Annotated in this window: 44 protein-coding genes, 1 tRNA gene and 1 pseudogene (1 of these 46 cut by a window edge); 19 read left to right on the top strand and 27 right to left on the bottom strand. The window is 73.1% G+C overall.

Features of this window, described 5'->3' with window-relative positions:
• Window positions 1-97 (top strand): annotated as a pseudogene (locus QMO56_RS08300) (IS5/IS1182 family transposase); the annotation flags it as partial.
• 186 nt (window positions 98-283) lie between these two features.
• Here QMO56_RS08300 and htpX read toward each other — a convergent pair.
• Complete coding sequence (gene htpX, locus QMO56_RS08295; RefSeq protein WP_283524848.1) at window positions 284-1,246, bottom strand: zinc metalloprotease HtpX; 963 nt, start codon at window positions 1,244-1,246, stop codon at window positions 284-286.
• Between the two features lie 42 nt (window positions 1,247-1,288).
• Here htpX and QMO56_RS08290 point away from each other — a divergent pair, with 42 nt between their 5' ends.
• Entirely contained in the window at window positions 1,289-1,462 is a 174-nt protein-coding gene (locus QMO56_RS08290; protein ID WP_283524847.1) for a DUF1674 domain-containing protein, read from the top strand.
• Between the two features lie 164 nt (window positions 1,463-1,626).
• Here QMO56_RS08290 and QMO56_RS08285 read toward each other — a convergent pair whose 3' ends face one another.
• Entirely contained in the window at window positions 1,627-2,100 is a 474-nt protein-coding gene (locus QMO56_RS08285; protein WP_283524845.1) for a nucleoside deaminase, read from the bottom strand.
• Window positions 2,075-2,824, bottom strand: a complete 750-nt coding sequence (locus QMO56_RS08280; RefSeq protein ID WP_283524843.1) for an SDR family NAD(P)-dependent oxidoreductase — start codon at window positions 2,822-2,824, stop codon at window positions 2,075-2,077. Before QMO56_RS08280 ends, QMO56_RS08285 begins: the two co-directional genes overlap by 26 nt.
• Window positions 2,825-2,990: 166 nt before the next feature.
• On the opposite strand from QMO56_RS08280, the gene QMO56_RS08275 reads away from it, so the two are divergent.
• The 3 genes from QMO56_RS08275 to rsmD are packed head-to-tail and all read left to right on the top strand — an operon-like array spanning window position 2,991 to window position 5,246.
• A complete protein-coding gene (locus QMO56_RS08275; RefSeq protein WP_283524841.1) occupies window positions 2,991-3,704 on the top strand; it encodes a gamma-glutamyl-gamma-aminobutyrate hydrolase family protein in 714 nt (237 codons plus the stop codon).
• A complete protein-coding gene (locus tag QMO56_RS08270) occupies window positions 3,701-4,684 on the top strand; it encodes a pseudouridine synthase (RefSeq protein ID WP_283524840.1) in 984 nt (327 codons plus the stop codon). The genes QMO56_RS08275 and QMO56_RS08270 overlap by 4 nt, the downstream gene beginning before the upstream one ends.
• Before the next feature lie 4 nt (window positions 4,685-4,688).
• Window positions 4,689-5,246 carry a 16S rRNA (guanine(966)-N(2))-methyltransferase RsmD gene (gene rsmD, locus QMO56_RS08265; protein WP_283524838.1) on the top strand — a complete coding sequence of 186 codons (558 nt, stop codon included), beginning with the start codon at window positions 4,689-4,691 and terminating at the stop codon, window positions 5,244-5,246.
• A gap of 244 nt (window positions 5,247-5,490) precedes the next feature.
• Here the strand turns inward: rsmD and QMO56_RS08260 are convergent, their stop codons facing one another.
• Window positions 5,491-6,921 (bottom strand): PLP-dependent aminotransferase family protein, encoded by a 1,431-nt coding sequence (locus QMO56_RS08260; protein WP_283524836.1) that lies wholly within the window; start codon window positions 6,919-6,921, stop codon window positions 5,491-5,493.
• 76 nt (window positions 6,922-6,997) lie between these two features.
• On the opposite strand from QMO56_RS08260, the gene QMO56_RS08255 reads away from it, so the two are divergent.
• Both QMO56_RS08255 and QMO56_RS08250 read left to right on the top strand, forming a co-directional pair.
• Window positions 6,998-7,726 carry a pyridoxamine 5'-phosphate oxidase family protein gene (locus QMO56_RS08255; protein WP_283524835.1) on the top strand — a complete coding sequence of 243 codons (729 nt, stop codon included), beginning with the start codon at window positions 6,998-7,000 and terminating at the stop codon, window positions 7,724-7,726.
• A 144-nt stretch (window positions 7,727-7,870) separates the two neighbouring features.
• Window positions 7,871-9,394, top strand: coding sequence for a DegQ family serine endoprotease (locus tag QMO56_RS08250; protein ID WP_283524834.1), 1,524 nt, complete (start codon window positions 7,871-7,873; stop codon window positions 9,392-9,394).
• 79 nt (window positions 9,395-9,473) lie between these two features.
• On the opposite strand, the gene QMO56_RS08245 is transcribed toward QMO56_RS08250, so the two are convergent.
• The 12 genes from QMO56_RS08245 to QMO56_RS08190 all read right to left on the bottom strand — a co-directional run bounded on the left by QMO56_RS08245 (window position 9,474) and on the right by QMO56_RS08190 (window position 30,403).
• Entirely contained in the window at window positions 9,474-10,238 is a 765-nt protein-coding gene (locus QMO56_RS08245; RefSeq protein WP_283524832.1) for an SDR family NAD(P)-dependent oxidoreductase, read from the bottom strand.
• Window positions 10,239-10,591: 353 nt separating this feature from the next.
• Window positions 10,592-11,704 (bottom strand): c-type cytochrome, encoded by a 1,113-nt coding sequence (locus QMO56_RS08240; protein ID WP_283524831.1) that lies wholly within the window; start codon window positions 11,702-11,704, stop codon window positions 10,592-10,594.
• Window positions 11,701-12,336, bottom strand: coding sequence for a cytochrome c oxidase assembly protein (locus QMO56_RS08235; protein ID WP_283524829.1), 636 nt, complete (start codon window positions 12,334-12,336; stop codon window positions 11,701-11,703). The genes QMO56_RS08240 and QMO56_RS08235 overlap by 4 nt, the downstream gene beginning before the upstream one ends.
• Entirely contained in the window at window positions 12,336-12,713 is a 378-nt protein-coding gene (locus QMO56_RS08230) for a hypothetical protein (RefSeq protein WP_283524827.1), read from the bottom strand. The genes QMO56_RS08235 and QMO56_RS08230 overlap by 1 nt, the downstream gene beginning before the upstream one ends.
• A gap of 10 nt (window positions 12,714-12,723) precedes the next feature.
• Window positions 12,724-15,264, bottom strand: a complete 2,541-nt coding sequence (gene ctaD, locus QMO56_RS08225; RefSeq protein WP_283524825.1) for a cytochrome c oxidase subunit I — start codon at window positions 15,262-15,264, stop codon at window positions 12,724-12,726.
• A complete protein-coding gene (gene coxB / locus QMO56_RS08220; protein WP_283524823.1) occupies window positions 15,261-16,250 on the bottom strand; it encodes a cytochrome c oxidase subunit II in 990 nt (329 codons plus the stop codon). The genes ctaD and coxB overlap by 4 nt, the downstream gene beginning before the upstream one ends.
• 135 nt (window positions 16,251-16,385) lie before the next feature.
• Entirely contained in the window at window positions 16,386-17,576 is a 1,191-nt protein-coding gene (locus tag QMO56_RS08215; protein WP_283524822.1) for a capsule biosynthesis protein, read from the bottom strand.
• A gap of 298 nt (window positions 17,577-17,874) precedes the next feature.
• The gene (locus QMO56_RS08210) at window positions 17,875-19,011 is read right to left on the bottom strand and encodes a hypothetical protein (protein WP_283524820.1); all 1,137 of its coding nucleotides are present in this window, start codon (window positions 19,009-19,011) and stop codon (window positions 17,875-17,877) included.
• Window positions 19,012-19,017: 6 nt separating this feature from the next.
• Window positions 19,018-20,349 carry an aminotransferase class I/II-fold pyridoxal phosphate-dependent enzyme gene (locus QMO56_RS08205; protein WP_283524819.1) on the bottom strand — a complete coding sequence of 444 codons (1,332 nt, stop codon included), beginning with the start codon at window positions 20,347-20,349 and terminating at the stop codon, window positions 19,018-19,020.
• Entirely contained in the window at window positions 20,346-27,701 is a 7,356-nt protein-coding gene (locus tag QMO56_RS08200) for a type I polyketide synthase (protein ID WP_283524818.1), read from the bottom strand. Before QMO56_RS08200 ends, QMO56_RS08205 begins: the two co-directional genes overlap by 4 nt.
• Window positions 27,702-27,813: 112 nt before the next feature.
• Window positions 27,814-29,181, bottom strand: coding sequence for a glycosyltransferase family 1 protein (locus tag QMO56_RS08195; RefSeq protein WP_283524817.1), 1,368 nt, complete (start codon window positions 29,179-29,181; stop codon window positions 27,814-27,816).
• Window positions 29,182-29,395: 214 nt separating this feature from the next.
• Window positions 29,396-30,403, bottom strand: a complete 1,008-nt coding sequence (locus QMO56_RS08190) for a C-terminal binding protein (protein ID WP_283524815.1) — start codon at window positions 30,401-30,403, stop codon at window positions 29,396-29,398.
• A 115-nt stretch (window positions 30,404-30,518) separates the two neighbouring features.
• On the opposite strand from QMO56_RS08190, the gene QMO56_RS08185 reads away from it, so the two are divergent.
• Both QMO56_RS08185 and QMO56_RS08180 read left to right on the top strand, forming a co-directional pair.
• A complete protein-coding gene (locus QMO56_RS08185; protein WP_283524813.1) occupies window positions 30,519-31,268 on the top strand; it encodes an SDR family NAD(P)-dependent oxidoreductase in 750 nt (249 codons plus the stop codon).
• A 145-nt stretch (window positions 31,269-31,413) separates the two neighbouring features.
• Complete coding sequence (locus QMO56_RS08180) at window positions 31,414-32,058, top strand: glutathione S-transferase family protein (protein ID WP_283524811.1); 645 nt, start codon at window positions 31,414-31,416, stop codon at window positions 32,056-32,058.
• Window positions 32,059-32,231: 173 nt separating this feature from the next.
• Here QMO56_RS08180 and QMO56_RS08175 read toward each other — a convergent pair whose 3' ends face one another.
• From QMO56_RS08175 to QMO56_RS08165, 3 genes are all read right to left on the bottom strand, one after another.
• Window positions 32,232-33,998, bottom strand: a complete 1,767-nt coding sequence (locus QMO56_RS08175; protein WP_283524809.1) for an adenine deaminase — start codon at window positions 33,996-33,998, stop codon at window positions 32,232-32,234.
• A gap of 222 nt (window positions 33,999-34,220) precedes the next feature.
• A complete protein-coding gene (locus QMO56_RS08170; RefSeq protein ID WP_283524807.1) occupies window positions 34,221-34,457 on the bottom strand; it encodes a PsiF family protein in 237 nt (78 codons plus the stop codon).
• 184 nt (window positions 34,458-34,641) lie between these two features.
• The gene (locus tag QMO56_RS08165; protein WP_283524805.1) at window positions 34,642-35,130 is read right to left on the bottom strand and encodes an MOSC domain-containing protein; all 489 of its coding nucleotides are present in this window, start codon (window positions 35,128-35,130) and stop codon (window positions 34,642-34,644) included.
• Between the two features lie 238 nt (window positions 35,131-35,368).
• On the opposite strand from QMO56_RS08165, the gene QMO56_RS08160 reads away from it, so the two are divergent.
• The 7 genes from QMO56_RS08160 (at window position 35,369) to QMO56_RS08130 (ending at window position 40,633) form a co-directional block, all read left to right on the top strand.
• Window positions 35,369-35,722 carry a helix-turn-helix transcriptional regulator gene (locus QMO56_RS08160; protein WP_283524803.1) on the top strand — a complete coding sequence of 118 codons (354 nt, stop codon included), beginning with the start codon at window positions 35,369-35,371 and terminating at the stop codon, window positions 35,720-35,722.
• A 10-nt stretch (window positions 35,723-35,732) separates the two neighbouring features.
• The gene (locus QMO56_RS08155) at window positions 35,733-36,257 is read left to right on the top strand and encodes an arsenate reductase ArsC (RefSeq protein ID WP_283524802.1); all 525 of its coding nucleotides are present in this window, start codon (window positions 35,733-35,735) and stop codon (window positions 36,255-36,257) included.
• On the top strand, window positions 36,254-36,691 hold the full coding sequence (gene arsC, locus QMO56_RS08150; protein WP_283524800.1) for an arsenate reductase (glutaredoxin): 438 nt from the start codon (window positions 36,254-36,256) through the stop codon (window positions 36,689-36,691). Before QMO56_RS08155 ends, arsC begins: the two co-directional genes overlap by 4 nt.
• On the top strand, window positions 36,688-37,782 hold the full coding sequence (arsB, locus tag QMO56_RS08145; protein ID WP_283524799.1) for an ACR3 family arsenite efflux transporter: 1,095 nt from the start codon (window positions 36,688-36,690) through the stop codon (window positions 37,780-37,782). Before arsC ends, arsB begins: the two co-directional genes overlap by 4 nt.
• Window positions 37,783-37,790: 8 nt before the next feature.
• Complete coding sequence (locus tag QMO56_RS08140) at window positions 37,791-38,852, top strand: ArsO family NAD(P)H-dependent flavin-containing monooxygenase (RefSeq protein ID WP_283524797.1); 1,062 nt, start codon at window positions 37,791-37,793, stop codon at window positions 38,850-38,852.
• Window positions 38,853-38,942: 90 nt separating this feature from the next.
• Window positions 38,943-39,491 carry a TetR/AcrR family transcriptional regulator gene (locus QMO56_RS08135; RefSeq protein ID WP_283524795.1) on the top strand — a complete coding sequence of 183 codons (549 nt, stop codon included), beginning with the start codon at window positions 38,943-38,945 and terminating at the stop codon, window positions 39,489-39,491.
• Window positions 39,485-40,633 (top strand): MFS transporter, encoded by a 1,149-nt coding sequence (locus tag QMO56_RS08130; RefSeq protein WP_283524793.1) that lies wholly within the window; start codon window positions 39,485-39,487, stop codon window positions 40,631-40,633. Before QMO56_RS08135 ends, QMO56_RS08130 begins: the two co-directional genes overlap by 7 nt.
• Before the next feature lie 90 nt (window positions 40,634-40,723).
• On the opposite strand, the gene QMO56_RS08125 is transcribed toward QMO56_RS08130, so the two are convergent.
• The 4 genes from QMO56_RS08125 to QMO56_RS08110 form a co-directional block, all read right to left on the bottom strand.
• A complete protein-coding gene (locus QMO56_RS08125) occupies window positions 40,724-41,947 on the bottom strand; it encodes an MFS transporter (protein WP_283524792.1) in 1,224 nt (407 codons plus the stop codon).
• Window positions 41,944-43,404 (bottom strand): FAD-dependent oxidoreductase, encoded by a 1,461-nt coding sequence (locus tag QMO56_RS08120; protein WP_283524790.1) that lies wholly within the window; start codon window positions 43,402-43,404, stop codon window positions 41,944-41,946. Before QMO56_RS08120 ends, QMO56_RS08125 begins: the two co-directional genes overlap by 4 nt.
• A gap of 55 nt (window positions 43,405-43,459) precedes the next feature.
• Entirely contained in the window at window positions 43,460-43,882 is a 423-nt protein-coding gene (locus QMO56_RS08115; RefSeq protein ID WP_283524788.1) for a PadR family transcriptional regulator, read from the bottom strand.
• Between the two features lie 205 nt (window positions 43,883-44,087).
• Window positions 44,088-44,163, bottom strand: a tRNA-Ala gene (locus tag QMO56_RS08110).
• 178 nt (window positions 44,164-44,341) lie between these two features.
• On the opposite strand from QMO56_RS08110, the gene QMO56_RS08105 reads away from it, so the two are divergent.
• A complete protein-coding gene (locus QMO56_RS08105) occupies window positions 44,342-45,103 on the top strand; it encodes a CoA transferase subunit A (RefSeq protein WP_283524786.1) in 762 nt (253 codons plus the stop codon).
• 14 nt (window positions 45,104-45,117) lie between these two features.
• Window positions 45,118-45,765 carry a CoA transferase subunit B gene (locus QMO56_RS08100; RefSeq protein ID WP_283524784.1) on the top strand — a complete coding sequence of 216 codons (648 nt, stop codon included), beginning with the start codon at window positions 45,118-45,120 and terminating at the stop codon, window positions 45,763-45,765.
• A gap of 141 nt (window positions 45,766-45,906) precedes the next feature.
• On the opposite strand, the gene QMO56_RS08095 is transcribed toward QMO56_RS08100, so the two are convergent.
• The 4 genes from QMO56_RS08095 to ahcY form a co-directional block, all read right to left on the bottom strand.
• Window positions 45,907-46,335 carry a hypothetical protein gene (locus QMO56_RS08095; protein WP_283524783.1) on the bottom strand — a complete coding sequence of 143 codons (429 nt, stop codon included), beginning with the start codon at window positions 46,333-46,335 and terminating at the stop codon, window positions 45,907-45,909.
• A gap of 75 nt (window positions 46,336-46,410) precedes the next feature.
• Window positions 46,411-47,217 (bottom strand): undecaprenyl-diphosphate phosphatase, encoded by an 807-nt coding sequence (locus QMO56_RS08090; RefSeq protein WP_283524782.1) that lies wholly within the window; start codon window positions 47,215-47,217, stop codon window positions 46,411-46,413.
• A 142-nt stretch (window positions 47,218-47,359) separates the two neighbouring features.
• Entirely contained in the window at window positions 47,360-48,448 is a 1,089-nt protein-coding gene (locus tag QMO56_RS08085) for a TRAP transporter substrate-binding protein (protein ID WP_283524780.1), read from the bottom strand.
• A 379-nt stretch (window positions 48,449-48,827) separates the two neighbouring features.
• A complete protein-coding gene (gene ahcY / locus QMO56_RS08080) occupies window positions 48,828-50,135 on the bottom strand; it encodes an adenosylhomocysteinase (RefSeq protein WP_283524778.1) in 1,308 nt (435 codons plus the stop codon).
• A 203-nt stretch (window positions 50,136-50,338) separates the two neighbouring features.
• Between ahcY and QMO56_RS08075 the strand changes: the two genes are divergently transcribed.
• Window positions 50,339-50,377 carry the 5' end (the start) of a lipopolysaccharide assembly protein LapB gene (locus QMO56_RS08075; RefSeq protein ID WP_283524777.1) on the top strand. The gene runs 1,863 nt beyond the window's last position, so the window shows 39 of its 1,902 coding nt (coding positions 1-39); the start codon lies at window positions 50,339-50,341; the stop codon falls past the right edge of the window.

Genomic DNA, 50,377 nt, shown 5'->3' with positions numbered 1-50,377 from the left:
CAAGCAGTTCCGTCGCGTCGCAACCCGCTACGACAAGCTCCTCGCCAACTTCCGCGGCTTCGTTCTGCTCGCCTCAATCGCCATCCTACTCCGCTGAAATCGTCACCACCGCCTAGAGCATTTTCCGTTCGCTCTGGCTCACGGAAAATGCTCCAGCCGTTTGTTTTGACGAGCATCTTCACCCGTTCCGATGATGCCATCGGAACGGGATCTGCTCTAACGCCGCCCGAAGACCACCCCCACAGCGAGGGGTGGGAGGGCGCCCTCGGATCTCCGGCTTTTCCTACCCCCAGGGTCCTCGCCGGCGCTGTGGCCGGGCCGCGCTCCAGGGGCCAGCCGCCCCACCGGACGGCGCCCAGGTACTCTGCGTCCTGTGCTGCCGGGGCGTCCCCATCTCGCCCGCCAGCGCCATCAGCCGCGCCACGCGCTCCTCGGTGCTGGGATGGGTGGAGAAGAGGCTGTCCATCCGCAGCCCGGCCAGCGGGTTGATGATGAACATGTGCGCCGTGGCGGGATTGGCCTCGGCGGCATGGTTGATGAAGGCGCGCCGGCCCTGCTCCAGCCGCATCAGCGCATGGGCGAGGCCGGCCGGGTTGCCGCTGATCTCGGCGCCGCCGCGATCCGCCTCGTATTCGCGCGAGCGGCTGATCGCCATCTGCACCACCATGGCCGCGAGGGGAGCGAGCAGCATCACCAGCAGCGTGCCGATCGGGCCGAGCCCCCCGCCGCGCTCGTCCCGCCCGCGCATGCCGCCGAACAGCCAGCCGAACTGCGCCAGCATGCCGATGGCGCCGGCCAGGCAGGCCGTGACGGTCATGATCAGCGTGTCGCGGTGGCGGATATGCGCCAGCTCGTGGGCGATGACGCCCTCCACCTCCTCCGGCGGCATGCGCTGCAGCAGGCCGGTATTGACCGCGACCGCGGCGTTCTCCGGGTTGCGGCCGGTGGCGAAGGCGTTCGGCTGATCCTCGTGGATGATGTAGAGGGCCGGCATCGGCAGCCCGGCGCGTTGCGCCAGCCGGGAGACCATCGCGTGGAGCTCCGGCGCCTCCTGCGGTCCGGCAGGCTGCGCGTTGTGCATCCGCAGTACCATGCGGTCACTGTTCCACCAGGCGAAGACATTGGTGACGCAGGCCACGCCGAAGGCCACCACCATGCCGCCGCGCCCACCAATGGCATAGCCGACGGCGGCGAAGAGCGCCGTCATCGCCGCCAGCAGCAGGGTCGTTCGCAGATAGCCGCTCATGCCCTCTTTCCGTTTTCACGCCTCCATCCCCAGATGGGGAGCATGACAAGCGCTCAGCAAGAGGCCGACAAGCCGGCCAGCCCCAGCCAGACCGAAGCCGAGGCGCCGAAGGTCACGGAGAAGCCGAAAATGCCCAAGGAGATCGACGGGCCGAAGGGACCGGAGCCCACCCGCTACGGCGACTGGGAGCGGAAGGGGCGCGTCAGCGACTTCTGACGCCGCGGCCAGGGGGGCGCCGCCCCCTAGGAACCCCTGCCGTTCCCGGAAGCGCCTGACGAGTCAGCGATTCGTTCCTGCGACTCGGCGGGCCTTTTTGCAGCGGACGCAGTTTGGCCCTGATTTGTTCGGAGAGCCGCCGGCGGGCAGCGCCGGGGGGGAGTTCATTCCCCTCGGCGCTGCCCGAAGAAGTCGCGCAGCAACGCGCCGCATTCCCGTTCCCGCACGCCGCCGACGACCTCCGGCGCGTGGTGGCAGGAGGCGGCGGCGAAGACGCGCGCGCCATGCTCCACCCCACCGCCCTTGGGGTCGTAGGCGCCGAAGACCACCCGCCGCACCCGGAAGAAGCTGGCGGCCTGCGCGCACATCGGGCAGGGCTCCAGCGTCACCGTCAGGGTGCAGTCGGGCAGGCGGGGCTCGCCGCGCAGGGCCGCGGCCTGGCGCAGGGCCAGCAGCTCGGCATGGGCGGAGGCGTCGCGCAGCTCCTCCACCCGGTTGCCGGCGCGGCCGAGCACGGCGCCGGAAGGGTCGGTCACCACCGCGCCCACCGGCACCTCGCCGCGCGCGGCGGCGGCGCGCGCCTCCGCCAGCGCCAGCATGATCGGGCGCGGCTCAGGGGCCGATGAGCTGGCCGCCATCCACCACGATGCTCTGACCGGTCACCCAGCGGGCGCGGTGGGAGGCGAGGAACAGCACCACGTCGGCCACCTCCTCCGGGTGGCCCAGGCGGCCGGCTGGGATCTTGGCGCGGGTCTCCTCGTAGAGCGGCGCACCCTCCAGCCGGCGCTTCTCCCAGGAGCCGCCGGGGAACTCGATCGAGCCGGGAGCCACCGCGTTCACCCGGATGCCCTTGGCCGCGTACATCTTGGCCTGGCTGCCGGTGTAGTGGTCCACCGCCGCCTTGATCGCGCCATAGGGCGCGCTGCGGCTGCTGGCCCTGAGCGCCGAGATCGAGGAGACGTTGACGATCGCGCCCGCGCCCGATTTCTCCAGCCAGGGCAGCGCGGCGTGCGAGGCGCGCACGATCGCCATCATGTCCACCGCGAAGGAGGCGGCCCAGCCGGCCTCGTCATCGGTGGAGCCGAAGCCGGAGGCGTTGTTCACCAGCACGTCGATGCCGCCCAGCGCCTCGGCGGCCTCGGGGATGAAGCGGGCGATCTGCTCCGCATCCGCGAGGTCACAGGGGGCGGCGAAGGCCGGCACCTTGAGGGCGGCGATCTCGGCCTGGGTCTCGGCGAGCTTCGCCGCGCCGCGGGCGCAGAGGGCCACCGCCGCACCTTCCTGGGCGAAGCCGAGCGCGATGGAGCGCCCGATGCCGCGGCTGCCGCCCATCACCACCACGCGCTTTCCTGCCAGTTGCATCCGCTGTCCCTTCCTTCCGGCGCTGGACACGGGGGAGAAAGAATTCTCCCCCGCACCCCCTCTTCTTTTCTTTTGATCTGACAGAAAGAAGAAGGGGGCTTGGGGGAATTCATTCCCCCAACCTTTCTGTTGTCCCCCGTGCCGTGCGCGGCTAGCAACCCCATCCATGCGCAAGCTTCCCCTGATCGGCCTGACCCTGGATGCGGAACAGCCCGGCGGCTACTCCAAGCTGCCCTGGTACGCCCTCCGCCAGAACTATTTTGGCAGTGTGGCCCGCGCTGGAGGGCTGCCCATCGCCCTGCCGCACGAGCCCGAACTGGCCGAGGCCTATCTGGACGAGATCGACGGCCTGCTGGTCACCGGCGGCGCCTTCGACGTGGACCCGGCCCTCTATGGCGGCGGCCCGGCGCACCCGACGGTGGCGCTGAAGGAGGGCCGCACCGCCTTCGAGCTGGCCATGGTGCAGGGCGCGCTCAAGCGGGACATGCCGATCCTGGGCATCTGCGGCGGCGAGCAGCTGCTGGCGGTGGCGCTGGGCGGCACGCTGATCCAGCACATCCCGGACAGCATCCCCGCCGCGCTGCCGCATGAGCAGCCCAACCCGCGCACCGAGCCCGGCCACACCGTGGAGATCTCCGAGGGCACGCTGCTGGCGCGGCTGGTCGGCGGCATGCGGATGGCGGTGAACTCGGCGCATCACCAGGCGGTGGAGCGGCCCGGGCCGGGCAGCGTCATCAACGCGGTGGCGCCGGACGGGGTGATCGAGGGCATCGAGTCCACCAGCCACCGCTTCGCGCTCGGCGTGCAGTGGCACCCGGAATATGCCGTGGATGCCGCCGACCAGCGCATCCTCGACGGTTTCGTGGCGGCCTGCCGATGACCGGCGCGGCGGAGGACGAGGCCCCCGACGGCCTGCCCAACTCCCCTGGGGGCGAGCGCATCGCCAAGTGGCTGGCGCGCGCCGGCATCGCCAGCCGCCGGGATGCCGAGAAGCTGATCGCCGAAGGGCAGGTGGCGCTGAACGGCCGCACGGTGGAGGCGCCGGCCACCTTCGTCGCGGAGGGGGACACGGTCACGGTGGGCGGCAAGCCGGTGGCGGCGCCGCAGCGCACCCGCCTGTTCCGCTACCACAAGCCGCCGGGGCTGGTGACGACGCATCGCGACCCTGAAGGCCGCCGCACCGTCTTCGAGGAGTTGCCGGAGGGGCTGCCGCGGCTGATCTCGGTCGGCCGGCTGGACCTGAACTCCGAGGGCCTGCTGCTGCTGACCAATGACGGCGCGCTCTCCCGCAAGCTGGAACTGCCGGACAATGCCTGGATCCGCCGCTACCGCGCCCGCGTGCATGGGCGGGTGGACGAGCGGGCGCTGGAGGGGCTGTCCCGCGGCATCACCATCGAGGGCGTGGCCTATGGCCCGATCGAGGCCGGGCTCGACTCGCGGCAGGGCACCAATGCCTGGCTGACCGTCAGCCTGCGCGAGGGCAAGAACCGCGAGGTGCGGCGCGTGCTGCAGCATCTCGGCCTGACCGTGACGCGGCTGATCCGCACCGCCTATGGGCCGTTCCAGCTCGGCACGCTGCCGCGTGGCGCGGTGGAGGAGGTGAACGCCAAGTTCATGCGCGAGCAGCTTGGGCTCGACGCGCCGCCGCGCATCCGGCGCGGGGTGGAGCTGGCCGCCGAAGCGCGGCAGAGGACGGGGGCGAAGCCCGAGGCGGTGCAGCGCAGCCGCCCGGCGCGGCCGCCGCGCGCGCGCAACGCGACCGAGCCGCTGCGCCGCCCCTGGGGCGCCGTGGTGCAGGGGCCGGAGGCCGCCGACCAGCCCGAGGGGCCGCGCCGCCGCGGGCCACGCAAGCCGCGCTGACGGCATGCGGATCATCGCCGGCCGGCATCGCGGCCGCCGCCTGGAGGCGCCGCCCGGCGCCGCCACCCGCCCCACCGCCGACCGGGTGCGGCAGGCGCTGTTCGACATGCTCTGGCATGCCCCCTGGGCCGGGCGCGCCGCCGTGGAGGAGGCGCAGGTGCTGGACGCCTTCGCCGGCACCGGGGCGCTGGGGCTGGAGGCGCTTTCGCGCGGCGCCGCCATGGCGCATTTCATCGAGCGCGACCGCGCGGCGCTCGCGGTGCTGCGGGCCAATATCGCCGCCTGCCGGGAGGAGGCGCATGCGCGCGTGCTGCCGGGCGACGCCACGCGGCCGCCGCGCGCCGCCGCCGCCTGCGGGCTGGTCTTCCTCGATCCGCCCTATGGGCAGGAGCTGGTGCCGCGCGCCGTGGCGGCGCTGAGCGCCGCCGGCTGGATCGCGCCGGGCGCGCTGATCTGCGCTGAGGTCGGGCAGGAGGAGGCACTGGAGTTGCCGGGGAGCGAGATCCTGGCCGAGCGGGCGCATGGCGCGGCGCGGCTGGTCTGCCTGCGGGCGGCAGGTTGAGGGCTGCTCTCCAGGAGGGGCGCTGCCCCTCCCGGACCCTCCCCGCCAAAGGCCTGAGGCCTTTGGAAACCCTTTCGCCGGGATAGTCCACTGAAGCAGCGCGGTGGCCGTGAAAGGTTTATTTTATAATAGAGTTTCAGGCTTCGGCGGTGGTGCTGCCCTGGACCGTGCGGAGCTGTGAAAGGAATCGCGGGTGCAGGGGACCGTGTCCCCTGCCGAGGGAGTTTGAGGGGGCAGAGCCCCCTCATTCCCGTGCCGCTTCCCGGCAAGCCCGGCCGAGCCGTTCCGCCGCGCGTTCCAGCGCCGGCAGCGGATGGCCGGAGAAGCCCAGCACGAAGCCGTCCGGCCCGCCCTGCACGATGCGCGTGTCGGAGAGCAGCCAGCCCTCCACCCCGGCCGCCGCGCGGATCGCCCGCGCCGCGCCGGGCGGCAGGTCCTCCGGCAGCAGTGCCAGGAGGTGCAGGCCCTGGTCGGGGACGGCGACGCGCAGGGCGCCTTCCGAAGTGCGGGTGAGGGTCTCGGCCACGCGGTCGCGCGCCGCGCGGTAGCGGCTGCGCATGCGCCGGACATGCGCCGCGAAGCCGCCGCCGCTCACCAGCTCGGCCAGGGCGCCGCTGAGCAGGCTGGGTGGGAAGCGGTCCACCGCCGCGCGCGCCGTGGCGATGGCGGGCAGGAGCGCCGGCGGCAGCACGAGATAGCCGATCCGCAAGCCGGGGAAGAGCGTCTTGGAGAAGGTGCCGAGATAGATGACGCGCGCCTGCCGGTCGATGCCGGCCAGCGCCGTCAGCGGCGGGCCGGCATAGCGGAACTCGCTGTCATAGTCGTCCTCCAAGACCCAGGCATCGGCCTCGCGCGCCCAGTCGAGCAAGGCGAGGCGGCGCGGCATGCTCATCGTCACGCCGGTGGGGAACTGGTGGGAGGGGGTGACATAGGCCATCCGCGCCGCGGGTGCCCGGCGGCGGCCCTCGGCGGCGTCCAGCCCGGCGGCGTCCACCGGCACGGGCACCAGGCGCGCGCCGACCGAGTCCAGGATCTGCCGTGCGGAGGGGTAGCCGGGGTCCTCCATCCAGACGGCGTCGCCCGGCCGCAGCAGCGTCTCGGCGCAGAGCCGCAGCCCGTGCCGCGTGCCGCTGGTGATCAGGATGCGGGCGGGATCGCAGAGGATGCCGCGCGTCGCCGCCAGATGCGCGGCGATGGCGGCGCGCAGCGCCTCGCTGCCGCGCGGGTCGCCATAGCCGAAATGGATGGGGTCGGCCCGCGCGAGATGGCGCCGCATCAGGCGGCCGAACTGGTTGAGCAGGGCCTGGTCCGGCAGGGTGCGGCCGATGGCGAAGGGGGCCTGGGCCGGCGCCTCGGAGGGGGGAGCCGGCGAGACGGGGAGGGGGGCGGGTTCCGACGGCCCCTGCGGCAGGCGCGGCGCGACGAAGGTGCCGGCGCCGGTGCGGGCCTCGGCCAGCCCGTCGCTCAGCAGCTGTTCGTAAGCCGCGATGACGGCGTTGCGGCGCAGGCCGAGCTGGGTGGCGAGCGCGCGGCTGGAGGGCAGGCGCAGCCCGGCGGGCAGCCGGCCGCCCAGGATGGCGGCGCGCAGCCCGGCATGCAGGCGGCTGGACTGGCTGCCGCCCGCGCCTTCCAGCAGCAGCGGCAGGTCCGGCGCCGTCAGGGAAGTGGTCGGCAATTTCCGCTCCGGATTGGACCTCGCGCCGACCAATTTCCGGGCGCAAGCATCCTCCTGTCAACCGAGGACCGCTGCCATGTCCGACACCGATGCGCTCACCGGCCCTCTGGCCTACCCGGTGGATGCCCGCAACCGCGTGAAGCGCCGCCACGACCGCGGCTTCTACGACCACGAGACGGTGCACCGCCTGCTCGATGCCGCCGCGCTCTGCCATGTCGCCTATGTCGTGGACGGCCAGCCCTACTGCACGCCGACCCTGTTCTGGCGCGAGGGCACGCGGCTCTACTGGCACGGCAGCAGCGCCAGCCGGATGCTGCGCAACCTCGCCGAGGGGGAGCCGGCCTGCCTGACGGTGACCCATTTCGACAGCATCGTGCTGGCGCGCTGCGGCTTCAACCACTCGGCCGACTACCGCTCGGTGATGGCCTTCGGGCAGGCGCGGCTGGTGGCCGACCCGGCGGAGAAGCGCCGCGCCCTGGTGATGATGGTGGACCGCTTCTTCCCCCACCGCACGGCGGGGCTGCGCGCCAGCACGGAGCAGGAGACCAAGGCGACCGCCGTGATCGTCATGGAGATCGAGCGTGCCTCGGCCAAGATCCGCGCCAAGGGCGTGGCGGATGAGGAGGAGGACTATGCCCTGCCCATCTATGCCGAGCGCCTGCCGCTGCGCACCGTGATCGGCGCGCCGGAACCCTGCCCACGCCTGCAGCCGGGCGTCATGCGCTCGCCCGACCTCGCGGCCTATCGCGAGGGCCGCAGCCTGGAGGAGGCGTTGTCGGAGGCCTATGCGGAGGCCTACCGGTAGGGCCGCGTTGCGGCGGCCGGGGAGCCTGCCGGACTCTGAAAACTCTTTCATGCTCCTGTCGGCGTGCTTCCACCCTTCCTCCCCCAGATTGCAGGGCATCGCGGTGGGCCAACCCGCCGCCCGCAATCGAGAGGGACACGCCGCATGAGCAACCCAACGAACCGCCGCCGCAGCGCCGCCTTCGCCGCCCTCCTGCTGGCCGGCACGGCCCTGGGTGGCGGCGCCGGCTGGCTGGCCGCCCCCAACCATGCCGAGGCCCAGAGCCCGGCCCAGAACCAGGCCCAGGCCGCCTCGCCCGAGGTCTCCGCGCCGCAGGTGGCGCTGCCGGGCTTCGGTGACCTGGTGGCGCGGGTGAAGCCCGCCGTCGTCACCATCACCGCCACCGAGCGGGTCGAGGCCGAGCCCTTCCGCTCGCCCTTCCCGGAGGGCTCGCCGCAGGACCGCATGTTCCGCCGCTACTTCGGCGCGCCGGAGGGCAGCCGCCCGCAGGCCGCGCAGGCGCTGGGCTCGGGCTTCATCGTCGATGCCGAGGGGCATGTCGTCACCAACAACCATGTCGTCGAGGGCGCTTCCTCGGTGAAGGTGACGCTGGATGACGGGCGCGAGCTGCCGGCGAAGATCGTCGGCCGCGACCCGCGCACCGACCTCGCCCTGCTGCAGGTGGATGCCGGCGGGAAGCTGCCCTTCCTGAAGCTCGGCAACTCCGACAAGGCCCGCCCGGGCGACTGGGTGGTGGCGCTGGGCAATCCCTACGGCCTCGGCGGCACCGTGACGGCGGGCATCGTCTCGGCGCGCGGGCGTGACATCCACAGCGGCCCCTATGACGACTTCCTGCAGATCGACGCGCCGATCAACCGCGGCAACTCGGGCGGCCCGCTGTTCGGGCTGGACGGCTCGGTGATCGGCGTGAACACGGCGATCTTCAGCCCCTCCGGCGGCTCGATCGGCATCGGCTTCGCCATCCCGTCCAACCTCGTGAAGACGGTGGTGACGCAGCTCAAGGAGAGCGGCCATGTCGAGCGCGGCTTCCTCGGCGTCAGCACCCAGCCGGTGGACGCCACCATGGCCGAGGCGCTGAACCTGCCGAACGCGGAAGGCGCGCTGGTGGCGCAGGTGGAGCCGGACAGCCCGGCCGCGCAGGCCGGCGTGAAGGCGGGCGACGTGGTGACGGCGGTGGGCGGCACCAAGGTGAGCAACCCGCGTGACCTGGCGCGCCTGGTCGCCGCGATGCCGCCCGGCACCAAGACGGAGCTGACCACGCGCCGCGGCGGCGACGAGAAGAACCTGGAGGTGAAGCTCGCCGCGCTGCAGGACGAGAAGGCCAAGGCCGGCCAGCCGGGCGGCGATGAGGGCTCCGAGCGCGGCCGCATCGGCATCGGCCTCGCCTCGGTGGAGGAGGCGGAGCGCGCCGGGCTCGACCTGCCGCAGGGCACGCAGGGCGCGGTGGTGGCGCAGGTGCGCCCGGGCAGCCCGGCCGCCGAGGCGGGGCTGCGGGCCGGGGACGTGATCCTCGGCGTCGGTGACCGCGCGGTGAAGGCGCCGGACCAGGCGGCCAGCGCGATCCGCGAGGCGCGCAGCGGCGGCAAGGGCGCGGTGGCGCTGCGGGTGCTGCGCGACGGCCAGCAGGTCTTCGTCGCGGTGCGCGCCGGCCAGTCCGACAAGGGCTGAGCCCGTGCGGGGGAGGGCGCTGCCCTCTCCGCGGTGATGCGCCAGGGCCGGGGGAAGCGCTCCCCCGGCCCTTTCGCGTTCAGGCCTGGCGCGGCTGGCCGTTGGAGGCGGAGAGCCCGCCATCCACCGGCAGGTTCACGCCGGTGACGAAGCGCGCATCCTCGCTGGCCAGGAAGGCGATGACATCGGCGATGTCGGCCGGCTCGGCGGGGCGGCCGAGCGGGATGCGGGCCTTGAACTTCGCCACCAGCGCCTCGTCCTTCGCCATGTCCCTGGTGAGGTCGGTCAGGGTGAAGGTGGGGTTCACCGCGTTCACCCGCACGCCCTTCTCCGCCAGGTCCATCGCCAGGGCGCGGGTGAAGTTGGTCACCGCGCCCTTGGCCGCGTTGTAGGCGCTCATGTCCCAGTCGCCGCCGATGCCGGAGACGGAGGAGATGTTGACGATGCAGCCGCGGCTCTTCAGCAGGTGCGGCAGCGCCGCGTGGCAGCAGAGGAAGACGCCGTCCACGTCGGTCGCCATCACCTTGCGCCAGTCCTCGAAGGACAGTTCCCCGAAGAAGCCCGTCGTGGCGACGCCGGCATTGTTCACCAGCACATCGAGCCGGCCGAAACGCTCCACGGCGGCCTGGACCAGCCCCTTCACCTGTCCCTCATCGGAGACGTCGGCGGCGTGCACCAGTGTGCGCGCCGGGTCGAGGTCCTGCGCGACGCGCTGCAGCTTCTCCGCCGTGCGGCCGGCGAGCACCACCATCGCGCCATCCCGCGCGAAGCGCCGCGCCGTACCCTCGCCAATGCCCGAGCCGGCGCCGGTGACGAGCACCACCTTGCCCTCGAACTTCGCCATGGCCGTTCCTTTCGCATTGCACTGCGGCGGGCAACGCGGGAGATGGCCGCGCGGTTGGCAAAAGTCCGGGGAATTCGGGCCTGTCCTCAGATCCGCCAAAAGACGGGACCGGGGGAGAATGAATTCTCCCCGGGACCCCCTCTTCTTCTCTTTTTATCAGTTCGGTGGCGCTGACGGCCCGCGCCCGCGCCGGGGCGGAAGCCGCCCCGGCGACTGCCGCCGCATCCGATGGGGCACGTCCGAGCCAGTGTCTCGGACCCCTGTCTTTGTTGCCAATCTGGCGCGGCGCTTTCCGCCAGCCCGGGAACTCGAAGAAAGAAGAAGGGGGCCTGGGGGAATTCATTCCCCCGGCCTTACTGGTCCGGCGCTTCGCGGCGGGTGGCGAACCAGGCGGCGGCGGCCTTGGCCTGGTCCGGCTCCAGCCGCTCGGCGATGGTGTGCATCAGCACGCTGAAGGGGCCGCCGCCGCGCTTGCCCTCGCGCCAGAGCGCGAGCTGGGTCTCCAGATAGCCCGCATGCTGTCCGTGCAGGCGCGGATAGGCCGGGTTGCGCGCCAGCGCGGCGCCGCCGTGGCAGGAGAGGCAGGCCGGCACCCCTTCCTCGGGGATGCCTGCGCGGGCGATGCGCTCGCCCTCGGCCAGCAGGGCCGCGTCGGCGCTCTGCGGCACCGGGAAAGCGGGCTGGCGCGCGTAATGCGCGGCGATCTCGCGCAGCGCCGCCGCATCGGTGCGCGCGGCGGGCGGCTGCATGATGCCGCTGTGGCGCTTTCCCTCGGCGAAGGCAGTCAGCGCCTGGGCGAGATAGGTCTCGCTCTGGCCGGAGAGCACGGGGAAGGCCGCGTTGTCGCGGCCGCGCCCGTCGGGGCCGTGGCAGCGGGCGCAGTCGGCCATTTCCTCGCGCGCGAGGCCGCGCAGGCCGGCCGCGCCATGGGCCTGGGCCTCCTCGCCCTGCTCAGGCCCGTAGGCGAGGCGGCGATAGGTCTCCGGCGACATCTGCGGCATGGCCTGCAGGAAGGCGACCATGGCCCAGACCTCGTCCGTCCGCTCCGGCGCCACCCAGGCGGGCATGCCGCTGTAGCGCACGCCGTGCTGCACGATGCGGAAGCGTTCCTCCGGCGTCCAGTCGCCGGGCTCGCGGGCCAGGGGCGGCGGCGATGGCAGGCTCTGCTGCATGACCGGGTTCTGCGGCTGCCCCGGCGCGCCGTGGCAGGGCGCGCAGCCGGTGGCGTAATGCCCGGCGCCGCGGGCCAGCAAAGCGGGACTGGAGAGATCCTCCGGCGCCTTGACGGAGAGCGCATGGGTGCGCACGGAGCTGCGCATCACCCAGTGCAGGAACCATTCCGTCACCGGCCAGTGGCCGCTGCTGGCGCCGATGGTCATGACCCCCGACCAGGCGAAGAGCAGCCCGCCAAGCAGCAGGGCCGCCACGCCGAGCGCGGCGCGGCGGAAGGTGAGGCGGATGGTCATCGGGCGGCCTCCTCGGCGGGGTCGTGCAGCAGTCGGGCCGCCAGCCACAGCCCGCCGGTCAGATAGGCGCCGCCGCCGGCCAGCAGCATCACCACGCCGCCGAGCGACTGATCCTCCAGCTGCGTCAGGCCGAGGCAGGCCGGGTGGTCGTAGAGCAGGCGCGGGGCGAGGGCGATCAGCCCGCCCAGCAGCGTCATGTGCATCGAGGTCAGCAGCAGGCCGACGATGCCGGCGGCCTGGCGCGGGCGGCGGTCGGCCTCGCCGGCGCCGAGGCAGGAAAGCCAGACCAGCAGCGCGGCGAGCAGGAAGCTGCCCTGCTCCAGCGCCAGCATGGGAAAGGAACTGCGCGCCGCCTGGTGCGGCCCCGGCGCGTGCCAGCCCCAGATGGCGATGAATTCCAGCCCGGAGACCACCACCGGGCCGAGCAGGGTGGGGAAGCGCCGCGTCGGGTCGAGGCGGGTGCCGCCGAGGGCGATGGCGAGCAGCGGCGCCGCCAGCGCCACCACGCCCATGTGCATGACCATGTGGCCGGTGAAGGAGCGCTCGAAGACCAGCAGCAGCGGCCCGCCCCAGACCAGCGCCAGCACCAGCACGGCGAGCGGCAGGGCGAGGGACGGCGCGGCGCGCGCCATCAGCGGCAATCCGCGATGGTCAGCGCCGGCAGCGCGACGAAGATGACGCTGACGAAGCTGAGGCCGGAGAGCAGCAGCGTGGCGTAGCCGAGGAAATGCTGCCGCACCTCCGCCGTGGGCTGCTCATAGGGCGGGTCGTCGGTGCCGAAGCCCCAGTGGCGCCGCGCCTGCAGCCCCGCCGTGACGATCAGGGCCAGCGCCAGCAGGGTGACGAGCAGGATGATGATGCGCAGCACATGCAGGCTGGCGAAGATGTCCGCCGCCTTGGCGCAGGCGATGGCGGCGGCGACGTAGCAGACCATGAAATGGGTCGCCCAGATCGCCGGCGGCGCCAGCAGGGTCCAGAGATCGGCGTGCTTGCGGTTGTAGATCAGCATGGCGGCCTCCTCACCCGACCAGCGGGAACAGCGCCACGGTGGCGAGCGCGACGTGACCGGTGATGGCCGCGAAGTGCCAGTAGAGCACGATGTTCTGGATATCGATGTCGTGCTCGCGCGTCAGCTTGCCCGCCAGGCTGCGGGCGAGGGCGTAGAGCTGCATGACGATGCCGGCGCCGTAGTGCGCCGCGGCCCAGATCAGCAGCACCCAGACGGCGGCGGGGTAGGAATGGGTTGCCGGCTCCAGCCCGGCCTGCCAGGGGCCCATCAGCATCGCCGCCGCGCTGCCGGCCGCCATCAGGATGGCGAGCAGCAGGCCGAGCCGCAGGCCGCCCGGCCGCCCGGCGGCATTCTGCCGGCGCGCCCAGAGCATCAGCCCCCAGGCGGCCATGCTCGCCGCGAAGGCGAGGCCCGGCCAGAACAGCCCCGGCCCCAGCGGCGCGCCAGCGGCATCGAGCGGCGGAAAGACGGGGTGGATGGTCCAGTAGTAGAAATAGGCGAAGACCAGGCTGGCGAAGGCGGTCATGTCGCCGGTCATGGTGATGAACATCGCCCACCAGCCGACCGAATGCGGACCGGAGGCATAGAGCGGCAGGCGCATGCCGTGGCCGACATCCTTCGCCTGCTTCTCCGGCACCATGGCGGTGCCGGTCCAGAGCCAGGTCAGGATGGCGAAGGCGGCCGCCACGCCGAAGACCAGCCCCGACCAGTAGAGATGGAAGGTGGTGAGGATGAACACCGCGCCGGTCAGCACCGCCGCGATCATCGGCAGGAAGCTCGGGCCGGGCACGCGCAGGCACTGGATGGGCCTGGCGTCCAGCACCGAGGTCACCAGCGACTCGCGTTGCCCCTCCTCGGCGTCGGGCAGGTATTCGCGGCCTTCGTCCACCCGGCGCATCAGGTCGGGGTCGTCCCAGAGCGGGTAGCGGGAGGCGATGCCGGGCACGCTGCGCACGCCGTATTTCGGCCCTGGCAGGGGGTTCAGCCATTCCAGCGTGCCGGCGCCCCAGGTGTTGCGCTGCGCCTTCTCGCGCTTGCGCCAGCCCCAGGCGGTATCCCAGGCGAAGAGCAGCACGCCGGTCGCGAAGATCGCCGCGCCCAGCGAGGAGACGAGGTTCAGCCAGTCCAGCCCCATGCCGCCGGGATAGGTGAAGACGCGGCGCGGCATGCCGCGCAGCCCGCTGAGATGCATCGGCATGAAGGCGATGTTGAAGCCGGCGAACATCAGCCAGAACACCCAGCGCGCCAGCCGGTCGGACAGCCTGCGGCCCGTGATCAGCGGGAAATAGTAGTAGGCGCCGGCGAAGAGCGGCAGCAGCATGCCGCCGATCAGCACATAGTGCAGGTGGGCGACGACGAAGTAGCTGTCATGCGCCTGCCAGTCGAAGGGGGCGATCGCCACCATCACCCCGGTCAGCCCGCCGATGACGAAGATGGCCAGCGCGCCGGAGGCGAAGAGCATCGGTGTCGAGGAGACCACGCGGCCGGCCAGCATGGTGGCGATGAAGACGAAGATCTGCACGCCCGTCGGGATGGCGACGGCGGTGGAGGCGGCGGAGAAGAAGCCGATCGAGATGGCGGGCAGGCCGACGGTGAACATGTGGTGCACCCACAGCCCGAAGCTGAGGAAGCCGGTGCCCACGGCGGCCAGCACGATCCAGGAATAGCCGACGATCGGCCGCCGCGCGAAGGTCGGGATGATCATCGCCAGCAGCGCGATCGAGGGCAGGAAGACGATGTAGACCTCGGGGTGGCCGAAGATCCAGAACAGGTGCTGCCACAGCACCGGGTCGCCGCCGCGACGCGGGTCGAAGAAGGGCCAGCCGGCCAGCCGCTCCAGCTCGAACAGCAGGTCGCCCGCGATCAGCGGCGGGAAGGCGAAGAGGATCATGCCCGCCACGATCAGCACGTACCAGCAGTAGAGCGGGATGGTGTTGATGCGCATGCCCGGCGGGCGGCACTTCAGCACGCCCACGATCAGCTCCACCGCCGCGGCGAGCGAGGCGACCTCGATGAAGGAGAGGCCGAGCAGCCAGATATCGGCGCCGATGCCGGTGATGCGCGTGTCGGTGGTCAGCGGCGGGTACATGAACCAGCCGGCATCCGGCGCGGCGTTGAAGAAGATCGAGCCGCAGACGAAAATGCCGCCGATCAGGAAGCACCAGTAGCCATAGGCGGAGAGCCGCGGGAAGGGCAGGTCGCGCGCCGCCAGCATGGTGGGCAGCAGCAGGATGGCGACGGCCTCGAAGATCGGCACGGCGAAGAGGAACATCATCGCCGTGCCGTGCAGGGTGAAGGCCTGGTTGTAGAGCGGCGCCGAGAGCAGGTCGTTCTCCGGCACGGCGAGCTGGGCGCGGACCAGCAGCGCCAGCGCGCCGGCGAAGAGGAAGAACAGGAAGGAGGTGACGGTGTACCAGACACCGACCTCGGTGTTGTTCACCGCCGACCAGTAGCGCCAGCCCTTCGGGGTCGCCCAGGCGGCGCTCAGCCGCGCTTCCTGCGCCTGGCGCCGGGCGAGATCGGCGTCGCGGGCGGTTTTCTCGTCGCTCATCGCAGCATTCCCAGCCAGGCCGCGATCGCGGCGATATCCTCCTCCGGCAGCATGGCGAAGCCGGGCATCAGGGCGGAGGGCTTGATCTCCCGCGTGTGGGCGATGAAGCGCATGCGGTTGGCCTGGGTGTTCTCCAGGGTGCCGGCGCCGAGCGTCGGGCGGCTGGCGAGATGCGTCAGGTCCGGGCCGACGCGCCCCGCCGCCGCCGTGCCGCGCACCGTGTGGCAGGCGCCGCAGCCGTTTTGCAGGAACAGCGCCTGGCCCTCCGCCGCCGGCGCCGAGGCGGGGCTGGCCTGTGCGGGGCTGGCCTGTGCGGGGCTGACCTCTGCGGGGCTGGCCTCATGCGCCAGCCAGGCCGCGAAGGCCTCGGGTTCCATGACCTCCACGGTGAAGGCCATCAGCGCATGCGAGGCGCCGCAGAACTCGGCGCAGGCGCCGCGGAAGCGGCCGGTGCGGGTGGGCTCCAGCACCAGCCGGTTGGTGCGGCCGGGGATCACGTCCATCTTGCCGGCCAAAGCGGGCACCCAGAAGGAGTGGATGACGTCCGGGCTGCTGAGGCGCAGCTCCACCCGCTGGCCGACCGGCAGGCGGATCTCGTTGGCGCTTTCCACCGGGGCGCCGCCGGGCGGCTGGTAGCGCACCCGCCACCAGAACTGCTCGCCCTGCACGTCGATCTGCAGCGGGCCGCCCGAGGCGCGCAGCGCCGGCATCAGCAGCAGGGAATAGGTCAGCAGCGCGCAGAGCAGCAGCGTGGGGCCGATGGCGCCGCACCACAGGATGAGCCGCCCGGCGCTGTGATGGCGCCAGGGTTGCTGCCGCTGCCGGCTGGCATAGCGGGCCAGCCCCAGCACCGCCACCCAGAGCAGCGCGGCGGCGCCCAGCATGACCCAGAACAGCCGCGCCACCGCGTTGGCCTCGAAGCCGGCGGGATCGAGCGCGGATTGCACGCCGCTGCACCCCCCCAGCACGGGCAGCGCGAGCAGCATCCACCCGTGGCGGCCTCCCATCCTCAGTCGCATCATTCCCCCGGCAGAGTGGAAGCGGCCGCGCCGCGCCATGGCCGGGGCAACGCCGGCGAGACGAATGGGTTGCGGGGTTGTAACGTGCCGGGACGGCCGGGCTCAGCCGCTCACGCCGCTTCCGGTGGGAACCGGCTTCCCCGTGTCCAGCAGCGCCGGGTCGGCCTGGTTCAGCAGGTTGAGATGCAGGCGGCGCACCGCGTTCCGCACCGCGGCGTCCAGCCCGGGCTGGCCGTAATAGGTGCCGCGGATGTGCAGCATGTGCGTGATGCAGCGCAGGAAGCCCTCGCGCAGCGCCGGGTCGGGCGGGGCCGCCTCGGTCCAGAAGCGGTCCAGCGTGCCGGGGAAGACCAGGCCGGGGATGCGGTAGAGCGCCTCGCCCAGCGCGAAGGTCGGCTTGCGGTCGAGGATGGCGCGCAACCCGACGGTGCTGTTCACCGTCACCGTGCCCTGCACCTCCTCGACGATGGCGCCCAGGTTGCCGCCGCCGAGATAGTGCATCCGCCCTTCCAGCCCGAACTCGCGGGCGATGCGGCGGCTGCGGCGCTTCCAGTTCTTCAGCCCGGGGTCCAGCGGATGCACCTTGACCAGCAGGTGGGCATTGGCCGGCGCATGGGCGGCGAAGCTCTGCGCGACCTCGCGCAGCGCGCTGTCGAGGTCGCGGTACTTGGAATAGGCGCGGATGGAGAAGTCGGTCTCCATCTGCATGGCCATCAGGAAGAGCGGACCGGTGCCCATCAGCTCCCGCAGGATCGTCTCGGCGCGGCGATTGGCGGCGCCGCGCCGCAGCAGCCGCCAGGCCATGCCGAGATAGACGGGGATGGGGTTGTAGAGCTGGTGGCTCTGGTAGTGCGGGAAAGGCCAGGGCAGCAGGCTGGCGAGGTGGTAGAGGATGTCCCACCGCGCCTGCAGCGGAAAGCTGTCCCGGTACTTCGCGTTGAGGTCGGGCGGGGGCAGCCGGGCGCCCTGGCGGATGATTTCCGCCGGGTCGCGGGTGAAGCGGCTGGCGGCGTTCATGCCGTCCCGCTCCAGCACGATCCAGTCGGGCCGGATATAGCCGAAATCGGTCACCGTCACGCGCACGCCGCGCGCCTCGGCGGCGGCGATGGCGGCCCGGTTGTAGGGGCGCTGCTCGCCGAGCAGCACCATGTCCGTGATGGCGTGCCGGTCGAGGAATCCGGCGATGAAGTCCGGCCACTCGGCGGGCCGGCCGCGGAAGTCAACCGCGCCCGGGCCGCGCCAGAACAGGCGGTCACCCAGGTTCAGGTTGATGCGGTGGACCGTATGGCCCAACTCCCGCAGCCCGGCCCCCACCCTGGCGAAGAAGGGAGAGATCGGACCCTGAAGGAAGAGGAAGCGTTTCGCTGCCGTAGGTTCTGGGGCCGACATCCTGCGTTTCGTTCAAAGCGGCCCGGGCACATTCTGTCAATTCCGGCCACGCCCGGCAGTTTGGCAGACAGCGGCTTGCAGGATGGTAAAAAAATCCCCCGGAACATGATCCTTCCGGCCTTCCCGGCCCGGCTCGTCATCCGGGCGCGTTGCGGGCCGGGCCTGGAAGATCCGAAGAAAAAAAGAAGGGGGCTGGGCGAATTCATTCCCCCAGGCTGGCCGCCCACAGCCGCCAGCGCCCGGTCACCGGGGCGGGCAGCCGCGCCATGGCCTGCAGCATGGCCGAGTTGTGGGCCAGGATCCAGGAGACTTCCATCCGCGCCCAGCCGCGCCGCTCGGCATGGTCGATGGCGGCGCTCAGCAACGCCCCCATGGCATAGGCCGAGACCGGATGGCCCCGCCAGGCGCGGCGGATGCCGAGCATGGGCAGCCGGGCGCTCTCCGCGCCGCCGGCCAGGGCCCGCAGCATCCGCGCCCAGCCCCAGGGCAGCAGCCGCCCGTCCAGCCCTGCGGCGGCAGGCTCGATATTGGGGATCAGCGAGGCGATGCCGATCGGCTCGCCCCGCCATTCGGCGAAGAAGACGGCGCCGGTGAGCAGCAGCGGCCGCAGCAGCCGCGCCATGGTCGCCGCCTCGGCCGCCGAGACGGGCAGGGCGCCCCAGTTCTCCGCCCAGGCGTCGTTGAACAGGTCGCGGATCAGCCCGACCTCCTCGGCCAGGCGGCGGGTCCGCAGGCGGCGGATGTGCAGCTCGGAGCGGCCGGGCCAGCGGGCCAGCAGGGCGGCGAAGCGCGGCCGGTGGGCTTCCTCCGCGAGGTCGAGGGTGCAGGCGAGCACATCCATCTCCCGCGCCAGCCCGGCGGCATCCAGCAGCGGCGGCAGCCAGGGCGGGTTGCGCGGCATGCGCGGCATGGGCAGCGCCCCGCCTTCCACCAGCGCGCCCACCTCGTGGTTGATGGTGAAGGAGAGCGGGCCGCGCATCCGCGCCGCGCCCTGCGCCGCCAGCCAGCCCCGCGCCGCGCCGAGCAGCGCCGCCAGCACCGCCGGGTCCCGCTCCAGCGCCAGGAAGCCGAAGCCGCCGACGCCCTGGCTCGCCGCCCCGTCGCGCGGCCAGGCGGCGGCGATGCGCCCCACCGGCCGGCCATCGCGGAAGGCCAGCCAGCGCGGCACCGACCACTCGGCCAGCGCGGCGTTGAAGCCGGGATCGAAGATGCGGCGGGTATCGGCGAAGAGCGGCACCGACCAGCCGGCGGCGGCCCCACCGAGCCGCGCGGGCAGGCGCACGAACAGCCCGGCCTCCGCGGCGGTGGCGACGGGGCGGAGTTCCACCGGCCCGGCCAAGCGGCGCTATCCCGGCAGGCCGGCCGGCGGCAGGCTCTCCACCCGGCCGACGCTGGCCACCGCCTCCGCCAGGGCCTGGGCGGCGCGGTCGAGGTCCTCGGGCGTGTGCTCGGCCGAGACGAAGAAGCGCAGGCGGGCGGACTGCTCGGGCACGGCGGGGAAGACCACCACCTGGCTGGTCACGCCGCGCTCCAGCAGCGCGGAGGCCACCTTCGCCGTGCGGATCGAGGAGCCGAGGATCACCGGCACGATGGCCGCGCCGAGGCTGCCGCCGGTGTCGAAGCCCAGCGCCTTCAGCCGGTCGCGCAGGCCGGCGCCATTGGCCTGCAGCCGCGCCACGCGCTCCGGCTCGGCACGCAGGATGCGCAGCGCCTCCAGCGCGGCGGCGGCCAGCGGCGGCGCCAGCGCCACGGAATAGACCGAGCCCGGCGCGGTGTGCCGCAGCCAGTCGATCACGTCGGCCCGCGCCGCGATGTAGCCGCCGCAGGCCGCGAGGGTCTTGGAGAGCGTGCCCATCCAGAGATCGACGCCCGCGGGGTCCACCCCCTGCGTCTCGGCCACGCCGCGCCCGGTGGCGCCGAGCACGCCGAGGCTGTGCGCCTCGTCCACCATCAGCCAGGCGTCGTGCCGGTGGGCGATGGCGATGCAGCGGGCGAGGTCGGGGCTGTCCCCGTCCATGCTGTAGTGGCCCTCGACGAGCAGCATCGCGCGTTGCGCGCCCCGGCGGGCGGCCGCCAGCTCGCGCTCGGCGGCGTCGAGGTCGTTGTGCGCGAAGGGGATGCGGCGGGCGCCGGAGAGGCGGATGCCTTCGGTGCAGGAGTTGTGGATCGCCGCGTCATGCACCACCACGTCGCGCGGGCCCATGATGTGGCCGATGGTGGTGACGTTGGTGGCATGGCCGGAGACGAAGGTCAGCGCCGCCTCGGTGCCGTGCCATTCGGCCAGCGCCGCCTCCAGCTCGCGGTGCAGCGCCCGCTCGCCGGCGGTGATGCGCGCGCCGGAGGGCGAGACGCCGTAGCGGTCGATCGCCGCCTTGGCCGCCGCCTGCACGCGCGGGTCGCCGTTCAGGCCGAGATAGTCGTAGCTGGCGAAGTTGATCACCTCGCGGCCGCGGATATGGCTGTGCGCGCCGGCCCGCCCGTCATGCTGCTGGAACAGCGGGCTCTCCAGGTCGAGCGACTCCAGCGCGGTGCCCAGCAGGGCGAAGTCGCGCATGCCGGGCAGGGTGGTGAAGTCGCGCGCGCTGCCGGCCCCGGGGCGCGGCGCCTCGCCGCCGCGGCGCTTCGAGAGCCGTGCCAGCAGCGCCAGCCGCGCGGTGGCGGAAAGCCCGCCGCTCATTCCGCCGCCTCCGCCGGGCGCGGCTGCGCCGCCCCGCTCGGCTCGAACTGCTCGACGAGGTGGGCCACCGCATCCTCCACCGGCTGGCCGCCCGCCAGCCCTTCCGACAGCTTGCGGGCCAGCAGGTCGATGGTCAGGTCCTCCGTCACCGAGGCGAGCGGCACCGCCATGCCGAGCCGCTGCTCCAGCGCGCCGCGCAACTCCAGCCCGCCCAGGCTGTCCAGGCCCAGCCCGGCCACCGGCGCGTCGGTCGGCACCGCCTCGGCGGGCAGGCGCAGGATGCGGGCGATCTCCTCCCGCACGGTCTGCCGCAGCAGGGCGCGGGCGGCCTCCGGCGTGAGGGTCAGCAGGTGCTCGCGCAGCGCCCCGGCCTCGGCGGCCGTCTCGGCGCGGCCGCGCACCGCCTCGAAGAGCGGCTCCTCCAGCAGCGGCAGGGCGAGCCGTGCCTCCCGCCAGCCGACGCGGGCGAGGCCGAGCACCGGCGCACCGCTGGCCAGCATGGCGGGCAGGGCGGCGAGCGCCTCCGCCGCCGGCATCGGCTCCACGCCGAGGCGGCGGGCCAGCGTCTCGGCGGTGGCGGCCTGGGCGGCCAGCACCCCGGCATCGGCGATCGGCCCCCAGCCGACGGCCAGGGCCGGCAGCCCCTCGGCGCGGCGGCGGCGGGCCAGCGCCTCCAGCGCGGCATTGGCGGCGACGTAGTTGGCCTGGCCGGGATTGCCCATCGCCGTGGTGGCGGAGGAGAACAGCAGGAACAGCGCGACCGGGTCGCGCCGGGTCAGCCGGTCGAGGTGGCGCGCCGCGGTGAGCTTGGGGGCCAGCACGGCGGCGAAGCGGCGCGCGTCCAGCGCGGGGGCGGCGGCGTCGTCGAAGACGGCGGCGGCCTGCACCACGCCGACCAGCGGCGGCCCCTCGGCGCGGATATTGGCCAGCGCGCCGGCCAGCGAGGCCTCATCCGCCGCGTCCGCCGCATGGATGGTGGCGCGGGCGCCGAGCGCGGCGAGCGCGGTGACGGCGGCCTCGGCCCCCGGCGCGGCGCCGCCGCGGCGGGAGAGCAGCGCCAGGTCCGTCGCGCCGCGTGCCGCCAGCCACTTGGCGCATTCGAAGCCGAAGCCGCCGGTGCCGCCGACCACCAGGATGGTGCCGGCGGGCGGCGCCCAGGCGGCGGGATCGGGGCAACCGGCGGGGCGTGCCGGGATCGCCGGCGGGGTCAGCACCAGCTTGCCGATCTGCGCGCTGGCCTGGAGGGTGCGGAAGGCGGCCTCCACCGCCTCGGCCGGGCGGCGGGCATAGGGCAGCGGCCGCAGCGCGCCGGCGGCGAGGCGGCCGGCGATCTCCTGCAGCAGCTCGCGCGCCAGGGCCGGGCGGGCCTTGGGCAGCTGGTCCACGTCCACGCCGAAATAGGTGAGGTTGTTGCGGTAGGGCCGCAGGCCGACGCGGCGGTTCTCGAAGAAGTCGCGCTTGCCCAGCTCGACGAAGCGGCCGAAGGGCTTCACCAGCCCCAGGCTGCGCTCCATCGCCTCGCCGGCCAGCGAGTTCAGCACCACGTCCACGCCCTCCGGCCAGGTGGCGCGCAGGCGGTCGGCGAAGCCGGGGTCGCGGCTGTCCAGCACCAGCTCGGCGCCGGCGGCGCGCAGGAAGGCGCGCTTGGCGGGGGTGCCGGCGGTGGCGGCGACGCGCGCCCCGGCGGCGCGCGCCACCTGCAGCGCGGCAAGGCCGACGGCGCCGGCGCCGCCATGGATCAGCACCGTCTCGCCCGGGCGCAGCGCGGCGCAGCGCTCCAGCGCATAGACGGCGGTGAGGAAGGCGACCGGCACGGCGGCGGCGGCGGCGAAGTCGAGCCCCGCCGGGATGCGGGCGAGGGCTTCCACCCGCGTGCGGGCGCGGCTGGCCAGCGCGGCCGGGGCGAAGCCGAAGACCGCCTCGCCCGGCTGGAAGGGGCTGCCGGGGCCGGCCTGCTCGACCACCCCCGCCATCTCCATGCCCAGCGTCGGCCCGGCGAAGCCATGGACCAGCGCCTCCTCCGGCAACAGGCCCTGGGCCCACATCAGGTCGCGGAAGTTCAGCCCGGCGGCCTCGACGCGCACCACCACCTCGCCGGCACCGGGGGCGGGCAGCTCCAGCGGCTCCCAGGCCAGGCTGCCGAGCTGGCCGGACTGGCGGATGGCCAGCCGGGCCGGGCCCTGCGGCGGCGTCGGCGGGGTGGCGCCGGGGCGCAGCCGTGGCACCAGCCGGCCCTGCGGCGCCAGGTGCAGCTCCGGCTCCGGCTCGGGCGCGGTGCCGAGCAGGTCAGGCAGGAGGCGGGCCGCCGCCTGCGGACCAGGCGCCCCGCCCAGGCCGATGCGGCGCGGCTTCAGCTCCGGCATCTCGTTGGCGAGCACGCGGCCGAGGCCGAGCAGGGCGGCGGCTTCCGGCACGGTCGCGGCATCGCCCGTGACGAGGGTGAAGCTGGCGGCGCGGCCGCGCGCCGCCTCGGCCAGGGTGGTGACCTGCGCCAGGGTGGCGGGCAGCGCCTCCGGCGCCGGCGCGGCGAGCACCACCAGCGCGGCGCCCGCCAGGGCGCGCGGCGGCTGGGCCGCGGCGGCCTCCAGCGGCAGGGTGGCGACGCGCGCGCCGGCCGCCGCCAGGGCGGCCGCCAGGGCGTCGCGCATGGCCGTGCTGGCGGCGTCGGCATGGATCTGGAAGGCTGCCGCCGGGGGCGGGGCTTCGGCCGGGAGCGTGGCGGCGGCGGCGCGGCGGGCCGCCAGCAGCACCGCCGGCCAGGGCGCGGAGCCGAGCGGCGCCGCCCAGCCGCGCGCCCAGTCCGGCGCGGCGCAGGCGCTCTCCCAGGCGGCGCTGTCCGGCAGGGCGGCGCCGTCGGCCCAGCCCTCGGGATCCTGGCCGCAGGCGAAGCTCCAGGCGCGGCCGGGCAGCGGCTCGGCCAGCAGCAGCGTGCCGCCGGGGGCCAGCAGCGGGGCCAGGGCCGCCAGCAGGGCGGCGCCGCGCCGGCTGCGGGCGGCGGCGGCGATGCCCACCACCAGATCGGCCGTGAGCGCGGGGGCGGGGTCGGGCGAGGCGGGGTCCCAGGCCTCGAAGTGGAAGGCGATGCTCTCGGCATGCGCCGGGATGAAGGCGGCGCGGGCATCGCCCGGCGCGCCGGCGGCGATGTAGCGGACCGGCTTGCCGCTGGCCTCCAGCACGGCCAGCAGCGCGCGGGTCAGCGCGCCGCCCTGGGCGCCCACCTCCAGCACCCGCAGCGGCCGCTCCGCCGGCCAGGCGGCGGCCAGCGCGGCCACGGCGCGCGCCAGCACCGCGGCCAGACGCTCGAAGCCGGCCGCCTCGGGCGCGGGCAGCAGGCTTTCCGGTGCCGGCAGGCCCCCGCCCAGGGCGGCGGGCAGGCGCTCGGCGGCATGCGCCAGCCAGGCCAGCTCATGCGCCAGGGTCGGCGCCTCGGCCAGCACGGTCTGCCAGATCTCGGCGGGCGGCGGCAGCTCGCCCTCGGGCGCCAGGCGCCAGCCGGCGGGGGTGGGCTCGGCCAGCCCGTCCTCCGCCAGCGCGCGCAGCAGGCCGAGCGCGTAGGGACGCAGCCCGGGCAGCGGCAGCAGGCCCCCGGCATCCGCATCCGCACCCGCCCCGGCGCGGGCGCGCAGCGCGGCATGCGCGCTGGCAGCCACGAAGCCCTCCAGCAGCAGTGCCGCCTCGGAGAGGTCCTGCGCCGCATCCTCGGCCAGCGCGGCGCGGGTGGCGGCATCCAGGTCGGGCACCGGATCCTCGGCGGAGGGGGCGGCCAGCGTCGGCTGCGGCACGATGCGGAACAGCGCCTCCTCCGTGCCGCGGCGGGCCAGGAGCGGGATGCGCTGCATCCAGCCATCCTCCAGCCAGGCCACCACCTGGCCGCTGCCGTCGCGCAGCGCCAGGCTGTACTGGCCGCTGCGCGCGCCGCGGCGGAGCAGGTGGAGGTCGCCGCTCACCGGCACGGGGGCGTCGCGACGCAGCACCAGCCGGCCGAAGCGCACCGGCACCACGGCGCTGCCATCGGCCTCGGCACCCGTGCCGAGCAGGCCGAGCAGGCCCTGCAGGGCGCCGTCCAGCCGCACCGGATGCAGCAGCCAGCCCGCCGCGTCGGGCGGCGCCGCCTCGGGCAGCGCCAGTTGCACCAGGGCGGCCTGCCCGTCGGCGGTGCGCTGCACCGCGCGCAGCGCCTGGAAGGCGGGGCCGTAGTCGAGCTGCAGGCGGCGGGCGGCGGCCAGCGCCTCGGCGCCGCTGAGCGCCATGCCGGGCTCGCCGCGGGGCGGCGCCGCATCCGGCAGGGCGGCGAGGGTCGCCGCCGCCACCTGGCCGCGCGCATGCAGGGTCCAGCCCTCCGCCGAAAGGCGCGGGCGGCTCTCCAGCAGGAGGATATTGCCCTCCGGCTCCAGCGTGCAGCGCAGCTCGCGCGCGCTCTCGGCGGCCAGCGGCAGGGCGCGCAGGATCTGGAACTCCTGCACCTCCAGTGCCGGCGCCTCGGGGAAGCGCAGGGCGGCGACGGCCAGCGCCATCTCCAGCATGGCGGCGGCAGGCAGCACCGGCTCGCCGCCCAGGCGGTGGTCGGCCAGCCAGGGCTCCAGCGCCGTGTCCAGCAGGCGCGACCAGCGCAGCGGCTCCTGGCCCTGCCGGATGCCGAGCAGCGGGTGGTCCTGCACCGCGTCGGTCAGCCGGGTGGATTCCGGGGTGGTGGCGAACCAGTGGCGCTGCCGGTCGAAGGGGGTCGGCGGCAGGCCGCGCCGCTCGGCCGGCCCGGCGAAGGCCGGCGCGGCGCGCGGGTCGGCGCCGGCGGCGAAGGCGCGGTCGGCCAGGGCGGGGAAGGGGTCGCCGGGTGCGTCCCGGCGCGAGAGGCTGGGCAGCACCGCCGCCTCGGTCTCGGCGGCGCGCAGGCTGTCGCGCAGATAGGCCTGCAGCACCGGATGCGGGCCGATCTCGACGAAGAGCCGCGCCCCCGCCGCCGCGGCCGCCTGCACGGCGGCCTGGAAGCGCACGGGGGCGCGCAGGTTGCGCCACCAGTACTCGGCCTCGAGCGCCGGGCCGGGCAGCTTCGCGCCGGTGACGGTGGAGAGGAAGCCGCACCCCTCCGCCCGCGGCGCGAGGCCGGCGAGCTCGGCGGCGAGCGAATCGCGCACCGGGTCCATCGCCGCCGAGTGGAAGGCATAGTCGAGGTCGAGCCGCACGGCGGCCCAGCGCCGCGCCTTCGCCTCGGCCACCAGCCAGTCGATGGCGGCCTCCGGCCCGGCCAGGGTGAGCGAATCGGGGGCGTTGTAGGCGGCGATCTCCGGCCGCCAGCCGGATTCGTCGGGCGGGCAGGCGGCGAGCAGCGGGGCGAGGGCCTCGGCCGAGGCGCCGACCGCCGCCATCCGGCCGAGGCCGCGCTGCCGGTGCTGGGCGCGGGAGCGCGCCACCACCAGCCGCGCCGCCTGGGGCAGGTCGAGGATGCCGGCGGCATGGGCGGCGGCCACCTCGCCCACCGAGTGGCCGAGACAGAGATCGGGCCGCAGCCCGTGCCCGGCCAGCGCCGCCAGGATGCCGAGTTGCGCCAGGAACAGCAGCGGCTGTGCCATGTCGGTGCCGGCGAGCTGTTCGGCGGTGGCGCCCGCGGCCAGCACGGCGGCGCCGGACCAGCCGGCGAGCGGCGCCAGCACGGCGTCGGCCGCCTCGACGGCGCGGCGGAAGGCGGCGTTGTGCGCCATCGCCTCGCGCGCCATGCCGGCGAACTGCGCCCCGTTGCCGGAGAAGACGAAAGCCAGCGGCCCGGGGCGCGCCTGCCCCTGGGTCACGCCCTCCGGCCGCTTTCCGGCCAGCCAGTCGCCGAGCTGCGCGGGCAGGCTGGCGGCATCGCCGCGCAGCAGCAGCCGGTGCGCGTGCAGGTCGCGGTGGCGCACGGCGCCGCGCAGCAGGGCTGGCGTGGCGGGACGCTCCGCCAGGCGCGCCTGCCAGGAGCCGGCCAGCGCCTTCAGCGCGGCGGCGGAGCGGGCGGTCAGCACCAGCGGCGGCAGCGGGGCCTCCCCGGCTTCCGGTGCCGGGGCGGCGGCGGGCGGGGCGCCGAGCAGCGCCATGGCGTTGGTGCCGCCGAAGCCGAAGCTGTTCACCCCGGCCACGGCGCCGGGGGGCAGCGCCAGCGGCTCCAGCGCCGTGGGGATGCGGATGTTGAGCCCGCCGAAATCGATCTGCGGGTTGGGCGTGTTGAAGTGCAGGTTGGGCGGCAGGGCGCCGCGCTCCAGCACCAGCATGGCCTTGAGCAGCCCGGCCATGCCGGAGGCGGGCTCCAGATGGCCGATATTGGTCTTGATCGAGCCGACCGGCAGCGGCGTGCCGCGCCGTTGCCCCAGGGTGGTGCCGATCGCCCAGCATTCCGCCGGGTCGCCGACCTGCGTGCCGGTGCCATGCGCCTCGAAATAGGCGAAGTCCTCGGGCGAGATCCCGGCCTCGGCCAGCACCTGGCCGATCAGCGCCGCCTGCGCCTCGCGGTTCGGCAGCGAAAGGCCGATGGTGCGGCCGGCGGCGTTGCTGCCGGTGGCCAGGATGACGCCGCGCACCGCGTCGCCGGCCGCGAGCGCCGCGGCGAGCGGCTTCAGCACCACCACGCCGGCGCCCTCGCCGCGCACATAGCCATCCGCCGCGGCATCGAAGGCCTGGCAGCGGCCGCGCGCGGAGAGCATGCCGGCGCGGGAGAAGCCGGTGAAGGCGAAGGGCGAGAGCAGCAGCTGCACGCCGCCCACCAGCGCCGCCTCGACCCGGCCGGCGCGCAGCGCGGCGACCGCCGCGTCCAGCGCCACCAGGGAGGAGGAGCAGGCGGTGTCCATCGTCTGGCCCGGGCCGTGCAGGTCGAACACGTTGGTCAGGCGGTTGGCCAGAATCGACAGCGTGTTGCCGGTCATGAAGTAGCGATCGGCGCCGGAGACGTCGCCCAGCCGCAGCTCGGCATAGTCGGTCGAGGAACCGCCGACCCAGACGCCGACCGCCCGCCCGGCGAGCTGGCCGGCCGGCCAGCCGGCATCCTCCAGCGCCTCGGCGGCGACCTCCAGCAGCAGGCGCTGCTGCGGGTCCATCTCCGCCGCCTCGCGCGGGGAGAGGCCGAAGGCGGGCGCGTCGAAGCCGCTGATGTCGCCGAGATGCGCCGCGGCGAAGCTGTAGCTGCGGCCCGGCTCGCTCCTGCGCGGATGGTGGAAGGCGGCCTGCGTGAAGCGATCGGCCGGCAGGGTGCCCACCGCGTCGCCGCCGCGCGCCAGCAGCTCCCACAGGGCCTCCAGGCTGGGCGCGCCCGGCAGGCGGCAGGCCGCCCCCACGATGGCGACGGCATCGGTGTGGCGCGCGGCGGCGCCTGGAGGGCTCGTTCCGTTCCTCATTCCATCTGCTCAGCCGGCCGTTTCGGGCACTTGCGTGCGAGGGGGGCATCAGGCCCCGTCTGGGTGTGGCCGTGTGGAAGGGGGTGGGCAGGCGCCCGCCACCCTCCGGCGTTCATGGCATGGCTTCGTCCCGCGCCGCAACGAGACCGCCGGCTTCCCCGGCCCAGCCCTTGTCGCGGCGCCCGCCCCAGCGGGAGGGCAGGCTCCTCCCGGCATGCTGCCGGAGCGACGGGCCGGGCCGGGCCGGCTCCGTCACCTGCGCCAGCAGCGCATCCACCAGGCGGAAGTGGTCGTCCCAGCGCGGCGCCCGCCAGCCTTCCAGCCGCTGGAGCTGCGCGACGCGCCGGTCGCTGTCCAGCGCGGCATAGTCGGTCACCGCCTGGCGCCAGGCCTGCCCGTCCAGCGGGTCGAGGTAATCCGGCACGGCGCCGCCGACCTCGCGCAGCGCCGGCAGGTCGGAACAGACCACCGGCACGCCCATGGCCAGCGCCTCGGCCAGCGGCAGGCCATAGCCCTCGGCGAAGGAGGGGAAGAGCAGCGCCCGTGCGCCCTGCATCAGCTCGGCCACCATGCGGTCGGGCAGCTGGCCGACCTCCTGCACCACGCCGTGCAGCGCGGTGCAGCGTTCCAGGATGTCGACGACGTTCTCGTTCTCCCAGCCGCGCTTGCCGATGATCAGCAGGCGCGGCGTGCTGGCGCCGTGGACGCGCGCCAGCTCCCGCCAGAGATGCAGCAGCAGCAGGTGGTTCTTGCGCGGCTCGATGGTGCCGAGAGCGACGAAATAGGGGTCGAGCGGGGTGGTGGGCCCGCCGGGCCCCGCGTGGTCGATGCCGAGCGGCGCGACCAGCACCGGCGGGGCCTTGGCGCGGCTGACCAGATGCGGCTCCAGCGCGGTGGCGGTGGCGGCCGAGTTGACGATCACCCCATCCGCCAGGGTGGCGGTGGTGCCGATGCGGCGCAGGTGCTTCTCGGCCTGGCCGGGGCGGGCGTATTCCGGATGCGTCACCGGGATCAGGTCGTGGATCAGCGGCACGAAGGCGCAGCCGGCGCGGCGCAGCGCCTCGATCGGGCCGCTGCGGTCCAGCGCCTGGTGGGAGACCAGCAGGAAGGCGATCCGGCGCCGGGAATGCAGCAGGCGCGCGAGTTCGGTGCGGCCGAAGCCGAGCAGCAGCCGCCCGCGCCCCAGCGCGCCGACACGCGCGGCGCGGCGGAAGGCGGGACCGCTGGCGATGCCGGTGCTCCAGGCCTCGCTCAGCGCCGCCACCAGATCCGCCACCAGGCGGCGGGGCAGCATGGCGAAGCCACCCTGCACCTCCTGCCCGACGAAGGAGCAGCGTTCCGGCGAGGCCGCCAGCCAGTGGCGGGCATAGGCCAGCTCGACGCGATCGATGCCCGAGGGAGTCCGCTTGCGCCCGCATCCCAGCAGGCGGGATACGTCCAGGATCACATGGGGGCCGTTGTGGCGCAGCTCAGCGTGCATTATCGGACCTCAGGGAGCACGGTTCCGCCACATCGCGGCAGGAGAACTGTGACCGCCGGAATTCTACGTTGCGGATGCGAAGGCAGCACTCTCACAATCTTGTGTAGAATGCTTGCCCCGTCAAACGCAATCGCAACCCTGATCGTTTTGCTGCGTTTGCAGTCTTAATATTCAGAAATTGCCCGGATTCATGGTGACTGTAGCATGACCGTGGCTAATCCGCCTCCGGTGCGATGACATTGCTGTTACGCTCCTCCACCAGCACGTCGCGCATGGTCTCCGCGCTCTTGCGGCGGATGTCCTCGAAGGCCTGCGGCGTGTGGAAGGCGCTGTGCGGCGTGACGATCAGCCGCCCCGCCAGCCAGGGCTCGCGCGCCCGGTAGGCGGCGAGCAGCGGGTGCACCGGCTCCTTCGGCGGCTCCTCCGGCAGCACGTCGAGCCCGGCACCGGCCAGCCGGCCATCCCGCAGGCAGGCGGCCAGCCCGTCCAGGTCGAGGATGGGACCGCGGGCGGTGTTCACCACCACCGCGCCCTGCGGCAGCTGGCGCAGCGCCGCCTCGTCGAGCAGCCCGCGCGTGTGGCGGGTCAGCGGCGTGTGGATGGAGAGCACGTCGCTCTGCGCCAGCAGCTCGGCCAGGCTGCGGACGCGCCGGATGCCGAGCGCGCGGTCCACGCCGTTGGGCAGGAAAGGGTCGTGGAACAGCACCCGGAAGCCGAAGGCCTTGGCGCGCAGCGCCACCGCCGTGCCGATCCGCCCCAGCCCCAGGATGCCGAAATTCTGCGTCTCCGCCCGCTGCACGAGCGGGGTCTCAAGATACTGCCAAGCCGCCGGCGGCTCCGCCCGCTGCAAATCGTGGTGCAGAGCGATACCGCGGCGCAGCGTCAGGGCGAGCGCCATGGCATGGTCGGCCACCTCGGTGGTGCCGTAGTCCGGCACGTTGCAGACCGTCACGCCGCGGGCGGCGAGCGCCGGGCGGTCCAGCCGGTCGTAGCCGACGCCCATCCGCACCACCACCTTCAGCCGGGGAAAGCGCGGGAGCTGGCTGCCCGGCAGCCAGTGCCGGAAGATGAACAGGCCATCCGCCTCGGCGCAGAGCGAATCGGGCAGTTCCTCGACGCCGCCGCGCCCGCCGCCGCGGATCACGCGCACGCCGGGCCCGAGGATCTCCTGCTCCAGCGCGGTGTCGGGGTAGAGGCCTTCCGGCTCCAGTACGGTGAGCATCGTCGTTTTCCGTCCCTTTGCGGCTTTGTTGCTGCGCGAAGGATGCGGGGGTGGCCTTGGGGGCGCAAGGGAGCCGGCCTATCCTGCCGCGCCCGAGCTGAGGAGAGGGACGGAGATGGCGCAGCGCTGCATCCTGGTGACCGGAGCCTCCAGCGGCATCGGCGCCGCCACCGCCCGCGCGCTGGCCGCGCCGGGCACCGCCCTCGCCCTGCACGCCCGCGGCAACCGCGAGGGCGCCGAGCGCACCGCCGAAGCCGTGCGCGCGCAGGGCGGCGAGGCGGCGGTGCTGCTGGCCGACCTCAGCGAGGCAGGCGCGCCGGAGCGGCTGGTGCGGCAGGCCGCCGAGGCGCTGGGCGGGCTGGACGTGCTGGTCTCCAACGCCGGCTTCGCCGACCGCACCCCGGTCGCGGAACTGACCGACGCGGCCTTCGCGCGCAGCCAGGACACCATCCTCTGGGCGCTGTTCCGCCTGGCCCGCGCCGCCGGGCCGCTGCTGGCGGCGGGGCGGGCGCCGCGGCTGGTGGCCGTCTCCTCCTTCGTGGCGCACAATTTCCGCACCGACAGCACCGTCTTTCCCGCTTCCGCCACCGCCAAGGCGGGGGTGGAGGCGCTGGTGAAGGCGCTGGCGCTGGAATGGGCGCCGGCCGTGACGGTCAACGCCGTGGTGCCGGGCTACACGCGCAAGGATGCCGGCGCCCATGCGGCGCTGGACACCAGGGCCTGGGAGGCGGTGATCGCCCGTATCCCGATGCGCCGGCTCGGCGAGCCGGATGACGTGGCGCGCGCCATTGCCTTCCTGGCCTCGGAGGGCGCCGGCTACATCACCGGCCAGTGTCTGCATGTGGATGGCGGGGTGGTGATCTGAGGCGGCGGCGCCTGCCGGCCCGGCGGGGCGGGGGAATCGCCAGCGCGGGGCGGCCTGGCGTATAAGCCCGCCGGACTGGTTGCATCCCGCAACGAAACCGCGCTGCCCGCCTGGCAGGGCTGTCGGCAGGAAAAGGGACCGCAGGATGACGGACGAGCTTGTCCTCTATACGCACCCCATGTCGCGCGGGCGGATCGTCCGCTGGGTGCTGGAGGAGATCGGTCAGCCCTACCGGGCCGAGATCGTCGAGTACGGGCCGGCGATGAAGGCGCCGGCCTTCCGCGCGATCAACCCGATGGGCAAGGTGCCGGCCCTCCGGCATGGCGGGACCATCGTAACCGAGACGGCCGCCATCTGCGCCTATCTTGCCGATGCCTTCCCGGCGGCGAAGCTGGCCCCCGCGCCGGATGACCGGCGGCGGGGCTCCTATTACCGCTGGCTCTTCTTCGGTGCCGGCCCGGTGGAGGCGGCGGCGACGAATGCCTCTCTCGGCTTCGTCGTGCCGGAGGGGAAGCAGGTCATGGTCGGCTATGGCCGGCTCGCCGAGGTGCTGGACGTGCTGGAAGGCGCGGTAGGTCAGGGTGACTACCTGCTCGGCGACCAGTTCACCGTGGCGGACATGTATCTCGGCTCGCAGATCGGCTGGGGGATGATGTTCGGCACGATCGAGCGGCGCCCGGCCTTCGAGCGCTACTGGGAGCGCCTCGCCGCGCGCCCGGCCGCGCAGCGCGCGCGGCAGATCGATGACGCGCTGATGGCGGAGCGGGGCGAGGCGACCACGCCGGAATAGGCGCCCGGCCCGCTCGTGTCCTGCCCGCGAAGTGCGCGGGATTTCCCGCATACTTCGCGATCAGGGCACCGGAGCATTTTCCGTTCGCTCTGGCTCCCGGAAAACGCTCCAGCCGTTTGTTTTGGCGAGCATCTTTACCCGTTCCGGTGATGCCATTCGGAACGGGATCTGTTTTAGCCCTCGACCAGCGCGCCGGGGAAGACCGCGCCGCTGCCGCCATCGGCGATGCCGAGATCCGTGACATGCGGGCCGGCATTGCAGGCCAGGGTGGCGCCGACCACCGCCTTGAAGACGCGGTAGGGCGGCTGCCATTCCGCAATCTCGTCGGCGGCGGCGCGCAGCGCGGTGAACTGCGCCGCCACCTGCTCCGCCGGTGCGTCGGAAAGCAGGCCGCAGACCGGCAGCGGCAGCACGGCCCGCACCGCGCCCCCGGCCGCCACGGCCATGCCGCCGCCGCAGGCGATCAGCGCGTTGGCGGCGGCGGCCATGTCGGCCGGGTCATGCCCGAAGACGCAGAGATTGTGGCTGTCATGCGCGACGGTGGTGGCCAGCGCGCCGCGCCAGGCGCCCCAGCCCTCCAGCACGCCGAGCACCGGCCGCGCCGGTGCCAGCCCGTGGCGGTGGATGACGGCGAGGAGGGTGGCCTCCGGTGGCAGCACCGCCCGGCCCTCGCGCACGGGCACGGTGAGCTCGCCCCACTGCGTGAAGCGCGGGTTCACCACGCTGCGCAGCCGCGCCATATCGCCGGAGGCGGCGAGGTGGAAATCCGCCGGCGCGAGCGGCGCCAGCTTCATCGTGCCGCGCAGCCCCGGCGGATCGGCCGGCGGCAGCGCGGCGGCAAGGCGGCCGCCCTCCGCCACCAGGGCGCCGGAGGCGAAGACCTGCTCCACCCCGAGCGACTCCAGCCCGTCCAGCACCACGAGGTCCGCCCGCCGGCCCGGTGCCACCAGGCCGAGGTCGCGCCGGCCGAGCCGCATCGCGGCGTTCAGCGTGGCCGCGCGCAGCGCCTCCAGCGGCGGCATGCCATGGCGCGCCAGCCGGCGGAGCAGGTCGATCATGCCGCCTTTCGCGACAAGATCGTCGGGGAAGACGTCGTCGGTGCAGAGGGTGAGGGTCTGCGGGTAGCGGGGCAGGGCGTTCAGCGCCGCCACCGCCTCGGGCAGGATGTAGTCATGGCTGCCGCGCAGCTCGACGGTGAAGCCGGCGCGCAGCTTCTCCAGGAGGTCGGCGCCGGAGGTGATCTCGTGGTCGGACTCGATGCCGGCGGCCGCGAAGCCCTGCAGGCCCGGGCCGGTGAGGCTGCGCGCATGGCCGCAGACCAGCTTGCCGCTGGCCAGCCCGGCGCCGACGATGCCGGCCATGCGCGGGCTGCGCTCCAGCACGCCGCGCATGTCCATCACCTCCGCCACGCCGGCGATCTCCGGCCAGGACAGCATCTCGGCCAGCTCGGCGGGGCCGAAATCGGCGCCCGCGCGCTCCAGCCCGGGCGCGGAGGGCACGCAGGAGGGCGCCAGCACCAGCGCGCGCAGCGGCAGGCCGCGCAGCGCGTCGATCGCCCAGCGCAGGCCGTCCAGCCCGGCGACGTTGCCCAGCTCGTGCGGGTCCCAGCAGATGGTGGTGGTGCCCTGCGGCAGCACGGTCTCCGCATAGCGGCGCGGCGTGACCATCGAGCTTTCGACATGCATGTGCGTGTCGATCAGCCCCGGCGCGATGATGCGGCCCGGCACCGGGCGGCGTGCCGCCGCGTCGCTGTGGGTGCCAGGGGCATGGACGCTGGCGATGAGCGGCCCCACCAGGCCGATATCGGCGGCGCGCAGCTCGCCGGTGGCCATGTCGGCGACCTGGCCGCCGGTGAGCAGGAGGTCGAACGGGGCCTCGCCGCGCGCGGCGCGCACCGCGCGGTCCCGCAGGGCGGGGTCATGCAGATCGGCTTGGGTCATGGCCTGTGCTGCCTTGGCGTGTCGCCGCGCTGGGTAGAGCCGCAGGGCAGCGCAAGGCAAGCAGGCCGCAGAAAGGCCGGGGAAAGGCTGGGGGAATGAATTCCCCCAGACCCCCTTCTTTCTTCTGTCAGTTCCGGCGTGGGCGGGAAGCGCAGCGCCAGAATGGCAAAAGGAAGATGGGTCAGACCCATAAGGGTTGACCGGGGAATCTTTCCCCGGCCTTCAGTGCTTGCGCAGGCAGCCACGCATGAACTCCTTGCGGGGCGCGCCATGCAGGTTCTGGCTGCGCGCGGTGGCGTTGCAGCTGCGCATCCGCTCCTGCTGCGCCAGGCGCGCGGGGGAGGGCGGGCGGTGCTGGGCGGCGGCGCGTGCGGCCTCCCCGGCGGCCTTGTCGCGCGCCAGGGCCGGAGTGGCGCAGGCCACCGCCATGGCGGTGAGAAGGAACAGAAGCGGCTTCAAGCGAGGGCTCTCCATGAACGCAGCGGTTGTATAACGGAAGGCCGGGCCTGCCTCACCGGAGAATGCAGAGGGGCGAAAGCGGGAAGTCGGATTTCCTGCGAGGCTGGACTTCCGGCCTTCGGTGCCGGCGCGGGCCGAGCCCCTGCCCGGCACCGAAGCCGGGGATGGCCGCCGCCATGCGGTTTCACTCAGCCCGCGCCACCCGATCGCCCACGCGCGCCTCCCCGCCGGCCAGGATGCGCGCCGTGATGCCGCCATGCCCGCGGACGGCGTTATAGCCGCCGATGCCCAGGATCACTTCCATCCGCGAGCAGGGCTGGCATTCTCCCGTCACCTCCAGGACCGCACTTCCCAGCCTGATCCGCTGGCCCTTCAGCGCCAGGAGGTTGATGCCGGAGACGACGACATTCCGCCGCAGAAGCTCCGGCCCGACCGTCTCGCGGCCCAGATAGCTGGCGATCGCGGCCAGATCCTCGGCGCCGATGAGGGTGACCTGCCGCGCACGGTTGGTGCGGCTGCTGTAGCGGTCACCGGCCAGGCCGGTCTCCGGATCGAGCGCCGCCGCCTGCGCCACGAGCGGCTCCCGCCGGGCGGGGCGCACCCCGATCCAGCAGACGCGGCCCGGCCGCATCGGCGCCGCCAGAAGCCGCGACAGGGGCGAGAGAGGGTTCATCAAGGGGCCGGTCGTCCTTCCTGTCCGAGGCATCGGCGCTGATCATAAGGGGCCGCGGCGGGGGCGCGGGATTCTCTCCTCCGCCAGGGAGCCTTTTCCGCGCCTGCTCCCCGGGGCAGGGCAGGGGGGGGCCGGGCGGGCCGGGCATCGCGCGACCGTCCCATGATCCTCGAAAGGACGTTGCGATGCCGCTTGCCTCCTGATAATACGATATTCCTCGAAGAGTGGAGGAGTTGGGATGGAGCCGAAACAGGCTGCGGCGGCCCTGGGGGCGCTGGCCCATGAGCACCGGCTCGCCGCCTACCGGCTTCTCGTGGAGGCGGGTCCGGAGGGATTGCCCGCCGGCGCCATCGCCGAGCGGCTGGGGACCCCCTCCTCGACGCTGACCTTCCACCTCCAGCAGCTCCGGCATGCCGGGCTGGTCACGCAGCGCCGCCTCAGCCGCCAGATCATCTATGCCATGGCCCCGGCGGCGATGAACGCGCTGGTGGCCTACCTGACCGAGAACTGCTGCGGCGTGCAGGCAAGCTGCACCCCCGCCTGCGAGCCGGCCGCCTCGGCCGCCCGCTCCCGCAAGACCCCCGCCGCCTGAGGGCACCGCCATGGCCGACCACGTCTACAACGTGCTGTTCCTGTGCACCGGCAACAGCGCCCGCTCCATCCTGGCCGAGAGCCTCATGGACCACTGGGGCAGGGGCCGTTTCCGCGGCTTCAGCGCGGGCTCCTTCCCCAGGGGCGCCGTGCGTCCGGAAGCCCTGAAGGTGCTCGCCGAGCCGGGCATGCGCACGGAAGGTCTGCGCCCGAAGTCCTGGGATGAGTTCGCCGCGCCGGGCGCGCCGGTGATGGACTTCGTCTTCACCGTCTGCGACCAGGCGGCGGGCGAGGTCTGCCCGGTCTGGCCCGGCCGGCCGGTCACCGCCCATTGGGGCATCCCGGACCCGGCGGCCGTGGACGGCTCGGAGGCCGAGCGCATGCTCGCCTTCCGGGCGGCGTTCCGCGCGCTGGAGACCCGCATCAGGCTGTTCCTGAGCCTGCCCATCGCCTCGCTCGACCGCCTGGCGCTGACCAGGAAGGTCGAGGAGATCGGCCGCCTCAGAACCGACACCGCCGAGGGGAAGGCATCGTGACCGTCACCATCTACCACAACCCGGCCTGCGGGACGTCGCGCAACGTCCTGGCCCTGATCCGCAACAGCGGCGAGGAGCCCGAGGTCATCGAGTACCTCAGGACCCCGCCCTCGCGCGCGGAGCTGGCCGGCCTGATCCGCCGCATGGGCGTGCCGGTGCGCGACGTCCTGCGCCAGAAGGGCACGCCCTATCAGGAACTCGGGCTCGGCGACCCGTCCCTGACCGACGACCAGCTGCTCGACGCCATGATGGCGCACCCCATCCTCATCAACCGGCCCATCGTGGTGACCCCGCTGGGCGTGAGGCTCTGCCGGCCCTCCGAGGCGGTGCTCGACATCCTGCCGAACCCGCAGCGCGGCGCCTTCGCCAAGGAGGACGGCGAGCCGGTGGTGGACGCCGCCGGGCGGCGCGTCTCCAAGGGAGAGGTCGCATGAGCGCCTCGGCAGAGGGCGAGGCCGCCCTCCGGCGCCGCCGGGCGGCGATGGGCAGCTTCGAGCGCTACCTGACCCTCTGGGTCGCGCTCTGCATCGTCGTGGGCATCGCGCTCGGCGCCGTGCTGCCGGGGCCGTTCCAGGCGCTCGGCCGCATGGAGGTGGCGCAGGTCAACATCCCCGTCGCCCTGCTCATCTGGGCGATGATCGTGCCGATGCTGCTGCGGGTGGACTTCGGCGCCATGGGCCAGGTCACGCGCCACTGGCGCGGCATCGCCGTGACCCTCGGGGTGAACTGGCTGGTGAAGCCCTTCTCCATGGCGCTGCTGGGCTGGCTCTTCATCGGCTGGCTGTTCCGGCCCTGGCTGCCGGAGAACCAGATCGACAGCTACATCGCCGGCCTCATCCTGCTGGCGGCGGCGCCCTGCACGGCGATGGTGTTCGTCTGGTCCCGCCTGACGGAGGGCGAGCCGAACTTCACGCTCAGCCAGGTGGCGCTGAACGACGCCATCATGGTGGTGGCCTTCGCGCCGGTGGTCGGCCTGCTGCTCGGGCTCTCCGCCATCACCGTGCCCTGGGACACCCTGCTGCTCTCGGTGGTGCTCTACATCATCCTGCCGGTGATCGCGGCGCAGCTCTGGCGGCGCTCGCTGCTCGCCACCGGCGGCGAGGCGGCCCTGCAGCGGGTCCTGAAGGCGCTGCACCCGGTCTCGCTGGTCGCGCTGCTCGCCACCCTCGTGCTGCTCTTCGGCTTCCAGGGCGAGCAGATCCTGGCGCAGCCGCTGGTGATCCTGCTGCTCGCGGTGCCCATCCTCATCCAGGTCTATGCCAATGCGGGCCTCGCCTACCTGCTGAACCGGCAATGCGGCTCGGCGCACAGCGTCGCGGGGCCCTCCGCGCTGATCGGCGCCAGCAACTTCTTCGAGCTGGCGGTCGCGGCCGCGATCAGCCTGTTCGGCTTCGAGTCCGGCGCCGCGCTGGCCACCGTGGTCGGCGTGCTGGTCGAGGTGCCGGTGATGCTCTCGGTGGTCCACATCGTCATGCGCAGCCGCGCCTGGTACGAGCGCGGGGCGGGCCGGGCGGCGGTCCGCTAGGCCCGCGGATGGCGGAGACCCAGGCCAGGCAGGTCGTCGTCATCGGCGGCGGCCAGTCGGGCCTCGCCATCGGCTATTTCCTGCGCCGCGCGGGGCTCGACTTCGAGATCCTGGACGCAAGCCCGCGGCCGGGGGGCGCCTGGCCCTCGGCATGGGAGTCCCTGCACCTGTTCTCCCCGGCCCAGTGGAGCTCCCTGCCGGGCTGGCCGATGCCGCCCGTGCCCGGCGGCGGATATCCCGGCCGGGACCACGTCGTCGCCTACCTGGCCGCCTACGAGGAACGCTACCGGCTGCCGGTCCGGCGGCCGGTCCGGGCGGAGGCCGTCGGACGCGCGGGGGACCGGCTGCTGGTCCGGACGGCGGCGGGGAACTGGACGGCGGCGGCCGTGGTCAGCGCGACGGGAGGCGCGGGCCGTCCCTTCATCCCGGACTATCCAGGCGCCCGGACGTTCCGCGGGCGCCAGCTGCACTCCTCCGCCTACCGCGCGCCAGGCGAGTTCGCGGGGCGGCGGGTGCTCGTAGTGGGCGGCGGCAACTCGGGGGCGCAGATCCTGGCCGAGCTGTCGCAGGTGGCGGAGGCGACCTGGGTCACGCCGGAGCCGCCCACCTTCCTGCCGGACGAGGTGGATGGCCGCGTGCTGTTCGAGCGGGCGACCGAGCGCGTCCGGGCGCAGCAGGAGGGCCGCGACCCCGGGCCCTCGCGGGGCGGCCTGGGTGACATCGTCATGGTGCCGCCGGTCCGGCAGGCGCGCGACCGCGGGGCCCTGCGCAGCGTCCGGCCCTTCCTCCGCTTCGAGCCGGAGGGCGTGGTCTGGCCGGACGGGAGCAGGACGCGCGTGGAGGCGGTCATCTGGTGCACCGGCTTCCGCCCCGCCCTGGAGCACCTGGCCCCGCTCGGGGTGCTGGAGCCGGACGGGCGGGTCGCCGTCCGGGGCGGCCGGTCCGTCCGCGAGCCCCGGCTCTGGCTGCTCGGCTACGGCGACTGGACCGGCATGGCCTCGGCCACCCTCGCCGGGGTGACGCGCGCGGCGCGATCCGCCGCGCGGGAGATCCAGGAGGCGCTAGGCTGAGAACCCGGTCGGGAATGGCGGGGAGGGGCGGAGAGCGGGCGTCCGGCAACGGCCGCTTGTCATGTACAACGATCGCTTTACATTGTGTTCATGGACAAGCGAGCGGATATCGTCTCGGGGGCCGCCAGCGCCTTTGAGGCCGACTGTTTCCGGGGCGCCGGCATCGACAAGGTGCTGGCCCCCTCAGGCGCTTCCACCCGTACGCTTTACAAGCATTTCGGCTCCAAGGAGGGGCTGGTCCTCGCCGTCCTTGAGGAGCGGCATCGTCGCTTCGAGGAGCGTCTCGAGGCCGCGGCAAAGGGCGCCGATGCCGTGGCCGCCCTGTTCGATACGCTCCGGCAGTGGCTGGAGGAGCACGGCGCGCGAGGCTGCATGCTCCTGCGCGCCCGGGCCGAGTATTCGGGCGCGAGCGAGGAGATCGTCGATCTCGTCCGCCGCCAGAAGAGCGCGTTCCGCCGCAGGGTCGCCGCCCGCGTGGAGGCGGCGCTCGGACGAGAGGACGACAGTCTCGCGACGCAGATCTGGCTTCTTTTCGAGGGCGCGACGGCGGCGGCGAGCGTCGCCGATCTTTCGGTGGTCAACGCGGCGAAGGCTGCCGCCGCTTCGCTGGTCGAGGAGGCGAAGAGGAACGCATGCTGAAAGGGGGCGGCAATCTCGTCGGCGCCGCCTTCGCTCTGACGGCCTTGTCCTATGGGTTGGCCCGCTTTGCGTATGGCCTCCTGCTGCCGCAGATCCGCGCGGACCTTTCGCTCGGCGCGGCAGGGGCCGGGTGGATCGGTGGCGGCGCCTTCGCGGCATATTGCGCCGGCATTGTCTTCGCCGCGCTCGCGGGCGCCAGGCTCGGGGAACGGGCCATGGCCACGCTCGCCGGCCTTGTCGCGACGTCCGGCGTGGGGCTCGTCGCCCTTGCTCCTTCCGTGCCGGTGCTGGGGGTTGCCCTCGCGTTTGCCGGGCTCAGTACGGGCTTTACCTCACCGCCGCTTGCGGCGGCCGTCGCGCGGGGATTTGACGAGGACGCCCGCCCGCGGGCGAACGGGGTGATCAATGCGGGCACGGCGGCAGGAATCGTGTTCTCCGGTGCCGTCGCGGTGGCCTTCGCGGCGGCCTGGCGCGAGATCTACATGCTGTTCGCCCTGATTGGCGCGGCGGTGACGGCTTGGATATGGTTCGCGGTGCCGGCAGGCTCGCCCGGACGGGGGACCGGTGGCGCTGCGCCACCGCCGCTGGCGAGACCGGGCCTGGCCGGCCTGTGCGCCACCGCCTTCCTGATGGGCGTATCAAGCACCGCGATCTGGACATTCGGCGCCGACCTGTTGCGCAACGGGTTCGGCTTCCCGGAAGCGCGCATCGCACTCGCCTGGATCGCGCTGGGCCTCGGTGGGCTCGCCGGCTCATCGGCCGGCATCCTCGTCGCGCGCTTCGGGATCAGTCCGATTCACCGCATGGCGCTTCTCGGCATGGCCCTTTGCTACGGGATGCTCATGGCCGCCGCAGTGGCCCCGCCGCTCGCTTTCGCAGCGATGGCGCTGTTCGGAGCCGCCTATATCATCTCCAGCGGTGTCCTGCTGATCCGGGGGATCATGCTTCTTCCAGACCGGCCTGACCTCGGGCTGGGTATCCCGTTCCTGGCGATTGCCGTCGGCCAGACCTTCGGCGCGCCGCTTTTCGGCGCCGTGCTGGACGGCGCCAACGCCTGGACCGCGCTCTCGTTGTTTGCCGCGATGGCCTGCGGAGCGATGTTCTGGGGGATGGGAGAGGCCGCCCCTCCTCGGCAGGGATAGGGCACAGTCGAGGCCGCTCCGCCGTTGGATCCAGCGCGAATCCATGTCCGTGAAGGGGTGTGAGCCTCCCTTTCTGATCAGGCTCCCTACCTAGCCCTGCCTGAGCGCCAGCGGCACCAGGGGCACCACCAGGGCCAGGTTGAGGACTGAGGCCCCGAACAGGGCCGCCAGCGTTCCGGTCGGCCCGGCCCATTCCAGCAGCCAGGCGCCGGCCATCGGCGCCGCCGCCGTGGCGAGGAGCGACGGCAGCGCGAGGCGGCCCATCAGGATGGCGTAGCCCTCGCGCCCGAAGAGAGCCAGCGGCACCGTGCCGCGCGCGATGGAGCGGATCCCGCTGCCCATGCCGTAGAAGACGATGCAGGCGGCGGCGATGCCGGGCATGGCGACCAGCAGGCCGAGGCCGGCCGCGACCAGCACCGAGGAGGCCAGCAGGCTCCAGACGGGGTGCAGCCTCTTCCCGAACATCATCTCGAGGATCCGGCCGCCGACCTGCGCGGGGCCGATCAGCGCGCCGAACGCCACCGCGGCGGCCAGGGCGAGCCCCTGCGACTGGAGCAGCGCCAGGAGGTGGACGGCGATGACCGTCATGATGAGGTTGGCCAGCGTGAATCCCGCGGCGAGCAGGACGAAGGCGGGGCGCTGCTCCGGCCGCAGGTGCCCCGGGGGCAGGCCGGTCGCCGGGGAGGCCTGCGGCGCCCGCGCCTGCTCCCGCGGCAGGGCGAGCAGGTAGAGGGGCAGCACGAGGGCGAGATGGATCGCCGCATAGGCCGCGCAGGCGCCGCGCCAGCCGAGATGCGCGGCGAGGAACGCGGTGAGCGGCCAGCAGACCGTGCTGGCGAAGCCGCCGAAGAGGGTGACCTGCGTGATGGCGGCGCGCGCCGTCTCGCCGTAGAGCCGCCCGAGCGCCGAGAAGGCGGGGTCATAGAGGCCCGCCCCCATCCCGAGCCCGATGACGACCCAGGCGGCGACGAACACCGGCAGGGCCGGCGCGAGGGCGAGCCCGAGCAGGCCCAGCGCGAGCAGGGCGGCGCTGGCGGCCAGCACCGGCCGGCCGCCATGCCGCTCGATGACGTGCCCGACGCGGGGCGAGACGAGGCCGGACACGAGCAGGCCGATGGAGAGGGCGCCCATCAGCCAGCCGGGCGGCCAGCCGGTCTCGGCGGCGACCGGTCCGGCGAGGACGGCCAGAAGGTAGTAGCTGCTGCCCCAGGCGAGGATCTGGGCGATGCCGATGGCCGAGACGACCGCCAGCCGGGGACGGCTGGCGGCCGGATCCGCCGGGAGCGGGCTCCCGGCGAGGCGGCCCTGGCTCATTCGGCGGGTTCGGCCGGAGCGGCCTCCCGCCGGGCCGCGCCGCCGCAGCAGGGCGCCTCCTCCGCCGGTTCCGGGTTGGGCGGGCAGCAGGCGCCCTGCGGCGTGGTGGGGGTGCAGCAGGGCGCGGCGGCTTCCGCGGCCTCCGGCAGCGCGCGGCCGGCGCTGCAGACGCCGGTCTGCGGCAGATCGAGCTCGACCCGGCGCGCCGCTTCGAGGTCGCCCGCCAGGAAGGCCGCGATGGAGCGCACCTGCTCATGGCCCGTCGCCAGCAGGAAGGTGGGCGCGCGGCCGTAGGAGACCATCCCGGCCAGGAACAGGCCCGCCTCGGGCTGCGCCAGCTCCATGGCGCCGTGCGGCCGGACGGTGCCGCAGGAGTGCAGGTTCGGGTCGATGAGCGGCGCCAGCACGCGCGGGCATTCGAGGGCGGGGTCGAGGTCGAGGCGGACCTCGCCGAGGATGCCGAGATCGGGCCGCAGCCCGGTGGCGACGACCATCTCATCGGCCTCCGCCCTGCCGCCCTCCAGGCTCAGCACCTGCAGGGAACCGTCGGCGCCCCGCCGGATCTCGTCCACCGAGAAGGGCGCCAGCAGCGTGACGGCGCCGGTCTCGACGAGGTGGCGCAGGCGCTGGCCCAGGGCGCCGCGCTCCGGCAGCTGGTCGGCCGCGCCGCCGCCATAGGCCCGGTCCAGCGCCGTGCTGCGCGCCGCCCAGAGGACGGCCGTGCCCGGCGCCTGGCCCGCGAGCGCGGCGAGGTCGATGAGGGTGCCGATGGCCGAGTGGCCGGAGCCGACCACCAGGACCCGCTTGCCGGCGTAGCGGGCGCGGTCGGCGCCCAGGACGTCCGGCATGCCGTGGCGGATCCGCCCGGCGGCCTCCCGCTCGCCGATGGCGGGCAGGCCGGAGGAGCCGGCGGGGCTCGGGTTGCCCCAGGTGCCGGAGGCGACGATGACGGCGCGGGCGAGCAGGCGGCCCGGCTTGCCCTGCGCGTCCTCGTAGCGCAGCTCGAAGGGCTGCGCCTCGCGCCCGGCATTCCGGACCTTGCCGGCGCGGAGCCGGGCGAGGGCGGTGACGCGCGTGTTCAGCCGCAGGCGGCGGGCGAGCTCGGGGAGGGCGGCGAGCGGCGCCAGGTAGCGCGCGACGAGGTCGCGGCCGGTCGGGAAGGTTTCCGCCTCCGGCGCCGTCCAGCCGTGCCGCTCGAGCAGGGTGCGCGCGGCGCGGTCGATGTTGTAGCGCCAGGGCGAGAACATGGGGACGTGGCCCCAGGCCAGCGGCGCCGTGCCGACCGAGGGGCCGGCTTCCAGCACGACCGGCTCCAGGCCGCGCTCCAGCAGGTGCGCCGCGGCCGCGAGGCCGACCGGTCCGCCGCCGATGATGGCGACGGGCAAGGCGCCGGAGGCCTCGCCTTCGGGGGTCTCCGGCCGGGGAGAGCGGCTGTCGCCGCCGCAGCACGAGCTCATGTCACCTTCTCCTGCTTTATGCATCGGTGGGCGATGTATGGAGGCAAAACGCGGCTCAGCATGGGCAGCCGCGCCCCTTCTCCTGGCGGGCCCGGGCGGCGCGGCCGGTCTCGGTGAGCGCGGCGGTGGCGTCCATCCATGCCTCCAGGCCGATTTCGAAGGCTTCCCGGCCCTTGCCGGTCAGCGTGTAGACGCGGCGCTCGCGGCCGGAGACCACCTCCGTCTCGGAGGTCACGTAGCCGCCCTGCTCGAACTCGCGCAGGGTGGGGTAGAGGGCGCCCTCGGAGGGGGAGCAGCAGCCCTTCGTGGTCCGCTCGACCGCGCGGGCGATGTCGTAGCCATGCGCCGGGCCGTCATGCAGCACCTGCAGCACGAAGAACCGGCTGAGCGCCATCTTGATGGTGCCGGCCCAGTAGCTCCGGTCGGTGAAGTCCGGTGCGGGGCGGGAGGCGGTGCGAAGCGCGGGTTGCCGGGACATGTCTGGAGCATATGCATCGGTGGACGATGGGTCAAGCGGCATGAGCCCCGCGCAGCGGCGCGGAAAGGCAGGAAGGGGCGGCCCTGTCAGGAGCGGAGGAGGAAAAAGGCTTTCAGGGATGGTTCCGGCGCGAAGCGAGGCCTGCCAGGAGGAGGCTGGAAAAGCAAAAGGCCTGACCGCGCGGGCGGTCAGGCCTTTTGGGAATTGGTGGAGCCAATCGGAATCGAACCGACGACCTCTTGAATGCCATTCAAGCGCTCTCCCAACTGAGCTATGGCCCCCCGGGGAAAGTGCGCGGGATATAACGGCGGGGCCGGAGGCGCGCAAGCGGGCGAGGTCCTGTTTTCTGCAAATTTTCCGACCGCCTGTTCTCCTTCGCTGCGGGCGCACGGCGCCCCCCTTTCGTTGCCCTGCCCGGGTCGGTAGCCTCGGCCCGTTCTGAACTGGGGAGCGTCTGTGATGCGGAAAATCTACCCGGATGCACGTGCCGCGCTGGAGGGGCTGCTGCATGACGGCATGCTCATCCATTCCGGCGGCTTCGGCCTTTGCGGCATTCCGGCGGCGCTGATCGAGGCCATCCGCGATTCCGGCGTGAAGGACCTGACGGTCGTCTCCAACAATGCGGGCATCGACGATGCGGGGCTCGGCCTGCTGCTGCGGACGCGGCAGATCCGCAAGATGATTTCCTCCTATGTCGGCGAGAACAAGACCTTCGCCGAGCAGTTCCTGGCCGGCGAGCTGGAGATCGAGTTCAACCCGCAGGGCACGCTGGCCGAGCGCATCCGCGCCGGCGGCGCCGGCATCCCCGCCTTCTTCACCAAGACCGGCTACGGCACCGCCGTGGCGGAGGGGAAGGAGACGCGCGAGTTCGACGGCGAGAACTACGTGATGGAGCGCGGCCTCTTCGCCGACCTCGCCATCATCCATGCCTGGAAGGCCGATACCGAGGGCAACCTCGTCTTCCGCAAGACGGCGCGCAACTTCAACCCGATCATGGCCACCGCCGCGAAGATGACGGTGGTGCAGGTGGAGCACCTGGTGCAGCCGGGCGAGATCGACCCTGACCAGATCCATACCCCCGGCATCTACGTGAAGCGCATCGTCAAGCTGCCCGAGGGCTACCAGAAGCGGATCGAGCAGCGCACCACGCGCAAGCGGGTGACCGACGCGATTCCCGCCAGCGCGAACACCTCGGCCGCCGGCGCCGAGAACCTGGCCTGAGAGGGAGGACGGACATGGCCTGGACCCGCGATGAGATGGCCGCGCGCGCCGCGCGCGAGCTGCAGGACGGCTTCTACGTCAATCTCGGCATCGGCATCCCGACACTGGTGGCGAACCACATCCCCGACGGCATCAGCGTGCAGCTGCAGTCGGAGAACGGCATGCTCGGCATGGGACCCTTCCCCTATGAGGGCGACGAGGACCCGGACCTGATCAATGCCGGCAAGCAGACCGTGACGGCGCTGCCCACCACCAGCTTCTTCTCCTCGGCCGATAGCTTCGCCATGATCCGCGGCGGGCATGTGGACCTCTCCATCCTCGGCGCGCTGCAGGTGGCGGGGAATGGCGACCTCGCCAACTGGATGATCCCGGGCAAGATGGTGAAGGGCATGGGCGGCGCCATGGACCTGGTCGCCGGGGTGAAGAAGGTGGTGGTGCTGATGGAGCACACCGCGTCAGGCAAGCCGAAGCTGCTGAAGGAGTGCACCCTGCCGCTGACCGGCAAGGCCGTGGTGGACATGGTGATCACCGAGCTCGGCGTGTTCGAGATCGACCGCAAGGCGGGCGGCATGACCCTGATCGAGCTGGCCCCCGGCGTGACGCTGGACGAGCTGCGGGAGAAGACCGAGGCCTCCTTCAAGGCCGGCCCCGGCGTGGGATAAAGGCTGGGGGAAGGAATTCCCCCAGACCCCCTTCTCTTTCTTCGGGTTTCTCCCGCGGGCCGCCAGCGCGGCGCTGAACTGACAAAAAGAAGATGGGGGTTCCGGGGGAATTCATTCCCCCGGACTTTTTTTCTCCGCCCTTCAGGGCGTCTTCCCTTGTGCCTCGAACCGCCGCCGGTCCTCGTCCAGGCGCCGGCGCAGGCTTTCCAGCTCGCGCTCCCGCTCGGCGAGGGTGCGCTCCCAGTCCTGCCGGCTCGGGGCCGGCTGGCTTGCCGCCCTGGCGGCCGGCGCCGTGGCGGGGCGGCGCCTCGGTGGACGCTTGGGCGCGGCCGGCGGCGGGGGTGTCCAGTCCAGCATCGGGACGACCGGCTGCGCGACCGGTCGCGGCAGGCCGGGCCGCGCCTCCGGCAGGCCGCCGGATTGCGGGGCCGCCTGCCACAGGCGCTCGAACTGACGGGAGGAGTTGCGGAACAGGTCGCCCCCCGGCCCCGTCTCGTTTGGCCAGGTCTGGGCCAGGGCCGGCGGCGCCAGCAGGGTCAGGAATACGAAGATCCGCGCTGCGAGCCGCATCGGCACCCGTCCATCCACACGATGGAGGCGAAGATGACGGCTCTCGTTTCGCGGTTCAAGCGATCCGGCGCCGCCTCAGCGCAGCCCCAGCCAGGCCAGGATCGCGCCGCCCAGGATGATGCGGTACCAGGCGAAGGGCGTGAAGCCGATGCGGCTGATCACCGCCATCAGCCAGCGCACCACCACCAGCGAGACGATGAAGGTGGCGGCGAAGCCGACGCCGATCTGGCCGGCCGCCGAGAGATCCAGCTCCGCCCGGTTCTTCCACAGGCTGAACACGGTGGCGGCCAGCATGGTGGGCACCGCCAGCAGGAAGCTGAACTCGGCCGCGGTGCGGCGGTCCACCCCCACCAGCAGGGCGCTGATGATGGTGGCGCCGGAGCGGCTGGTGCCCGGGATCATCGCCAGCGCCTGGCCCAGGCCGATCAGCAGGGCGGCCAGCGGCCCGATCTCCGGCACGGAGTGGATGCTGGGGGCAGGCCGGTTCCGCTCGATGAGGATGATGGCGACGCCGCCCGCGATCAGCGCCAGGGCGATGACCAGGGGCGTGTAGAGCAGCTCGGTGATCGGCTTGTAGAGCGTGGCGCCCAGCACCATGGCGGGCAGGAAGGCCAGCAGCAGGTTGATGGCGAAGTAGTACTCCGTGCTGCCACGCCGCCACATGCCGAAGGCGATGCGCAGCAGCGTCTCCCGGAACAGCCAGATCACCGCCAGGATGGCGCCGAGCTGGATGCTGATCTCGAAGGTCTTGCCGGGGGGACCCTGGAAGCCGATCACCTCCCCGAGGAGGATCAGGTGGCCGGTCGAGGAGATCGGGAGGAATTCGGTGACCCCCTCCACCACGCCCATCAGCATGGCGGAAAGGAGCGAGACGAGATCCATGGCGTCAGTCCTGCGCTGCGACGGCCCCGATAGCGTGCAGCGCAGCATCTGTCACCGCGGGATGGCGGGGCGACCGCCAGCCGGGCCATGAATTCGCGGTCAGCTTTGCCGGAGCGGGCAGGCGCCCGCTCCGGCGCCGGCCTCACTTCACCATCTGGGAGGCGGTGAAGGCGAAGTTGTCGAAGGAGTTCTCGGCCACCCGGAACCAGGCGTACTCGTCGTCGCGGAAGGGGCGGTAGGAGTCCCAGATGGCCTTGAACCGTTCGTCCCTCGCGCTGGTCTCGTCATACAGCTCGTGGGTCGCCTTCCAGGCGGCGGAGAGGATCTCGCGCGACCAGGGGCGGAGCTGGGCGCCGGCGGCGAGCAGCCGGCGCAGCGCCTGCGGGTTGGCGGCATCGTAGCGGGCGGTCATGTCCATGTCCGCGTCGGCGCAGGCGATCTCGATGGCCGCCTTGTAGGCCGGGGGCAGGGCCTCCCAGGCGTTCTTGCCGACCAGCAGGTGCAGCCGCGCGCCCGGCTCCCAGAAGCCGGGGAAATAGTAGTTCGGCGCCACCCGGGCGAAGCCGAGCTTCTCGTCGTCATAGGGGCCGACGAACTCCACCGCGTCCAGCGTGCCGCGCTCCAGCGAGGGATAGATGTCGGCCGCCGCCACCTGGGTCGGGGTCGCGCCCATCTTGGCGAAGACCTGCCCGGCGAAGCCGGCGATGCGGAACTTCAGGCCCTGGATGTCGGCCAGTGTCTTCACCTCCTTGCGGAACCAGCCGCCCATCTGGGCGCCGGTGTCGCCGGCGGTGAAGCCCACGCAGTTGTAGGCGCCGAACAGGTCCGCCGCCAGCTTGGCGCCGCCGCCATGGCGGTACCAGGCGTTGTACATGCGGGTGTTCAGCCCGAAGGGCATGGCGGTGAAGAAGGCGAAGGAAGGCTCCTTGCCGACATAGTAGTAGGAGGCGGTGTGGGCGCACTCCACCGTGCCGGCCTGCACCGCGTCGAGCGCCTGCAGGCCGCCGACGATCTCGCCCGCGGGGAAGACGCGGATCTGGAACTTGTTGTCCGTCAGCGCGGCGACGCGGCGGGCGATCACCTCCGGCGCGCTGTAGAGGATGTCGAGGTTGCGCGGGAAGCTGCTGGTCAGGCGCCACCGCACCTCCGGCGCCGACTGCGCCAGGGCAGGGGTGGCAAGGGCGGCCGGCGCCGCGGCAGCGGCGGCGCCGAGCAGGGCGCGGCGGTTCATGGCGGGATCCTTCCCAAGGCGGTTGCTTGCGGCCCGGCTTGGGCCATGCAGGGCTTATCCCCTCGATCACGCCATCGGGAAAGGGGCGGCGCGCAATATTATTACGTATAAAGCGAAAATTTCGGCTTTTTCGGTGCCTGGGGCGGTGGAAGCCTGTGCTTCGCCTGCGCCGGGCGCGGAGCCGGGGGAGAATGAATTCTCCCCCGCGCCCCCTCTTCTTTCTTTTCTGTCGGTTTTGCCGGGCTGGCGGAGAGCGACCGCGCCAGGGCTGGAGCAGCCCCCGCGGCTGAGGGTGGGATCGCCTTCGCCACGGGCCCGGGAACCGGCAGGAAAAAGATGGGGGGTGCGGGGGGAATTCCTTCCCCCCGCCTGTCCCGCCTCAGTAGCGGTACAGGTCGTGCTTGAACGGCCCGCTGACCTCGACGCCGATATACTCGGCCTGCTTCGGGCTCAGCCTGGTCAGCGCGGCGCCGACCTTGGCCAGGTGCAGCGACGCCACCTTCTCGTCCAGCTTCTTGGGCAGCGTGTAGACCTTGTTCTCATAGGCCTGGTGGTTGGTCCACAGCTCGATCTGCGCCAGCGTCTGGTTGGAGAAGCTGGCCGACATCACGAAGCTCGGGTGGCCGGTGGCGTTGCCCAGGTTCACCAGCCGCCCCTCGGAAAGCACGATCAGCCGCTTGCCGTCGGGGAAGATCACCTCGTCCACCTGCGGCTTCACGTTGTCCCACTTGAAGTTGCGCAGGGCGCCGATCTGGATCTCGCTGTCGAAGTGGCCGATGTTGCAGACGATGGCGCGGTTCTTCATCGCCCGCATGTGGTCGAGCGTGATGACGTCCACATTGCCGGTCGCGGTGACGAAGATGTCGCCCTTCGGCGCGGCATCCTCCATCGTCACGACCTCATAGCCCTCCATGGCGGCCTGCAGGGCGCAGATCGGGTCGGCCTCGGTCACCATCACGCGGCAGCCGGCATTGCGCAGGCTGGCGGCGGAGCCCTTGCCCACGTCGCCATAGCCGGCGACCACGGCGACCTTGCCGGCCATCATCACGTCCGTGCCGCGGCGGATGGCGTCCACCAGCGACTCGCGGCAGCCGTAGAGGTTGTCGAACTTCGACTTGGTGACGCTGTCGTTCACGTTGATGGCCGGGACCTTCAGCGTGCCCTTCTTCTGCATCTCCCACAGGCGGTGCACGCCGGTGGTGGTCTCCTCGGACAGGCCCCGGACGTTCTGCAGCATCTCCGGGTACTTGTCGTGCATGAGGGTGGTCAGGTCGCCACCGTCATCCAGGATCATGTTGATCTCCCAGCCGCCCGGGCCGCGCACCGTCTGCTCGATGCACCACCAGAACTCCTCCTCGTCCATGCCCTTCCAGGCGAAGACGGGGATGCCGGCGGCGGCGATGGCGGCGGCCGCGTGGTCCTGCGTCGAGAAGATGTTGCAGGAGGACCAGCGCACCTCGGCGCCGAGCGCGATCAGCGTCTCGATCAGCACGGCGGTCTGGATCGTCATGTGCAGGCAGCCGGCGATGCGGGCGCCCTTCAGCGGCTTGGAGGGGCCGTATTCCGCGCGGATCGCCATCAGGCCGGGCATCTCGTCCTCGGCCATCGAGATCTCCTTCCGGCCCCATTCGGCCAGGGAGATGTCCTTCACCTTGTAGTCGGCGGCGGCGGTGTTCGCGTCGGGCATGGGGCTGTTCTCCAGAAAGTGCCCGCCGGATAGCACGGGCCGGCCCGCAGGGCCAAGCCGCATGACGAGATATAATAATGTCTTTATGTCTCGCTTGCGTGAAGCGAATGTTGACACTCCGCCACCCGTTGCCCGATCATTCTGTCCCTGGAGACATGAATGGGCGGTTAGCCTCGCCCCTGCCGCCGGGAGCCCTGACGCGGATGAAGATCGCCCTCTGCATCGCTGGGCAGCTCCGGGAC

This window comes from Roseomonas sp. E05 (assembly GCF_030063475.1).
Lineage (GTDB): Bacteria > Pseudomonadota > Alphaproteobacteria > Acetobacterales > Acetobacteraceae > Pseudoroseomonas.
Note: the sequence above shows the minus strand (reverse complement) of the source record. Positions and strands in the feature narration are given on the sequence as shown.

Bases quoted from the DNA above. Each gene is read 5' to 3' on its own strand.
- QMO56_RS08090 (WP_283524782.1), bottom strand. From the start codon at position 47,217: ATGGATCTCGTCTCGCTCCTTTCCGCCATGCTGATGGGCGTGGTGGAG.
- QMO56_RS08230 (WP_283524827.1), bottom strand. From the start codon at position 12,713: ATGCTGATCTACAACCGCAAGCACGCCGATCTCTGGACCCTGCTGGCG.
- QMO56_RS08155 (WP_283524802.1), top strand. From the start codon at position 35,733: ATGGCCGACCACGTCTACAACGTGCTGTTCCTGTGCACCGGCAACAGC.
- QMO56_RS08285 (WP_283524845.1), bottom strand. From the start codon at position 2,100: ATGGCGGCCAGCTCATCGGCCCCTGAGCCGCGCCCGATCATGCTGGCG.
- ctaD (WP_283524825.1), bottom strand. From the start codon at position 15,264: ATGAGCGACGAGAAAACCGCCCGCGACGCCGATCTCGCCCGGCGCCAG.
- QMO56_RS08100 (WP_283524784.1), top strand. From the start codon at position 45,118: ATGGCCTGGACCCGCGATGAGATGGCCGCGCGCGCCGCGCGCGAGCTG.
- QMO56_RS08125 (WP_283524792.1), bottom strand. From the start codon at position 41,947: ATGAGCCAGGGCCGCCTCGCCGGGAGCCCGCTCCCGGCGGATCCGGCC.
- QMO56_RS08195 (WP_283524817.1), bottom strand. From the start codon at position 29,181: ATGCACGCTGAGCTGCGCCACAACGGCCCCCATGTGATCCTGGACGTA.
- QMO56_RS08185 (WP_283524813.1), top strand. From the start codon at position 30,519: ATGGCGCAGCGCTGCATCCTGGTGACCGGAGCCTCCAGCGGCATCGGC.
- QMO56_RS08200 (WP_283524818.1), bottom strand. From the start codon at position 27,701: ATGAGGAACGGAACGAGCCCTCCAGGCGCCGCCGCGCGCCACACCGAT.
- QMO56_RS08205 (WP_283524819.1), bottom strand. From the start codon at position 20,349: ATGAGCGGCGGGCTTTCCGCCACCGCGCGGCTGGCGCTGCTGGCACGG.
- QMO56_RS08245 (WP_283524832.1), bottom strand. From the start codon at position 10,238: ATGGCGAAGTTCGAGGGCAAGGTGGTGCTCGTCACCGGCGCCGGCTCG.
- QMO56_RS08190 (WP_283524815.1), bottom strand. From the start codon at position 30,403: ATGCTCACCGTACTGGAGCCGGAAGGCCTCTACCCCGACACCGCGCTG.
- QMO56_RS08280 (WP_283524843.1), bottom strand. From the start codon at position 2,824: ATGCAACTGGCAGGAAAGCGCGTGGTGGTGATGGGCGGCAGCCGCGGC.
- QMO56_RS08165 (WP_283524805.1), bottom strand. From the start codon at position 35,130: ATGAACCCTCTCTCGCCCCTGTCGCGGCTTCTGGCGGCGCCGATGCGG.
- QMO56_RS08120 (WP_283524790.1), bottom strand. From the start codon at position 43,404: ATGAGCTCGTGCTGCGGCGGCGACAGCCGCTCTCCCCGGCCGGAGACC.
- QMO56_RS08275 (WP_283524841.1), top strand. From the start codon at position 2,991: ATGCGCAAGCTTCCCCTGATCGGCCTGACCCTGGATGCGGAACAGCCC.
- QMO56_RS08115 (WP_283524788.1), bottom strand. From the start codon at position 43,882: ATGTCCCGGCAACCCGCGCTTCGCACCGCCTCCCGCCCCGCACCGGAC.
- QMO56_RS08140 (WP_283524797.1), top strand. From the start codon at position 37,791: ATGGCGGAGACCCAGGCCAGGCAGGTCGTCGTCATCGGCGGCGGCCAG.
- rsmD (WP_283524838.1), top strand. From the start codon at position 4,689: ATGCGGATCATCGCCGGCCGGCATCGCGGCCGCCGCCTGGAGGCGCCG.
- QMO56_RS08290 (WP_283524847.1), top strand. From the start codon at position 1,289: ATGACAAGCGCTCAGCAAGAGGCCGACAAGCCGGCCAGCCCCAGCCAG.
- QMO56_RS08240 (WP_283524831.1), bottom strand. From the start codon at position 11,704: ATGACCATCCGCCTCACCTTCCGCCGCGCCGCGCTCGGCGTGGCGGCC.
- QMO56_RS08175 (WP_283524809.1), bottom strand. From the start codon at position 33,998: ATGACCCAAGCCGATCTGCATGACCCCGCCCTGCGGGACCGCGCGGTG.
- htpX (WP_283524848.1), bottom strand. From the start codon at position 1,246: ATGAGCGGCTATCTGCGAACGACCCTGCTGCTGGCGGCGATGACGGCG.
- arsB (WP_283524799.1), top strand. From the start codon at position 36,688: ATGAGCGCCTCGGCAGAGGGCGAGGCCGCCCTCCGGCGCCGCCGGGCG.
- QMO56_RS08130 (WP_283524793.1), top strand. From the start codon at position 39,485: ATGCTGAAAGGGGGCGGCAATCTCGTCGGCGCCGCCTTCGCTCTGACG.
- QMO56_RS08160 (WP_283524803.1), top strand. From the start codon at position 35,369: ATGGAGCCGAAACAGGCTGCGGCGGCCCTGGGGGCGCTGGCCCATGAG.
- QMO56_RS08270 (WP_283524840.1), top strand. From the start codon at position 3,701: ATGACCGGCGCGGCGGAGGACGAGGCCCCCGACGGCCTGCCCAACTCC.
- QMO56_RS08255 (WP_283524835.1), top strand. From the start codon at position 6,998: ATGTCCGACACCGATGCGCTCACCGGCCCTCTGGCCTACCCGGTGGAT.
- QMO56_RS08135 (WP_283524795.1), top strand. From the start codon at position 38,943: ATGGACAAGCGAGCGGATATCGTCTCGGGGGCCGCCAGCGCCTTTGAG.
- QMO56_RS08095 (WP_283524783.1), bottom strand. From the start codon at position 46,335: ATGCGGCTCGCAGCGCGGATCTTCGTATTCCTGACCCTGCTGGCGCCG.
- QMO56_RS08105 (WP_283524786.1), top strand. From the start codon at position 44,342: ATGCGGAAAATCTACCCGGATGCACGTGCCGCGCTGGAGGGGCTGCTG.
- QMO56_RS08250 (WP_283524834.1), top strand. From the start codon at position 7,871: ATGAGCAACCCAACGAACCGCCGCCGCAGCGCCGCCTTCGCCGCCCTC.
- QMO56_RS08085 (WP_283524780.1), bottom strand. From the start codon at position 48,448: ATGAACCGCCGCGCCCTGCTCGGCGCCGCCGCTGCCGCGGCGCCGGCC.
- ahcY (WP_283524778.1), bottom strand. From the start codon at position 50,135: ATGCCCGACGCGAACACCGCCGCCGCCGACTACAAGGTGAAGGACATC.
- QMO56_RS08235 (WP_283524829.1), bottom strand. From the start codon at position 12,336: ATGGCGCGCGCCGCGCCGTCCCTCGCCCTGCCGCTCGCCGTGCTGGTG.
- QMO56_RS08180 (WP_283524811.1), top strand. From the start codon at position 31,414: ATGACGGACGAGCTTGTCCTCTATACGCACCCCATGTCGCGCGGGCGG.
- coxB (WP_283524823.1), bottom strand. From the start codon at position 16,250: ATGCTGCTCGCGCTGCCCGTGCTGGGGGGGTGCAGCGGCGTGCAATCC.